This window comes from Pseudoduganella buxea (assembly GCF_009720835.1).
Taxonomy (GTDB): domain Bacteria; phylum Pseudomonadota; class Gammaproteobacteria; order Burkholderiales; family Burkholderiaceae_D; genus Rugamonas; species Rugamonas buxea.
The window spans coordinates 1-57671 of record NZ_WNKZ01000028.1 but is presented as its reverse complement, the minus strand read 5'-3'; the positions used below and the strand labels follow the sequence as shown (position 1 = coordinate 57671).

Annotated in this window: 34 protein-coding genes, 1 pseudogene and 1 riboswitch (1 of these 36 running past the window's edge); of the genes and pseudogenes, 23 read left to right on the top strand and 12 right to left on the bottom strand. The window is 63.5% G+C overall.

The window, feature by feature from the left end:
* From rplA to GM672_RS11865, 7 genes and pseudogenes are all read left to right on the top strand, one after another.
* Positions 1–414, top strand: partial view of a 50S ribosomal protein L1 gene (gene rplA, locus GM672_RS11895; protein WP_155470743.1) — the 3' portion only. 282 nt of this gene lie to the left of the window's left edge; only the last 414 of its 696 coding nucleotides appear in the window; its start codon lies off the left edge, out of view; the stop codon is at positions 412–414.
* Between the two features lie 296 nt (positions 415–710).
* Entirely contained in the window at positions 711–1247 is a 537-nt protein-coding gene (rplJ, locus tag GM672_RS11890) for a 50S ribosomal protein L10 (RefSeq protein WP_170300032.1), read from the top strand.
* A gap of 67 nt (positions 1248–1314) precedes the next feature.
* Entirely contained in the window at positions 1315–1686 is a 372-nt protein-coding gene (rplL, locus tag GM672_RS11885) for a 50S ribosomal protein L7/L12 (RefSeq protein WP_155470741.1), read from the top strand.
* A gap of 257 nt (positions 1687–1943) precedes the next feature.
* The gene (rpoB, locus tag GM672_RS11880; RefSeq protein WP_155470740.1) at positions 1944–6053 is read left to right on the top strand and encodes a DNA-directed RNA polymerase subunit beta; all 4110 of its coding nucleotides are present in this window, start codon (positions 1944–1946) and stop codon (positions 6051–6053) included.
* Positions 6054–6159: 106 nt separating this feature from the next.
* Positions 6160–10398 (top strand): DNA-directed RNA polymerase subunit beta', encoded by a 4239-nt coding sequence (gene rpoC, locus GM672_RS11875; protein ID WP_155470739.1) that lies wholly within the window; start codon positions 6160–6162, stop codon positions 10396–10398.
* 158 nt (positions 10399–10556) lie between these two features.
* Positions 10557–10831: pseudogene (locus GM672_RS11870) on the top strand (hypothetical protein); the annotation flags it as partial.
* A 338-nt stretch (positions 10832–11169) separates the two neighbouring features.
* Positions 11170–11481, top strand: coding sequence for a helix-turn-helix domain-containing protein (locus tag GM672_RS11865; RefSeq protein WP_155470737.1), 312 nt, complete (start codon positions 11170–11172; stop codon positions 11479–11481).
* Here the strand turns inward: GM672_RS11865 and GM672_RS11860 are convergent.
* Both GM672_RS11860 and GM672_RS11855 read right to left on the bottom strand, forming a co-directional pair.
* Positions 11468–11866, bottom strand: a complete 399-nt coding sequence (locus tag GM672_RS11860; protein WP_155470736.1) for a GFA family protein — start codon at positions 11864–11866, stop codon at positions 11468–11470. The two genes, GM672_RS11865 and GM672_RS11860, sit on opposite strands and share 14 nt — an antisense overlap.
* Positions 11863–14475 (bottom strand): M16 family metallopeptidase, encoded by a 2613-nt coding sequence (locus tag GM672_RS11855; protein ID WP_170300031.1) that lies wholly within the window; start codon positions 14473–14475, stop codon positions 11863–11865. The genes GM672_RS11860 and GM672_RS11855 overlap by 4 nt, the downstream gene beginning before the upstream one ends.
* A gap of 271 nt (positions 14476–14746) precedes the next feature.
* Here GM672_RS11855 and GM672_RS11850 point away from each other — a divergent pair, with 271 nt between their 5' ends.
* Positions 14747–15361 (top strand): helix-turn-helix domain-containing protein, encoded by a 615-nt coding sequence (locus GM672_RS11850; protein ID WP_155470734.1) that lies wholly within the window; start codon positions 14747–14749, stop codon positions 15359–15361.
* Between the two features lie 13 nt (positions 15362–15374).
* Here GM672_RS11850 and GM672_RS11845 read toward each other — a convergent pair whose 3' ends face one another.
* A complete protein-coding gene (locus GM672_RS11845) occupies positions 15375–16805 on the bottom strand; it encodes a sensor histidine kinase (protein ID WP_155470733.1) in 1431 nt (476 codons plus the stop codon).
* 217 nt (positions 16806–17022) lie between these two features.
* Here GM672_RS11845 and GM672_RS11840 point away from each other — a divergent pair, with 217 nt between their 5' ends.
* Complete coding sequence (locus tag GM672_RS11840) at positions 17023–17469, top strand: acyl-CoA thioesterase (RefSeq protein WP_155470732.1); 447 nt, start codon at positions 17023–17025, stop codon at positions 17467–17469.
* Between the two features lie 154 nt (positions 17470–17623).
* Entirely contained in the window at positions 17624–18001 is a 378-nt protein-coding gene (locus GM672_RS11835; protein WP_155470731.1) for a hypothetical protein, read from the top strand.
* Between the two features lie 21 nt (positions 18002–18022).
* Here the strand turns inward: GM672_RS11835 and GM672_RS11830 are convergent, their stop codons facing one another.
* The 7 genes from GM672_RS11830 to GM672_RS11800 all read right to left on the bottom strand — a co-directional run bounded on the left by GM672_RS11830 (position 18023) and on the right by GM672_RS11800 (position 30630).
* Positions 18023–19831, bottom strand: a complete 1809-nt coding sequence (locus GM672_RS11830; protein ID WP_155470730.1) for a DUF885 domain-containing protein — start codon at positions 19829–19831, stop codon at positions 18023–18025.
* Positions 19832–19935: 104 nt separating this feature from the next.
* Entirely contained in the window at positions 19936–21120 is a 1185-nt protein-coding gene (locus GM672_RS11825) for an HPP family protein (protein ID WP_155470729.1), read from the bottom strand.
* Between the two features lie 557 nt (positions 21121–21677).
* Complete coding sequence (locus GM672_RS11820; RefSeq protein WP_155470728.1) at positions 21678–22244, bottom strand: hypothetical protein; 567 nt, start codon at positions 22242–22244, stop codon at positions 21678–21680.
* An 8-nt stretch (positions 22245–22252) separates the two neighbouring features.
* Positions 22253–23602 carry a helix-turn-helix domain-containing protein gene (locus GM672_RS11815; RefSeq protein ID WP_155470727.1) on the bottom strand — a complete coding sequence of 450 codons (1350 nt, stop codon included), beginning with the start codon at positions 23600–23602 and terminating at the stop codon, positions 22253–22255.
* 244 nt (positions 23603–23846) lie between these two features.
* Positions 23847–24566, bottom strand: a complete 720-nt coding sequence (locus tag GM672_RS11810) for a hypothetical protein (protein ID WP_155470726.1) — start codon at positions 24564–24566, stop codon at positions 23847–23849.
* Positions 24567–24754: 188 nt separating this feature from the next.
* Positions 24755–29905, bottom strand: a complete 5151-nt coding sequence (locus GM672_RS11805; RefSeq protein WP_155470725.1) for an NACHT domain-containing protein — start codon at positions 29903–29905, stop codon at positions 24755–24757.
* A gap of 239 nt (positions 29906–30144) precedes the next feature.
* Positions 30145–30630 carry an Lrp/AsnC family transcriptional regulator gene (locus GM672_RS11800; RefSeq protein WP_155470724.1) on the bottom strand — a complete coding sequence of 162 codons (486 nt, stop codon included), beginning with the start codon at positions 30628–30630 and terminating at the stop codon, positions 30145–30147.
* 99 nt (positions 30631–30729) lie between these two features.
* On the opposite strand from GM672_RS11800, the gene GM672_RS11795 reads away from it, so the two are divergent.
* From GM672_RS11795 to GM672_RS11785, 3 genes are all read left to right on the top strand, one after another.
* Positions 30730–32634 carry an aminotransferase class V-fold PLP-dependent enzyme gene (locus GM672_RS11795; RefSeq protein WP_155470723.1) on the top strand — a complete coding sequence of 635 codons (1905 nt, stop codon included), beginning with the start codon at positions 30730–30732 and terminating at the stop codon, positions 32632–32634.
* Positions 32635–32770: 136 nt separating this feature from the next.
* A complete protein-coding gene (locus GM672_RS11790; protein ID WP_155470722.1) occupies positions 32771–33151 on the top strand; it encodes a GFA family protein in 381 nt (126 codons plus the stop codon).
* Between the two features lie 144 nt (positions 33152–33295).
* The gene (locus tag GM672_RS11785) at positions 33296–41980 is read left to right on the top strand and encodes a glycoside hydrolase family 94 protein (RefSeq protein ID WP_371867060.1); all 8685 of its coding nucleotides are present in this window, start codon (positions 33296–33298) and stop codon (positions 41978–41980) included.
* An 85-nt stretch (positions 41981–42065) separates the two neighbouring features.
* On the opposite strand, the gene GM672_RS11780 is transcribed toward GM672_RS11785, so the two are convergent.
* Positions 42066–42641, bottom strand: coding sequence for a TMEM165/GDT1 family protein (locus GM672_RS11780; protein WP_155470721.1), 576 nt, complete (start codon positions 42639–42641; stop codon positions 42066–42068).
* A gap of 7 nt (positions 42642–42648) precedes the next feature.
* Positions 42649–42829, bottom strand: a riboswitch (yybP-ykoY riboswitch).
* Positions 42830–42960: 131 nt separating this feature from the next.
* Between GM672_RS11780 and GM672_RS11775 the strand changes: the two genes are divergently transcribed.
* Together GM672_RS11775 and GM672_RS11770 are read left to right on the top strand one after the other, a co-directional pair.
* Positions 42961–44817 carry a M1 family metallopeptidase gene (locus GM672_RS11775; protein WP_155470720.1) on the top strand — a complete coding sequence of 619 codons (1857 nt, stop codon included), beginning with the start codon at positions 42961–42963 and terminating at the stop codon, positions 44815–44817.
* 11 nt (positions 44818–44828) lie between these two features.
* Positions 44829–46460: a serine hydrolase gene (locus tag GM672_RS11770; protein WP_170300030.1), complete on the top strand. Its 1632-nt coding sequence runs from the start codon at positions 44829–44831 to the stop codon at positions 46458–46460.
* 349 nt (positions 46461–46809) lie between these two features.
* On the opposite strand, the gene GM672_RS11765 is transcribed toward GM672_RS11770, so the two are convergent.
* Positions 46810–47637 carry a class I SAM-dependent methyltransferase gene (locus GM672_RS11765; protein ID WP_155470719.1) on the bottom strand — a complete coding sequence of 276 codons (828 nt, stop codon included), beginning with the start codon at positions 47635–47637 and terminating at the stop codon, positions 46810–46812.
* 279 nt (positions 47638–47916) lie between these two features.
* Here GM672_RS11765 and GM672_RS11760 point away from each other — a divergent pair, with 279 nt between their 5' ends.
* The 8 genes from GM672_RS11760 (at position 47917) to GM672_RS11725 (ending at position 57566) form a co-directional block, all read left to right on the top strand.
* Positions 47917–49554: a TldD/PmbA family protein gene (locus tag GM672_RS11760; protein ID WP_155470718.1), complete on the top strand. Its 1638-nt coding sequence runs from the start codon at positions 47917–47919 to the stop codon at positions 49552–49554.
* Between the two features lie 14 nt (positions 49555–49568).
* Positions 49569–50906: a TldD/PmbA family protein gene (locus GM672_RS11755; protein WP_155470717.1), complete on the top strand. Its 1338-nt coding sequence runs from the start codon at positions 49569–49571 to the stop codon at positions 50904–50906.
* 120 nt (positions 50907–51026) lie between these two features.
* Positions 51027–52664 (top strand): TldD/PmbA family protein, encoded by a 1638-nt coding sequence (locus GM672_RS11750; protein WP_170300029.1) that lies wholly within the window; start codon positions 51027–51029, stop codon positions 52662–52664.
* 17 nt (positions 52665–52681) lie between these two features.
* Positions 52682–54019, top strand: a complete 1338-nt coding sequence (locus GM672_RS11745) for a TldD/PmbA family protein (protein ID WP_155470716.1) — start codon at positions 52682–52684, stop codon at positions 54017–54019.
* Positions 54020–54035: 16 nt separating this feature from the next.
* Complete coding sequence (locus GM672_RS11740; protein WP_170300028.1) at positions 54036–54656, top strand: DUF4159 domain-containing protein; 621 nt, start codon at positions 54036–54038, stop codon at positions 54654–54656.
* 19 nt (positions 54657–54675) lie between these two features.
* Positions 54676–55668: an AAA family ATPase gene (locus tag GM672_RS11735; protein ID WP_155470715.1), complete on the top strand. Its 993-nt coding sequence runs from the start codon at positions 54676–54678 to the stop codon at positions 55666–55668.
* Between the two features lie 6 nt (positions 55669–55674).
* The gene (locus GM672_RS11730; protein ID WP_155470714.1) at positions 55675–56565 is read left to right on the top strand and encodes a DUF58 domain-containing protein; all 891 of its coding nucleotides are present in this window, start codon (positions 55675–55677) and stop codon (positions 56563–56565) included.
* Positions 56562–57566, top strand: a complete 1005-nt coding sequence (locus GM672_RS11725; protein ID WP_155470713.1) for a hypothetical protein — start codon at positions 56562–56564, stop codon at positions 57564–57566. The genes GM672_RS11730 and GM672_RS11725 overlap by 4 nt, the downstream gene beginning before the upstream one ends.
* Positions 57567–57671: the final 105 nt, after the last annotated feature.

Sequence of the window (57671 nt, the reverse complement as noted above, 5' to 3'; positions counted from 1 at the left end):
GTCGGCATGGAAGACCTGGCAGAACGCGTGAAGGCCGGCGACATGCCGTTCGACATCGTGATCGCCTCGCCTGACACCATGCGTATCGTCGGTACCCTGGGCCAGATCCTGGGTCCACGTGGCCTGATGCCTAACCCGAAGGTCGGCACTGTTACCCCTGACGTTGCTACCGCCGTGAAAAACGCGAAAGCCGGCCAGGTCCAGTACCGTACCGACAAGGCCGGTATCATCCACGCGACCATCGGCCGCAAGTCGTTCAGCGACGCAGAACTGAAGAGCAACCTGGTTGCCCTGATCGAAGCCCTGAACAAGGCCAAGCCAGCCTCGTCGAAAGGCGTGTACCTGCGCAAGGTCTCGCTGTCCTCGACGATGGGCGCTGGCCTGCGCGTCGACCACGGCACGCTGGCAGCTTAAAGTTGCTCGAAAAATGGGGACAGACCCCATTTTTCAGGAAACAAAAGAATCAAGTCCCGGCGGCATATCAGCCGGGCGCATCTTTGGGCTGGCAGGTGCGCAAGTGCCTGCCAGGCAATCAAAGACCGTTGGGCGGGAAGCAGCAGGCAGGCTTTCCGTTAATTGCAGGCGCAAGCCCGCGCCCAACGCAGATGGTGTACCCGAACAAGTTTTGCAGTCCATTGGACTCCTAACCTCGGACGCCGTTGTTCGAAACCGATACAGGAATCATCCTGTGTCCTTAAAGGAGATTGACCGTGGGTCTTAATCTGAATGACAAAAAGGCCGTCGTCGAAGAGGTTTCCGCAAAAGTAGCAACTGCGCAAACGATCGTCGTGGCTGAGTACCGTGGCATCCAGGTTGCTCACTTGACGAAACTCCGTGCAACCGCACGTGCCCAGGGCGTGTACCTGCGTGTTCTGAAGAACACGCTGGCGCGTCGCTCCGTGGAAGGCACGCAGTTCGCCAACCTGGCCGATGCAATGACCGGTCCGCTGATCTACTCGATCTCGGATGATGCCGTGGCAGCAGCGAAAGTCATCAACGACTTCGCCAAAACCAACGACAAGCTGGTTGTTAAGGCAGGTAACTTTGCAGGCAAGCAGCTCGACGTAGCTGGCGTGACTGCACTGGCGAGCATTCCAAGCCGTGAAGTCCTCATCTCGCAGCTGTTGGGCGTTATGCTGGCACCGGTATCGGGCTTTGCACGTGGTCTGGCTGCTCTGGCAGCGAAGAAGAGCGAAGGTACGGAAGCTGCTCCTGCAGCCGAAGAAACCGCTGCTGCCGAAGCTTAATTGCTTTCGCCGCACGTTCTCGTCAAGTAATCAATTCTGTAGCATACAAATCAATTAGGAGTTTCAAATGGCAATTAGCAAAGACGATATCCTGAACGCAGTGTCCGAAATGTCCGTGATGGACCTGAACGAACTGGTCAAGGCCTTCGAAGAGAAGTTCGGCGTGTCGGCAGCTGCAATGGCCGCTCCAGCCGCTGGTGGCGCAACCGCCGCTGCTGTTGAAGAGCAGACCGAGTTCAACCTGGTGCTGACCGAAGTCGGCGCGAACAAAGTCGGCGTCATCAAGGCTGTTCGTGAAATCACCGGTCTGGGCCTGAAAGAAGCCAAAGACGTCGTCGACGGCGCACCGAAGACCGTCAAGGAAGCCCTGTCGAAAGCTGACGCTGAAGCCGGCAAGAAGAAGCTGGAAGATGCAGGCGCCAAGGCTGACCTGAAGTAATCGTATTACCGGCGCCGGTAACCTTTAGCGCCTGAGCCAAAGCTGCGGATTTCCTCTCGGAAGGGAGGAGGTCCGGCTTTGGCTCCTTTGTCGTCTCTGTCGTATTTGTTGTTTAGCAACCCTGCAGTATCCGTTTCGTTCCCGTTTTTTGTCGTCCTGGCTTGAAAGATAGTGCCTTGAGGTTTCGCCTGTGTGACCACAAGCATACAAGCTGAAACCTGAATTTTCTATCCTTTCCTGTCACTCACGGAGTGTCCATGCACTACTCATTTACTGAGAAGAAACGCATTCGCAAGTCATTCGCGAAACGCGCCAACGTCCACAACGTTCCGTTCCTGCTGGCAACCCAGCTCGAGTCTTACGAAAACTTCCTGCAAGAACACACATCCGTGTCGACTCGCAAGAATGAGGGCCTGCAGTCTGCCTTCACTTCCATCTTCCCCATCGTTTCGCACAATGGTTTCGCACGCCTGGAATTCCTGTCCTACGTGCTGGGCGACCCTGCGTTTGACGTGAAAGAGTGCCAACTCCGTGGCCTGACCTTCGCATCCCCGCTGCGCGCGAAAGTGCGCCTGGTGATCCTGGACAAGGAATCCCCAACCAAGCCGGTCGTCAAGGAAATGAAGGAGCAGGAAGTCTACATGGGCGAACTGCCCCTGATGACGACCACCGGTTCCTTCGTCATCAACGGTACCGAGCGGGTCATCGTATCGCAGCTGCACCGTTCCCCGGGCGTGTTCTTCGAGCACGACCGCGGCAAGACGCACTCGTCCGGCAAACTGCTGTTCTCGGCCCGTATCATTCCTTACCGCGGCTCGTGGCTGGACTTCGAGTTCGATCCGAAGGACATCCTGTACTTCCGCGTCGACCGCCGCCGCAAGATGCCCGTGTCGATCCTGCTGAAGGCCATCGGCATGACGCCGGAACAGATCCTGGCGAACTTCTTCGTGTTCGACAACTTCAACCTGCGCTCCGAAGGCGGCGAGATGGAGTTCGTCTCCGAACGCCTGCGCGGCGAAGTGGCGCGTTTCGATATCGTCAACCCGAAGGACGGCAAGACCATCGTCACGAAGGACAAGCGGATCAACGCCAAGCACGTGCGTGAAATCGAAGCCGCCGGCATCGCTCACATCTCCGTGCCGGAAGACTACCTGCTGGGCCGCGTGCTGGCCAAGAACATCGTCGACCCGGACACGGGCGAAGTGGTGGCCTCGGCCAACGACGAGCTGACCGAAGAAGTGCTGAACCGCCTGCGCGATTCCAGCATCTCGTCGATCCAGACCCTGTACACGAACGACCTGGACCAGGGCGCCTACATCTCGCAGACCTTGCGTATCGACGACACGGCCGACCAGACGGCTGCCCGTATCGCCATCTACCGCATGATGCGTCCAGGCGAACCGCCAACGGAAGAATCCGTCGAAGCGCTGTTCAACGGCCTGTTCTACAGCGCCGACCGCTACGACCTGTCCGCCGTCGGCCGCATGAAGTTCAACCGCCGTATCGGCCGTGACGAACTGACGGGCGCCATGACCTTGTCGAACGAAGACGTGCTGGCCGTGATCAAGATCCTCGTCGAGCTGCGCAATGGCCGCGGCGAAGTGGACGATATCGATCACCTGGGTAACCGTCGCGTGCGCTGTGTGGGCGAACTGGCCGAGAACCAGTTCCGTGCCGGCCTGGTGCGCGTCGAGCGTGCCGTCAAGGAACGCCTCGGCCAGGCCGAAGCGGACAACCTGATGCCGCATGACCTGATCAACAGCAAGCCGATTTCGGCCGCGATCCGTGAGTTCTTCGGTTCGTCGCAGCTGTCCCAGTTCATGGACCAGACCAACCCGCTGTCCGAGATCACCCACAAGCGCCGTGTTTCCGCACTGGGCCCGGGCGGCCTGACGCGCGAACGCGCCGGCTTCGAGGTGCGCGACGTGCACCCGACCCACTACGGCCGCGTCTGCCCGATCGAAACGCCTGAAGGCCCGAACATCGGCCTGATCAACTCGCTGGCACTGTATGCCCGCCTGAACGAATACGGCTTCCTGGAAACCCCGTACCGCAAGGTCGAAGGTTCGAAGGTCACCGACAAGATCGACTACCTGTCCGCGATCGAAGAGGGCCGCTACATCATCGCCCAGGCCAACGCCGCGATCAACGAAGAAGGCCAGCTGGTCGACGAGCTGGTGTCGGCCCGTGAAGCCGGCGAAACCATCCTCGTCTCGCCTGAGCGCATCCAGTACATGGACGTGGCTCCTGGCCAGATCGTGTCCGTCGCCGCGTCGCTGATTCCGTTCCTGGAACACGATGATGCGAACCGTGCACTGATGGGCGCCAACATGCAGCGCCAGGCCGTGCCTTGCCTGCGTCCTGAAAAGGCGCTGGTCGGTACCGGTATCGAACGCACCGTGGCAGTCGACTCGGGCACGACCGTGCAGGCGCTGCGTGGCGGCGTGGTGGACTACATCGATGCAGGCCGTGTGGTGATTCGCGTCAACGACGAAGAGGCGCAAGCCGGCGAAGTCGGTGTCGACATCTACAACCTGATCAAGTACACCCGTTCGAACCAGAACACCAACATCAACCAGCGTCCGATCGTCAAAGTGGGCGACCGCGTGGCCAAGGGCGACGTCATCGCCGACGGCGCATCGACCGACCTGGGCGAGCTGGCACTGGGCCAGAACATGACCGTGGCCTTCATGCCATGGAATGGTCTGAACTTCGAGGATTCGATCCTGATCTCGGAAAACGTCGTCAAGGACGACCGTTACACGTCGATCCACATCGAAGAACTGTCCGTGGTCGCGCGCGACACGAAACTGGGCGCGGAAGAAATCACCCGCGACATCTCGAACCTGGCGGAAAACCAGCTGGCTCGTCTGGATGAGTCCGGTATCGTCTACATCGGCGCCGAAGTCACCGCCGGCGACACGCTGGTCGGTAAAGTGACGCCGAAGGGCGAAACCCAGCTGACGCCGGAAGAGAAGCTGCTGCGCGCCATCTTCGGCGAAAAAGCGTCCGACGTGAAAGACACGTCGCTGCGCGTGCCGTCGGGCATGGTTGGTACCGTCATCGACGTGCAGGTGTTCACCCGCGAAGGCATCCCGCGCGACAAGCGCGCCCAGCAGATCATCGACGACGAGCTGAAGCGCTACCGCCTGGACCTGAACGACCAGATGCGTATTGTGGAAGGCGATGCCTTCCAGCGTCTGGAAAAAATGCTGATCGGCAAGATCGTCAACGGCGGTCCGAAGAAGCTGGCCAAGGGCGCGGCGATCACGAAGGAGTACCTGGCCGACCTGGACAAGTACCACTGGTTCGACATCCGCCCGGCGGATGACGACGCGGCGACGGCACTGGAAGCGATCAAGGAATCGATCGCCGAGAAGCGCCACCAGTTCGACCTGGCCTTCGAAGAGAAGCGCAAGAAGCTGACGCAGGGCGATGAGCTGCAGCCCGGCGTGCAGAAGATGGTCAAGGTCTACCTGGCCGTGAAACGCCGCCTGCAGTCGGGCGACAAGATGGCAGGTCGCCACGGTAACAAGGGTGTGGTTTCCCGTATCGTGCCGGTGGAAGACATGCCGTACATGGCCGACGGTACGCCGGCCGACGTCGTGCTGAACCCGCTGGGTGTTCCGTCCCGAATGAACGTGGGTCAGATTCTCGAGACCCACCTGGGCTGGGCAGCCAAGGGCTTGGGCATCCGCATCGGCGAAATGCTGGCGCAGCAGATCAAGGTCGAAGAGATGCGCAAGTATCTGACCACGGTCTACAACGAATCGGGCGCGAAGGAAGATATCGCCTCGTTCAGCGACGAAGAAATCATGGGCCTGGCGCACAACCTGAAGAAGGGTGTGCCGTTCGCAACGCCGGTGTTCGACGGCGCGCACGAATCGGAAATCCGCCGCATGCTGGACCTGGCGTATCCTGATGAAATCGCCACCAAGCTGGGCATGACGCCTTCGAAGAACCAGGTCACGATGTACGACGGCCGTACCGGCGAAGCATTCGAGCGCAAGGTCACCGTCGGCGTGATGCACATGCTGAAGCTGCATCACCTGGTCGACGACAAGATGCACGCCCGTTCCACCGGTCCTTACTCGCTGGTAACGCAGCAGCCACTGGGCGGTAAAGCCCAGTTCGGCGGCCAGCGCTTCGGTGAGATGGAGGTGTGGGCACTGGAAGCATACGGCGCATCGTATGTGCTGCAAGAAATGTTGACCGTGAAGTCCGATGACGTGAATGGCCGTACCAAAGTGTACGAAAACCTCGTCAAGGGCGATCACGTGATCGAAGCCGGCATGCCGGAATCGTTCAACGTGCTGGTGAAAGAGATCCGTTCCCTGGGTATCGATATCGACCTGGAACGCACCTAAGACAGCCGGAAGCGGGGCAACCCGCTTCCCCCTGGCACCTAGCACGGCCCGGTTCGGATGAACCTGGCAAGAAAATGAAGAAATTCATCACTACCTGGAGTGATACATGAAAGCCCTGCTCGATCTATTCAAGCAAGTACAGACGAACGAGACCTTTGACGCGATCAAGATCGGTCTCGCCTCGCCTGAAAAAATCCGTTCGTGGTCCTACGGCGAAGTCAAGAAGCCGGAAACCATCAACTACCGTACCTTCAAGCCCGAGCGTGATGGCCTGTTCTGCGCCAAGATCTTTGGCCCGATCAAGGACTACGAATGCCTGTGCGGCAAGTACAAGCGCCTGAAGCACCGCGGTGTCATCTGCGAGAAGTGCGGCGTTGAAGTCACGCTGGCGAAAGTTCGCCGCGAACGCATGGGTCACATCGAGCTGGCGTCGCCGACCGCGCACATCTGGTTCCTGAAGTCGCTGCCGTCGCGCCTGGGCATGGTCCTGGACATGACGCTGCGCGACATCGAACGCGTGCTGTACTTCGAAGCATACGTCGTGACCGATCCCGGCATGACCCCGCTGAAGAAGTGCCAGATCATGTCGGAAGACGACTACGCCGCCAAGTACGAAGAGTACGGCGACGACTTCACCGCCTTCATGGGTGCCGAAGGCATCCGTGAACTGCTGCGTTCGATCGACATCCACCGCGATGCCGAAACCCTGCGCGTGGAACTGAAGGAATCGAAGTCCGAAGCGAAGATCAAGAAATACGCCAAGCGCCTGAAAGTGCTGGAAGCGTTCCAGCGTTCGGGCATCAAGCCCGAGTGGATGATCATGGAAGTGCTGCCGGTGCTGCCGCCGGAACTGCGCCCACTGGTCCCGCTGGACGGCGGCCGTTTCGCGACCTCCGACCTGAACGACCTGTATCGCCGCGTCATCAACCGTAACAACCGTCTGAAGCGCCTGATGGAGCTGCGTGCTCCAGAGATCATCACGCGTAACGAAAAGCGCATGCTGCAGGAAGCGGTCGACTCGCTGCTGGACAACGGCCGTCGCGGCAAGGCGATGACCGGCGCCAACAAGCGTCCGCTGAAGTCGCTGGCCGAGATGATCAAGGGTAAGGGCGGTCGTTTCCGTCAGAACTTGCTGGGCAAGCGCGTCGACTACTCGGGCCGTTCCGTCATCGTCGTGGGTCCGCAGCTGAAACTGCACCAGTGCGGCCTGCCGAAGCTGATGGCTCTCGAGCTCTTCAAACCCTTTATCTTCAACAAGCTCGAATTGATGGGCCTGGCGACGACGATCAAGGCCGCCAAGAAGCTGGTCGAGATCCAGGAACCGGTGGTCTGGGACATCCTGGAAGACGTCATCCGCGAACACCCGATCATGCTGAACCGTGCGCCAACGCTGCACCGCCTGGGTATCCAGGCGTTTGAGCCGGTGCTGATCGAAGGCAAGGCCATCCAGCTGCACCCGCTCGTCTGCGCGGCGTTCAACGCCGACTTCGACGGTGACCAGATGGCCGTTCACGTGCCGCTGTCGATCGAAGCGCAGATGGAAGCCCGTACCTTGATGCTGGCGTCGAACAACATCCTGTTCCCGTCGAACGGCGAGCCGTCGATCGTGCCGTCCCAGGATATCGTGCTGGGTCTGTACTACGCGACGCGCGAGGCGATCAACGCCAAGGGCGAGGGCATGATGTTCCCGGACGTGTCGGAAGTCATCCGTGCCTACGACAACAAGGAAGTGGAACTGGCCACGCGCATCACCGTGCGTATCGTCGAGAATCCGAAGGATCCGGCGACGGGCGAGTTCGTCCGTACCGTGACCCGTTACGAAACGACGGTCGGCCGCGCCATCCTGTCCGAGATCCTGCCGAAGGGCCTGCCGTTCAGCGTGCTGAACCGCTCCCTGAAGAAGAAAGAGATCTCGAAGCTGATCAACACGTCGTTCCGCAAGTGCGGCCTGCGTGCCACCGTCGTGTTCGCCGACCAGCTGATGCAGTCGGGCTTCCGCCTGGCAACGCGCGCCGGCATCTCGATCTGCGTGGACGACATGCTGGTGCCGCTGGTCAAGAAGACCCTGATCTCGACGGCCGAATCCGAAGTCAAGCAGATCGAGCAGCAGTACGCTTCCGGTCTGGTGACGGCGGGCGAGCGTTACAACAAGGTCGTCGACATCTGGGGCAAGACCTCGGACGAAGTCGGCAAGGCCATGATGGACCAGCTGAAAGTGGAAGACGTCGTCAAGCGCGACGGCACCACGACGACGCAGGAATCGTTCAACGCCATTTACATGATGGCCGACTCGGGCGCCCGTGGTTCGGCAGCGCAGATTCGCCAGCTGGCCGGTATGCGTGGTCTGATGGCAAAACCTGACGGCTCCATCATTGAAACGCCGATTACGGCGAACTTCCGTGAAGGCCTGAACGTTCTGCAGTACTTCATTTCGACCCACGGCGCTCGTAAAGGTCTGGCCGATACGGCACTGAAGACGGCAAACTCGGGTTACCTGACCCGTCGTCTGGTCGACGTGACGCAGGATCTGGTCGTGATCGAGGACGATTGCGGCACGAGCAACGGCACGCAGATGAAGGCAATGGTCGAGGGCGGTGAAGTCATCGAAGCCCTGCGCGACCGTATCCTGGGCCGCGTGGCAGGTACCGACATCGTCAATCCTGAAACCCAGGAAACCGCGTACGAAGCCGGCACGCTGCTGGACGAAGACATGGTCGAAGACATCGAACGCATGGGCATCGACGAAGTCAAGGTCCGCACGCCGCTGACCTGTGACACGCGTTACGGCCTGTGCGCCAAGTGCTACGGCCGCGACCTGGGCCGCGGCATGCTGGTCAACTCCGGCGAAGCCGTCGGTGTCGTTGCGGCACAGTCGATCGGTGAACCGGGTACCCAGCTGACCATGCGTACCTTCCACATCGGTGGTGCGGCATCGCGTGCGGCAGTGGCCTCGTCGGTCGAAGCCAAGTCGAACGGTATCGTGCGCTTCACGGCAACGATGCGTTACGTCACGAACGGCAAGGGCGCGCAGATCGTCATTTCCCGTTCCGGCGAAGTGCTGATCACGGACGATCACGGCCGTGAACGCGAGCGTCACAAGGTGCCTTACGGTGCGACCCTGATCGTCAAGGATGGCCTGACGATCAAGGCCGGCACGCCGCTGGCAACGTGGGACCCGCTGACCCGTCCGATCATCACGGAATACGCCGGTACGGTGCGTTTCGAGAACGTCGAAGAAGGCGTGACGGTTGCCCGTCAGGTCGACGAAGTGACCGGCCTGGCGACCCTGGTCGTCATCGATGCGAAGCGTCGCGGTTCGCTGACGAAGACCATGCGTCCGCAGGTGAAACTGCTGAACGAAGACGGCCACGAAGTGAAGATTGCCGGCACCGAACACGCCGTGGCAATCGGCTTCCAGGTCGGCGCGCTGATCATGGTGAAGGACGGCCAGCAGGTGTCGGTTGGTGAGGTTCTGGCGCGTATCCCGACGGAATCGCAGAAGACCCGCGACATTACCGGTGGTCTGCCACGCGTTGCCGAGCTGTTCGAAGCACGTTCGCCGAAGGACGCGGGCATGCTGGCCGAAGTCACCGGTACGGTGGCCTTCGGTAAGGAAACGAAGGGCAAGCAGCGTCTGGAAATCACGGACATGGACGGTAACAAGCACGAGTTCCTGATCACCAAGGACAAGCAGGTCCTGGTCCACGACGGTCAAGTCGTGAACAAGGGCGAGATGATCGTGGACGGCCCGGCCGATCCGCAAGACATCCTGCGCCTGCTGGGTATCGAAGCGCTGGCACGTTACATCGTCGACGAAGTGCAGGACGTCTACCGTCTGCAGGGCGTGAAGATCAACGACAAGCACATCGAAGTGATCGTGCGCCAGATGCTGCGCCGCGTGCAGATCACCAACGCCGGCGACACCGACTACATCGTCGGCGAGCAGGTGGAGCGTTCCGAACTGCTGGAGCAGAACGACAAGATGGCCGCGGCAGACAAGCTGCCTGCGACCTACGAAAACGTCCTGCTGGGTATTACCAAGGCATCGCTGTCGACCGATTCGTTCATCTCGGCCGCATCGTTCCAGGAAACCACCCGCGTGCTGACGGAAGCGGCGATCATGGGCAAGCGCGACGGTCTGCGCGGCCTGAAGGAAAACGTCATCGTCGGCCGCCTGATCCCAGGCGGCACGGGCCTGGCCTTCCACCGCGCCCGTCGCGAGAAGGAAGTCTGGGAAGCCGAAGAACGCACCGCCCTGCTGCAAGCCGAGCGCGCAGCCATGAGCGGTGCGGACACGGAAGCCGTCGAAACGACGACGACCCACGACGAGGGCGGCGAGGCGTAAGCTTCTTCTCCTGCAGTCTCAAGAACGGCACCTTCGGGTGCCGTTTTTTTATTTGCGCGGTCGCTGCTTGTTCATCCGCTTGAGGTCGCACATAGCGGTTGCGTGGCAGGGGACTGTCCCCGCATGGGGACCGTCCCCGGTTTTGGAGAACCGGTCGGTCCGCCGCATCGTTCCAGGACACCACCCGCGTGCTGACGGAAGCGGCGATAGGGCGAAGCGCGACGGTCTGCGCGGCCTGAAGGAAAACGTCATCGTCGGCCGCCTGATCCCAGGCGGCACGGGCCTGGCCTTCCACCGCGCCCGTCGCGAGAAGGAAGTTCGGGAAGCCGAAGAACGCACCGCCCTGCAGCAAGCCGAGCGCGCAGCCATGAGAGGTTCGGACACGGAAGCCGTCGAAACGACGACGACCCACGACGAGGGCGGCGAGGCGTAAGCTTCTCCCTCTGCAGTCTCAAGAACGGCACCTTCGGGTGCCGTTTTTTTGTTTGCACGGTCCCGGCTCCACCTGGAGTTATCACGGCGGCTCTAGGCGGCAGTGCTATTTATTTAGGTAAGGCAGAGGTCGCTGATAGCGGTTGAGCGGCAGGGGACTGTCCCCGCACGGGGACTGTCCCCGGTTTTTTGCTCACGCGGCGGCAGCTACGGTAGAAGTCGCATTGGCTGCAATGTCGTTCCAATCTACTGGCTACAGCCCCGAAGTTGTATTCGCGCTTTACAAGTAATGACTTGTAATCTACTCTCACAATTCCATAGGTCATCGCAAGGCGCGGCATGGATTACCTCATCAGTACGCTGGACCAGGTGCGTCCCCTCCTAGTCAATTTCCGCAAGAAGGCCGGGCTCAGCCAGGCGGCTGTCGCGGCCCGGCTGGGCATCTCGCAGCAGGCTTATGCCCGCATGGAAGCGCATCCGACCGATGCGAGCGTGACGCGGCTGTTCACGGTGTTGCAGCTGCTGGGCGCTACCGTGGCTTTCGGCCATACAACACCAGCCGCGACCGGGCGTATCAAGGAGGTGCCCGCGCACCCCTTGCCGGCAAGGCGCAGGGCGGTGGTAGCGGAGAACCCGTCTACAGGTGACTGATGATGTCCGGCTCCTCGAGCCAGCGGTCATGCCGGCCGTCGACATAGCGAATTGGCGCGGCAGCCAGTTCCGCATCGGTAACGTCATCCAATGCCGTCACATTGATGGCGACAAATTCACCCCGTAGCGGCGAGGTACCGAACTCGAACAGGCGCACGCCGCAATGCCGGCAGAAGCGGTGGCGTTGCAGGTGTGCGCCGAAGGTGTACTGGGTCAGGGCGTCCTCGCCGGAAAGCAGCCGCAGCCGCTCCGGCGCGATCATCGCGCCCCACCACCGTACCTTGGCGCAGATCGAGCAGTTGCAGCGGACGGTGCCGTCCGCCAGGTCCACGTCCGCTTCGAAGCGCACCGCGCCGCAGTGGCAGCTACCTTGACGCACGCTCATCGGACAGGTTTGCCGTCGTTGTCGAGCACGGTGACTTCACCCCAGCCCAGCGCCCGCACCTTCGGCTCGATCTTGCGCAGGTCGCCCACGATGACCCAGACCAGGCGTTCAGGCAGGATGAACTTGCCTGCGGCAGCGGCCAGTTGTGGTTCCGTCAGCGCGCGCAAGGTCGAGGCGTAGCGCGACCAGTAATCGTCCGGCAGGCCCAGGTTGACCGTTTCCAGCGCCGCCGCTTCCAGCGCATTGATGGTCTCGAAGCGCCCGGCCAGGCGCGACGTCATGTTACGCATGATGCTGGTGAATTCCTCGCCCCGGATGGGCCGCTCGCCCGCCACGGCGCGGATTTCCTTTTGCACTTCCGCCATCGCCTCGGTCGTCTTGTCCGTCTGCACGGGGGCCGTGACGACGAAGCTGCGCTGCCCGCGCACATTGGACAGGCGCCCGTTGGTGCCGTAGCTCCAGTGCTTGTCCAGGCGCAGGTTGCGGTTCAGGCGTGACGTCGCCATGCCGCCGAAGTTCTGCATCACCGGTTCCATCGCGAGGTCTTCCGGCTGGCCCTGCGGCAGGGAAATCTGGCCCGCCACGATGGTCGACTGGGGCGCATCGGGCTTGTCGACCAGATAGATGCGCTTGCCGGCCGTGGGAGGGACGATGGCCACGCCCTTGCGCGGCACGGTGCCGGCCTGCCACTTGCCGAAGGCCGCTTCCAGCATCGGTTTGACTTTTTCCATCGTCGTGTCACCCGTGACGATGACGGTCGCGCTGCCCGGCTTGAACCAGTCGGCATGCCATTTCACCAGATCGTCGCGGGTCAGGCTGCTCACCGCCGACTCGATGCCCGAGGCCGGCAGGCTGTAGGCATTGTTCTTGCCGTACAGCAAGCCAGGCAGGATGCGCTGGGCCAGGCCGTTCGGCTGCGCCTTTTCCTGGGCGATCTGCGTCAGGCGGCGTTGCTGGTACAGGGTGAACTGGTCCTGGGGGAAGGCCGGCGTCAGCGCCGCTTCGGCCATCAGCGCCAGCGACGGTGCCAGCTGGCCGGCCGTGGCCTGCAGCCGCACCAGCGACAGGTCCGTGCCGGTGCCGGTGGACAGGCGCGCGCCCAGCGACTCGAGCGCGTCGGACATCTGGAAGGCATCGCGCCGGGCCGTGCCTTTGTCCAGCAGTTCCAGCGTCAAGGAGGCCAGGCCCGCCTTGGCGGGGGTGTCGGCCGCCACGCCGGCGTCAACGGCCAGCGCCACGTTGACGATGGGCGCCGCATGGCGTTCCAGCAAGATCACCTTCAGGCCGTTCGACAGGGTGGCGCGCTGCATGGCGGGGAACTTGACGTCGGGCGCGTCGCCCAGCGCGGGCAGCAGCTTGCGGTCGAGCGTGCCGGCCGTGGCCGACAGCTTGGCGAAGGGCTTGACCGTCATCGTGTAATGGTGGGCGCGCAGCCACTTGTCGCCGGCCGCCTTCATTTGGCCAGGCTGGGCCGTGCCGACGATATCGAGCTGCTTCAGGTAGGCGTCCGGGCTGCCGCCGTAGGTCATGCTTTCGGCCAGCACGTCGGACCGGCCGCCGAAGCCGCCCAGACGTTCGATGCCGCGCGAGAAGTTCGACAAGGTCATGGCCCGTACCCGCGCCAGTTCGGCCGGCGTCGGCCCCTTGTCCAGCAGCGTGTTCAGCACGGCATCGACTTCCCGCTCCACGTCGAGCGGGTCGACGCCGGGGCGCACGGTGACGACGATATCGAAACTGCTGGCGAGCTCGCTCGTGTCGACCCCGGCGGATACGGCCGTTGCCAGCCGTTTTTCATCGATCAGCCGGCGGTTCAGCCGTGCGCTTTTCGAATTGGCCAGCACGTCCGACAACAGGCCCAGGCGCGTGGTATCGCCATCGCGCCAGCCGGGCAGGTGATAACTGCGGTAGATCCGCACCTGCGGCACATGGTCTTCCATTTCGTCGCGCAGGTTGCGGTCGAAACGGGGAATCCATTCGGCCATGCGCGGCAGCGGCGGTCCCGGCGGAATCGAGCCGAAATATTTTTCCACCAGCGCCAGCGCCGCCTGCGGCGTGATATCGCCGGCCAGCGCGATAACGGCATTATTCGGGCCGTAATAGCTGCGATACCATTCGCGGATATCGTCCAGCGAAGCGGCATTCAGGTCGTCCATGCTGCCGATCACTGGCCAGGAATATGGGTGGGAATACGGATACATCTTTGCCGAGCGTTCCTGCCATACCCGGCCATAAGGCTGGTTCTCGCCCTGCCGCTTTTCATTCTGCACGACGCCCCGTTCACGCTCCAGCATCGCCTTCGAAATGTAATTGCCCAGGAAACCCATCCGGTCCGCTTCCAGGTACAGGGTGCGTTCCAGGGCTGGTGTCGGCACGTCCTCGAAGAAATTGGTGCGGTCCGTATTGGTGGTGCCGTTGCGGTTATTCGCGCCCAGGTCGTCCATCGCTTCGCGGAAGCCGTGCGGATAATTCTCCGAGCCGTTGAAGAAGAAATGCTCGAACAAATGGGCGAACCCCGTCTTGCCCCGCTTTTCATTGCGCGAACCCACGTGGTACCAGATATTGACGCCGACCAGCGGCACGCTGTGGTCCTCATGCACCAATAAAGTCAAACCATTTTGCAATACAAATTTCTTATATGGAATTTCATAAACCTTGCGGTCGTATTGCGGCGCCGCCGTTTTCGCGGCAGCCTGGGCCGAAACGGGCGCGGCAATTGCCGAGGGAAGGGAAGCGGCCACGCCGGCGGCGAGGACGATTGCAATCATGCGTTGCATAGTCACCTGATAAAGAAAAGAGGGAGAGACCGACCCGGCCATTGTAGCGCCCCTTGCGGCTCTATAGTCGTGCCAGGATTGAGCGCATCCATGCTAAGATTTAGTCATGATTGCCTCAGCATTGTTCACGCCCGCCCAGCAAAAGCTCCTTGGCCTGCTGTTCGCCCGCACGGGTGAAGGGTTTCACCTGAACGAGATCATGCGGCTGACGGGCCTGGGCAGTGCTTCGGCCCAGCGTGAATTGAAGCGGCTGCACGAATCGGGGCTGATCCTGTCCGAGCGTATCGGCAATGTGCGCCAGTTCCGGCCGAATAAGAACAGCCTGGTCTATGAGGAATTGACGAGCATCGTCAAGAAAACCTTCGGCCTCGTCAGCGTATTGAATTCCGCGCTGGCGCCGATGCGAAAGTCGCTCAATGTCGCCTTCGTCTACGGTAAAACGGCCCAGGAGCAGGAAGCGTCGAACGACGCCATCGAATTACTGCTGATCGGTGAAAACACAACCTACGGCGAATTGCTCAGCCGCTTACCCGTGGCGGAACGCATCCTGCGGCGCAGAATCAATCCCAACCTGTATTCGCTGCCGGATTTCCAGCGACGCCTGCGTGAAAAGCAGGGTTTTATCCTGGACGTGCTGGACCAGCGCAAGATATTCGTGCTGGGCGATGACACCGACCTGGACGATATTGTCCGCAGCATCGACGCGCCTGCCACGCAATAAACCCCGATCCGATTCACTTGGCCTGGTGCGGCACGGGATAATGATCCGCCACCGCCTGGCCCGCGCTGACGCTTGGCAGGTTGACGGGGAAGCCCACGGTGAACCGGGTAAATGAACCCTGCTGCGATTCGCAGCCGATGGTGCCGCCGAATGCCGTGATGACCTTGTGGCAGAAGGCCAGCCCCATGCCGGTACCACCGCCGCTGTGGCGCGTCGTGTAAAACGGATCGAATACATGGGGTAAAACATCGGCGGCAATGCCGTGGCCCGTGTCCGTTACCACCATCAGGTTCTGGTTGGCCGTGGCCGAGCCGTGGCATTCGATCAGCACCGTGCCCCGGCCGGCCACCTTCAACGCATGCAGCGCGTTTTTCAGAAGGTTGTACAGGACGTACACCAGCAGGGTATCGGAGCCGTAGAAACGGAAATCGTCGCGGATCGATACGCTCACCAGGTCGCGCTCGCGGTCCGTGAACGGGTAGCAGGCCAGCGCCTCGTCGATGCAGCGTTTGATGGTGTGGACGGCAAAGCCGTCGCGCTGCAGGGAACCGGCCCGCGCCGACGCCAGCAGCATGTCGACAATGAAATTCGACCGCGATACTTCCGTTTCGATATGCTTGGCGATCTCGCCCAGGTAGGCCAGCTGTTCGGCATTCAGGCCCGGCGCTTCGGAGCTCTTGTAGCCGGCAATCAGCTCAGGCAGGCTGCGCGCCAGCACGCGCGACTGGCTGCGGATCGTCGCCAGCGGCGTGCGCACTTCGTGGGCGATGCTGGCGGCCGTGGCGATAGGGTCGGCCAGCAGGTTGTGCCGCACCATGGCCTGGGCAATCAGGCCGAGGCTGGCGGCAATGAAGATCACGCCGGGCGGATACAGGGCCACGCCGTAGTTGCACAGGTAGTCGACGGCCGCGGCGAAGTAGATCAGGATGCTGACGAGGCAGTAACGCAGCCGCGCCTTTTCCGTCGATAGCGCTACCTGCTGACGGCGGTACAGCAGGTACAGGCCACGCGTGACAACCACCCCGGTCTGGACCAGGTGCACCGGATGCAGCCAGCCGGCCTGCGGGTAATAACCGAAGAAGTACGGATGCATGCCCTTGATAACGAGGTCCGTCGTGGCGATCAAGGCCATCAGCACGCCCGCCAGTGCATAGCTGCCGTGTACCAGCGGCTTTTCGGCCCGGTCGCCCGTCAGTTCCGTGATGAAGTGGTACAGGGTCGTGGGCAGGAACAGGATCGGCAGGTAACCCAGGCGGGCAATGGTCAGCGCCAGGTCGGGATCGCGCACCTGGAACAGGACGGCCCAGGCGGCCTGCCAGAAGAACGTCGTAACGCAGACCAGGAAGAAGGTCAGGCTGATGCGGCTGACGCCGCGGGAATTGAGCACATAGGCCCCGTAGCCGATAAACAGCAGCGACACCAGGCCGGGCAGAATCGAGTACATGCGGTCCTCTCGCCAGGGTAACAAATCTTGAGCAGGCAAGCGATCTTAACAACGGAAACCGACAATGTCCCAGCCAATTTGCCCCTAAACAACTTCGGGTTGCGCTAGATCAAAAGTGTTCCATGCATTCAGGCAAAAAGTAGAGGTGTTCGGCAACTGATGCCGTACGCCACCGGACCAAAGCAGCCGGACGGCCACCAAAACCAGGGAGCACTTCATGTTCATGCACGCCAACGTAGCGAATGACGCCGACATCAACGCTGAACTGACCTTTCACCATCAGCTGTCGATCTACCTGAAGGATTCGAACGCCTACGGCAACACCTACTTCGCCCGCTACTTCGAGTGGCAAGGCATCTGCCGCGAGAAGTGGTTCTACGAATGCATCTCGCGCGACATGCTGCAACAGGAAGGCGTGTTCATCACCAAGCACGCCCAGCAGGACTACCTGGCGGAGACCTTCCCGTTTCAGGAAATCACCTGCGAAGTCAACACCTATGATGTCAAGCGCTGCTCGTTCTGGCTGGAGTTTCGCTTCTATGCCAACGGCGTGCCCGTGTCCGTGGGGCGCCAGCAGATCGTCTTCGCCAGCCATGCGAAGCAGATCAAGAGCCTGCCCGAACTGGTGCTCAAGCGCATCAAGCGCTATCAGATCCAGAAGTAAGCCGGCATGTGCACAGAACGATATCAATTATTGGCTTTAGGCAATAAAATGTCCGGCAAGGGGCGTAAGCTGGAGCTTACCCCACTTCGGAGGCGCGATGAAGCCGGACAGCTGTCAATTGTGGAACCCGCGGGTAGCGGCGCTATGGAGCCTGTTGTTTTCGCCTGCATTCGGGGCCTGGGTGCATGCGGCCAACTGGCGCGTGCTGGGGCGGCCTGACAAGGCGCAGGCGGCGCGGCGGTGGAGTTACCTGATGGTGGCAACGGTGTTGCTGGCAGGCGTGGCCGGCGCGCTGTTCGAAACGTATGCGCGGCACCTGCCGTCGGTCGCGGCGGCGGCATGGATGGCTGCCTGGTGTGGTTTTCCCGCCCGCGAACAGTGCCGCTACGTGACTGACAATGTGGGGTTGAATTACCGGCGCCGGCCATGGTGGCCGGCCCTGCTGGGCGGCATCGCCGGCTGGGCCCTGCTGGCACTGCTGTCACTGGGCGCGGCCACCCTGCTGGTCCGGGCGGGCGGCTTCTATATCTGAGCCGCCGCCACGCCCCGAGCCTTACGGCCGGGCGCCTTGCTTGGCGATCCAGCTGTCGATCTTCGCCTCCAGCAAGCTGAGCGGCAAAGTGCCGTCGCCCAGCACCTGTTCATGGAAGGCCGGCAGGCTGAACTTGTCGCCCAGCGCCGCCTGCGCACGCTGGCGCAGTTCCATGATCTTCAATGCACCGATCTTGTACGCCAGCGCCTGGCCCGGCCACGCCATATAGCGCTCCGTCTCGCTTTTCGCCACGGCGTCGTAGCCCAGGGTGTCCTTCATGTACTGGATGGTCTGCTCACGGGTCCAGCCCTTGGCGTGCATGCCCGTATCGACCACCAGGCGGGTGGCGCGCAGCAGCTCGTCGTTGAGGTGGCCGAAATACTGGGCCGGGTCTTCGAACAGGCCCATCTCGCGGCCCAGGGTTTCCGCATACAGGGCCCAGCCTTCCGTGAAGGCCGTATTGCCGCCGAATTTGCGGAAGTTGGGCAGGCCCAGTTCCTGCATCAGCGCGATATGGAAGTGGTGGCCGGGCTTGCCTTCGTGCAGGAACAAGGTCGTCATGCCCGTGTTGCCGTATTTCGTCGGATCGGTGACGACAGACCAGAACACGCCGGGGCGCGAGCCGTCGGCGGCCGGCGCAGTGTAGTGGTCCGAGGCCGTGTCGCGGCTCAGTTCCGGCTCCAGGCGCAGGTCCAGCTTGGCCTTCGGCAGCAAGGTGAACATCGCCGGCAGCTTGGTGTCGAGGATGGCGTTGAGCTTGTGGTATTCGGCCTGCACTTCCGCATCCGTCTTGAACGGGAAGAAGCGCTTCTGCTGCGACACCCACACGGGCAGGCCGGCGGCCGGGCCGTCATAGCCCAGCTTCGGCCCCAGGCGGGCGAACTCGCCCTGGATGCGCGCCACTTCCTTCAGGCCGATGGCATGGATCTGCTCCGGCGTCAGGTTCGTCGTCGTCGAGTCCGCCACGCGCACGGCGTACCAGGCCGCGCCGTTCGGCACGGCGGAAAAGCCCGTCGACGTGCGGCAGGCGGGAATGTACTGCTGTTCCAGGAAGGTGGCCAGCCGCGCCAGTGCCGGCATCAGCTTCGTTTCGATGGTGGTGCGGTAGGCGGCCGTCAGGCGTACCTTGTCGGCGTCCGGGAAGGCGGCCGGCAGCTTCTTGATGGGCGTGTAGTAGATGCTCTGCTCGGGCGTGGCGCTGACCAGCTTCTGGAACTGGGGCAGGGCCGACAGCATGATGGCCTTCGGCTGCGTGACGCCGGTACGCATGCCTTCCTGCATATTGGCGATGGCCTGGTCGATCCACGCCGGCAGCTGCGTCAGCCGCTTCAGGTAGGCATCGTACTGGGGCACGTTGGTCAGCGGCTGCGACGCTTCGCCGCCGGCGAAGTTGGCCAGGGTGATGGGCATGCTGTCCATCTGGCTGATCGGCAGCAGGTGGCCCGGATACGGCTGGTACGAAAGCAGCGTCTTCAGTTCGAAGGCCAGCACGTCGTAGTTGATCTGGTCGCTGCGGGTCAGGGCGCGGCGGTCGAGCGCCTGCAGGCGCTTCTGGAACTGGCGGTAGCGGGCGAACTGCCTGGCGCGCTCGGCCGGCGCGATGGCCATGCCGATCTGGTCGTCGAAGCGGTTGTCGCCATTTTCCGTGGCACCCACGGGTTCGAAGCGGGCGACGGCATCGTAGTACTCGTCGGCCAGCTTCAGGAACTGCTTGCTGGCGGCGGCCGAGACCGTGGCCGACACCTTGCCGGCCGGCGCGGCGCCGGCATGGACGGGCGCGAACGCCAGCAACAACGCGGCGGCCAGTGCGCCCAGTTTGATACGCTTCATATCTGATTCCCGAGGATAAAAGGTTGGAAACATTCGGGCGACAGCATAAGCGATCCGGCCCGGCGGCGGAATATCCCGTGCCGGCTTGCATGAAAAAATATGGCTCAGGCCAGTTTGGCGGGCATCGCTTCGGCCAGCCGGTGCTCGTACAGCGCCGCCACCACGTCCGACTGCGTGACGATGCCGGCAAAGCGTTCCTCGCCATCCACCACGGGAATATGGTGCAGGCCGCTGTCGGCCATCAGGGGCACCAGGTCGACGATGGGCGTGTCGAGGCGGGCCACGCGGGGCCGGGCCGTCATGATCTGGCCCACCACCTCGGCTTTTTCCGAATGCGACTTGCCGCTGGGGCGGAGAAAGTCGCGCAGGCGCGTGCGCATCGAACGATATTCGTCCAGGCCGCTGTGGCGCAGGAAGTCGCCCTGCGTGACGATGCCGATGACGCGGCGCGCGGGATTGAGCACAGGCACGGCCGCGATATGGTGGGCACGCATGGCCCGCCACGCTTCGGCCAGGCTGGTGGCGAACTCGGCCGTCACGACGTCCTTCGACATGATGTCGCCGCAACTGATGACGCCGAAGCGGCGCTGGTAGGCACGTAATTCCGTTTGCAGGAACAGCGCTTCCAGGTCGTCGCGGCTGATGTCGAGCACCTGTCCATAGCGTTTCAGCACGTCATCCAGGTCCTGCGGCTGGAAGCCCAGCCGCACGGTCGGCACGTCGTCCTTCGTGGCGTGGGGATTCGCGTGCGTCACGACCTGGCTGTGGGGATAGCGCCGGCCCGTCAGGTTGTTGTAGGCGATGGCGGCGGCCACCAGCAACAGGGAATCGATCAGCACGGGACCGAAGGCGAAGGACCAGCCCGCCGCATGCACGGCCGGGCCGCCGATGACGGAGGTCAGCGCGGCGGCGCCACCGGGCGGGTGCAGGCAGCGCAGGCTGAACATGGCGCCGATGGCCAGCGCCGTCGCCACCGACGCCAGGGCCGGCTGCGGCAACGCATGGCCGAGCCAGCGCACGCAGGCGGCGCCGACGAGGGCGGACACGACATTGCCGCCGATCACGGACCAGGGCTGGGCCAGGGGGCTCGCGGGCAGGCAGAACAGCAACACGGACGACGCGCCCATCGGCGCCACCAGCCAGATGGCGTTTTCGCCCAGCAGCACGTGGGCAACGATGCCCGTGATCAGGAGACCCAGCAGGGCGCCGCCGCAAGCGCGCAGCCGTTCGGCGGCGCTGGCCGTCCCCGCCGCCGGAACGAATGCGGTAAAGAAAGATTTCGAAAGCATCTTTCCATTATCCCATGGCTGGGTTTGGGGTGCAGGGCGGGCCGGTGCGGTGGTGTGGCCACTGGGTGTAAGTCGTTGATTCTGCTGGGCCTTGGCAGGCTGCTAGCGCGGTCGGAGCGGGAAACGTCAGCGTACCCACTGAATCGGCACCAAAATGGTCGGGGCGGAAGGCTGCTTACGCCCCAGAGCGGCCGTTTGTGACAAAGAAGCCCCTGAATCTGTTCAGCAATAAAGGGGCATAGCCTAGGTGCAATCAGAGCGGCGAACGGGGACAACGAGACATCGCGGACTGTGCCAGTTTGGGGTATGCCGAGAGATGCGACGCGGTTCAGTGGGCCGCCCCAACGCACCGTATCATGGTGCAGGGCAGCTCATTCGGGCTAGCTGCGGCTGGACTCCTTAGGATGTTATGGCCACCCGATGAACAGTAGCTGGTGAGAAAGCCTAAGGTCGTTGCGATGTGTTTAGGCCAAACGGCGCAACATTTTGAATATATAGATCACTGGATCATTCGGACGGCGGTATTTTTATGCTAATGTTCTATTCGCGATTTCCCTTTACAGCAAATTTCGAATGCATTCTTCTAAAGCAAGTTTTCGCTGCAATTGTGCAGATATTTCAGTATTAATAGTAGCGATTCGGTCTCGAGCCGCTTCAATGCCCAACCATTCTCCTTCAAGATCCAAAATACCTGTAACCTCAGTTTTCTTGAATTGCTCACAAAGATAAGTCAGGCGAGTGTGCAAGACGTCAATCTCACTTGTGGTCGAACTTATTAGCGCTGTATAGGCAGATATTCTTATCTGGGCGCTTTGTGCGGCCAATGTTTCATTGAGGGTGGCTCTGGTTTCGCCGAGCTCTTCTTTTTGTATTCGAACCGACTTCGTAAGCCAATAGAATGCCGAAAACGCAATTATCGGGTTTAATATTCCGCCAATAAAATCGCCCAGCGTACCCCAGTCGCCACTATCAATCGACACCGGAATGGAATGGTATATAAACCACGAAAAATAGCTAAGAGTCAGAACCAAACCAAATCCGACTATTAGCCTTTTGGATGAACGTATACCGTCGTCGAGTAGTTGCAAATCCTCATCCAGCATTTTTCTTCTTGCATCGCTCATATTGAACTCTATTTCCGGATTGCGGTTTTTCCAGACAGAATGCGTGAGTAATTCACCAACCATCCCTTCGGAGTCACGCTAATTGTCTTGCGGCGGTTGTCATCCTCGTCAATCTGGCTAATAAGCAACCCTGCATCTTCAAGCTCTTTCACAAGAGGGCGGAGCGTATTTACGCTGTCGAAGCCGAAGCTCTGGAATTGGCTGAGTGAAAAAGAATCCCTTAGTTCCTCCGCCATCGCGGTAAGATCGAAGACCTCGAATGCTTTCTGCTTAACCGCGCTACTACATGCCTTCTCGTTGTCTTGTGCCTCTTTGGTCAACCACTTCGCGAAAACAGTTTTCTTCTCATCATCGTTTCTTGGGCGAAGACTATTTTCATATGTCCAAATGCAATAGTCATGGCATTTGGATAACGTTGTGCGCAGGTTTTGGTTTAGTACAGTGTAAAGCAGGTCAAACTCAGCACTTGTTAAAGGCAGATACCCGGCGCCCTCAGCGACTTGGTAAGCTTGGCGACGACTGGAAAAAATGTGTTCTGTACAGTTCTTCGTAAGCGGAGTGACTTCAATCGGGCTTTCGAGATGGCCAGCAAGTCGTGGGGTTGAAGCAACTGACAGAATAATGTTGTTCGCACCGCAAAGAACCCACCGAATTCCTTTAACTGAGAAGAGGGTGTCCCGTAATGACTCCAGGCATTGCCGTGCACGTTTCGAAGTCTGTAATAGTTCGAGATTGTCGAGAACACACACGACTGCACCCTTGTGCTGGCCGGAGAATATGTCTGCAAGCCAATTTTTGAATCCGCTTTCAAAATGAGAAGTCGCTAGAGTGTTGGAGTTTGTTTGCTCAATGTGGGTAGTATTCAGTGAGTTGGATCCACTTATTGCAAGTCGCCATTCGCCTAATAGATTTAGATCAAGAATTGAATTCAAAACTGCAGCGCCAGGCATTCCGGTTTCCAGCGCATCTAGTTCCTGTTTGCGTTCGCTGAGAGTAAGTGCAACTTCTGATAAGACATGTTTCTGAAAAGCCACCAAGTCGTCGATATTGTCCAGTTGGAAAACCGTCCTGCAAGGAATAAATAGGCGATTTGCCGGGGACTTAAGATAAGCAAGATAGCAGCGATAAAGAGCTATATTCACCAAGCTTGTTTTTCCAATGCCGTTCGAGCCGTCTAGCGTGACCAGCTTTTTTGAAGCATTTAAGCGAGTCATCACTTTCCTCGTTTCTATATCGCGCCCAACTAATAACTGGTGTCCAATGGCGTCAGCCCTAAGTGCTTCAGGCTCAAACGGACAGCTACTGAATCCCCACCCGGTGTACATGAGATCTTCCCTTTTTTTGTGCCTGTCCAGCACGTTTAATATCGTTAAGCAATTAATGAGCTAAATTAGATTCGCTGGTGCAGTGGTAGTGAACCTAATGCCTGGACCTCATAAATCCTCGTATTCATTCAGTGCCCGCTTCTGGCCGAAAACGGAACTTCGTCGCAGCAGTGCAACTCAGCAAAAAGCGGCGAAGCCCGCTACTTTACGCCTGGTAGCCGCAGAAATTTCCTCAACGTCGCATCTTTCTGGCAAGTCCATCTGCATCACAAATTGCCTAAAGTTCGATCCAGTTCAGGTGGTTGCGGTAATCAACGATAATTAGCCTATCGAACGGATGAGCAAGAGGTGGGTCGAAGTTCCTGCCAGTGTCTTGGTAGAAATCCGACTCCATATTCTTGTCAATATTGTTGACCAGAACAAGCCACCATGCGTTGTACTTGTTGCGAATGGGAGGTACGACTTTAGACTTCTTTGCCTCTATGCAGGTGCGCAAGTTCTCCATCACTAGAGCCGCCGCATTCCCGCCAACGTTCCCGTCAGCTATGACCCACGGGAAGAAATACACCCCATGATCCTTGGTAGACCGAGAAAGCTCTATTCCGAGCGTTTCAGATATAGCAAGGATGGTGTCTGTGCGGGCCGCCTGTGCTTTAAACGTCTGTAGAGCGGTCCTAACCCTGTTCCGTAGCCGCTTCCATGTAATTGGGCGACGGTAGTCAATCGTCACGTGCCAGCATTCGCCATCGACGGACGGCCCGAACTCTCTAAGCATCGTATACAAGGGTGGCAAGATCTCAAACTCAGCCTTTTCAAATCCAACCTGCTCTCGGTTACGCTGCGTGTAGTGCTGGTTAAGTCGCCTGACTTCTACACCGACAGCCTGCCCACCTAATGAGAAATCGGGGAAGGTCTTGTATCCTTCCGGCTCGTACTTTACCCCGCCTAGGTTCTGCGAAACTAGGAACTGGCACGCGATCTCTTCTTCTGCATCCATAGGCGTCGTCACTCTGCATCAATCGGAACATCATACGGTATATGAGCACGCTGCCGCGTGATCACACCTGCTGTCTATCTCAGCAGGTCCGGGCATGGGCCGGCAAGCATCTCCTTCCAGATACGCGGCGATTCAGTCAGCTTACTTGAGCGTAAAAGGCACGGTTGTTAGTCTAGAGAATAGATTGCTTACTGCTTAAACGGCTCATTCGCTGCTTCGACCCTCAATTCGAGCTCATGGGCCTCGGCAACGCCAACACTGACTAACCGCCCAAGGACGCGGTCGATACGGCCACGTAATGGATGCGCCGGTCCGAGCAAGCCCGGCTCTTCGATGATTGCCGCATTCAGCCATTGGACTACCTTCCGTCCGATGCCCATGTCGACCCACAGCCCGGGCGCCTGTGAGCGACCAAACCAAGCCTCGGTCGCTTCGAGCAGAAAATCAAGGTGACGCGCGCGCGTGGCAACTAGAAGTAGGTTCATCGCGCACAGCGCCACAAAAGCCGTCGGACCGCCTGGCAGCAGCGGTCTTATCGCTGGAAGAAGCTGGTCAACGCGGTCGAACAACACGGGAGGCAGATAGCTCCGCGTTCCGTTGAACGGGTTGTAAGTGCTCAACATTATCTGGGCGATAATCCCAGCGCTGTCCATGTCGATCCGTGAACTGGCCGGATCATCAGCATACTTCCACCTGTGGAGTGCCATCACGCGTTGAGCTAAGCGAGTACGCAATTCGGCAGGCCGTGCGGCTGAACGCGCAGGATCATTGAAATAGAGCACGTCGGCCGAGTGAATGACAGTCTGCGCGACTTTGCCGAATGGCTCGTCCGGCAGATCTGTTACGAGCGTCAGATCGGCTTCGAACGACGCATCTGTAGCGTCGAGTAGCTGCTCGGCGAAAAGCGCGTAGTAGTGCAGATTCCACTCGTGCGGATCGCGATCGATCTCGATATCTACAGGTAGACCGAGCCCGTTCATCCGAGAGGTCCAATCGACATAAGCCTCGACCACCTCCTGCCTCCAATCGTTTACCCCCTTGGGTGCAGCTTGAACCATCGCCAGCCATTGTGCTGCCGCGCTACTGCTGACGTGGATGATCGACGATGAATCAGCAACTGCAGACTTGAACACCTCATCTTCATCAAACTCTGCCGCCGTGTTGAGCCCAGCTACTTGGAGACGGGAACCGCGCCGCAGAAGCGGGTGTTCCTCTGGCCAAGCCGGCCAGGGAGGTTCGGCCTCGCCGTCCAGCCATGCGATCTCGGCCCTGATTGCAGTATCGATCGCTGCGGTCCGCTCGGCACTGAAGCGCGCATGCTCTACATCGTCTTCTTCGTTATAGCTCTTCCAACGCCAAGTCATGCTTGCGAACGCAGCGCGCGTTGCTACCTTGAAGAGCTTGGGCTCGATTTTTAGGATAAGCCCTAGTCCGGCTGAGAATGCCGGCGCTGCACTATGATCCTCGCGCGTCGCAAGCCGAATCAGCGTGTTCCGGTCCGTCTCACTTCCACGCCGAGCCCAAAGATGAATCAAAGTGAGGATGGCGATCGCCGGCCGATTGAAGCGCAGCGTATTCTCTGATCCGAAACTGCGCTCAGAACTCTTCTCGAGCGCGATGGCAATGACCTTACGGACCCAGGCCTCCTCGGTGGCAAGCAGAGTGTCGTCACCGTCGCGAGCAACCAGCAGGGCAGTCGTGATCAGGCGAGTTGAACGCGACTTGAGGTCATCGGTATCGCTATCGTTGGGAAGGTCGCCGCCCGCATAATCAACCGCATCGCGGGCAGTGGCGGCGGTGGCGTATTCGCCTCCGCTAGAGATCGCCAAATCGATGCGCGATTCAATCTCGGTCGAACGCATGAATGCGACCCACTGCTTCTCCATTGCTTCGAGATGCGCTGCCTCCTCCGCTGGCGGTCGATATTCTAGTCTTCCGTCTCCGATGTCGGCCCAGTTCGATTGCTGCAGCATATTGTTGGCAACCCGTGCGATTAACCGCGCGTCAGCCCAAGTCGAGTAGGATTGAATGGGCTCAAGGTTCGCGACGGCGGCACCCAGCTGATCACGCAGGCGGTTCGCCACGGGATCAGTTCCCCGATAAAAGCGCACCACGTCGAACAAGGTCAGCCGCCTCGACAGACGGGCCTTCAAGTCGGCGAGCCTGACCTTTGCGTCCGGCTCTTTCCCGATCGCAAACTGATCAAGGCCCAATCCAAGCTGATCATGATCCCGACGCATGCGGTCTGTAGCCAGCAGCTCGGGATCTGCGATCAACGGCGCCACGGCATCGCGCGCTACGTCGAAATGCGACAGCAGCACATCGACCGCAACTAGAAGGTATGCCGCACAGCTGCCTTGGGGCCCGAGAATATCGCCGAGCACTTCATCTACCGGGGCGCCATTGTCGAGCCGTTGCTGGCTCCAGGCTTCCATCGCCTTGAGCCCGGAGGCGGCCGAATAATCGCGGCATTGATCCCGCGACCAGAGATAGCTGTCGGCCCGGGGGAAAAAGCGTGGACCGTCGCCGAAATCGGCAGTGAAGCCTGAATCCACGGACGCGCACGTATGGCCGCTAAAGGCAATCGCTTCCGCGACCAGTGTACGAACCAGCCTTAGTCCTTCGGCAGGCGCGAACTCCAACAGATCAAGGAATGGAGGCTGTGCTGGCGAGGCAGGCAAGTAATTGCTATCGGCGAAAGTGAAAGCTTGCTTCCTTATACGGTCACGGTGATCGCGGCGGCTTCCCTGATCCCGTGTTTGGAGGAGACTCGCTAACACGAGTTCAACCAGCTCGGCGGGCGCAACGGGCGCAATTACTTTCGAAAACTGCCGGATCGCATCGGCCTTGTGGCTGTCCCGCTCGCTGCTGACCTCCTTGAGATAGGCCTTCAACTCATCAGGTGCGAATTTGCCGAGCAAGAGAGCCATCAGCCGAAGTTGCTCGATCATGCCGGTTCGCCCGTCGCGCGCGCTCCTCCCGAGGTTCCGTTCACTTGGAATCGTCACTACAGCGTCTCGGACATCGAGCTGTCGCAGCCAGCCAAACAGCATGACAGCAGTTTGATGGGCGAGCAGCTCAAGATGGTTGAGGAGAAAGAGCTGTATTTTGACCAATTCGACCACGGCGTCGATCGCTGACATCGGTATCTCGGCCACACGCGCCAATACCCAGCGCAGCACCACGATGGCTGAGCCGGTCACATCAATCCGATAGGAACGCGGCATATCGATCCTGGTACCGTCCGGCATACTCAGTAAGTCGGAAGGCGGCACGGTTTCGACCGTGGCAATCGTTGTGCACAATTCAACGAGGAGAGCCGCCCCGTCCTCAAGCAATCTGGTGCCGCACTTTTCGAGCAGTTCGTATCCGGCCTCCGAACGCGACAAGCCGAGGACCGCCTGACGTCGCCAGGACCCATGTGCCTCGGGGACCGAGAGCTGCCCGAGCAGCTGGACCCACCCATTGCAATCCGCACCCGACTCGAGTGCAAGGCGGGCGGCAAACTCGATACCGCGGGCAACGCGCGGCGAGACCGGCACGGTCATGTTCAGAGCAGCCAGATGCTGGGGGTGCTCAGCGATATAACTGCCTATTGCCCAGTCGCGCAACACGTCGTGATAGAAGTCGAGCCGGTCGCGTCGCACCTCCCTGAGCGTCATCGTCCGGATTAAATGTGAACGTGCCGCCGAATCCTCAGCGATCTCAAGCCCTTCTTCGCCTCGCAACGCTCCAGCGGCTAGCGCGGCCATCAGCCGTTGCGAGGCACGAACGTCTTTCGCAGGCGCGCCGTCCGCACTCGCCCACCATAACCCAGCCATCTCAGCTTCGGTCCGGATCCCGGTAGCGCTGCGTACTTTCAGCAGCCGAGATAACCGGTAGAGATTTCGGGCAAGTCCAGCAGCCGGATGCTTCGGGTCCAACAGTGATCGGAGACTCGGCGCTTGATCTACAAGAGTTGCCGCTTCGTCTTCCGATAGGGTCCCAACCTGTATCGGGTACGCGCCCCCCAATGCAGAAATGATTTGATCGTCGAGCCAGGGTTTGACATCGATGTTTCCGGCCGTCCGCATAGTGGCAATTACCTTGAAGTCGGGGATCGCGCTCGCTGCCCTCATCAGCTCGGCAATAGTGCGTTGGCGACCGACGTCGTCGAACATGTCTAAGCCATCGATGAAGAGCATCGCGCCTCCGCTTGCGGCTAGATCTGTCAGGAATTCGACCGCTGTTCCTGGGATGCCGAAATGGTTTGAAAACGGCAGCCAGCCTCCCGCAGGCGTTGCATCCCGGTCGAGGACGATAATCGGTGCCTGGCGCAAAACGCGCTCGGCGAGATGGCGAAGAACCCATGATTTACCGACGCCAGGGTCCCCGCGGACCTCGACGAAACGATGCGCTTCAGATGCATCGTCGACCGCAGCGACTGCTTCTAGCCGCGGCAAGGTCACCCCCACCACGCTCGTGCCGATATGGGCAAGCGTGTTCTGCGCGAGCTCGGCAAGCCTGACGCGTGCCGGGCCATACTCGCGGATGCCGGCAAGCCGGAAGCCCGCCTCGGCCAGGTCGGCCAGTAAGGCGGTTCGGTTGATTTCACCGCCGGTAGTCCCGCTCTTTATTGACAAATCGACCAGCCGGCTCCACAGCGATCCTGCACGGTCGATATCCTCGTCGGCTAGCGCCATCCGTGCGAGTGCATGCCCATAGGTTCGGGTGATCGGTGATCTCGCTTCGAAATCGAACTCGAGGATGAGCATCCGCCGCAATAGCCGCCAAATTGCATCGTCGTCATCAGCGACCCCGCGCGCAACAAGGTGCTTTCGCGTCGTCACAACGAATTCGCGCATATCTTTGCTCGCGATGCCCTTGGCGTTCAGCCGAGTGAAGAAAGCTGCCGCGTCCTCCATTGTTCGCGCCCATTTGAGCACATCCTGATAAGCACCGGAAATTTTGCGGCTGGTTCGCTGTGTCGCTATGCCGAGAAAGTGTCGATCCGCCGGCACGGAACCCACCACGCTCCGTGCGATCTGGGAGGCTACGTCTTGATAGACGCTATCCTGCGGCGAGAAAGTGATATCCCGCTTCGACTGGATTTCGAGAACGAAGCCGCCGGACGGTCCCACGCCCGAAACAATCAGGTCATCCAGCTTGAACCCTTGTTCGGTACCTTGGAATCGGACGCTTACAACCTGTGCATCTGGCATGCCCGGCGCCCGATTGCCCGTCAATAAGGCTAGCAAATAGAGAGCACCTAGTTCCCCTTCGATATAAGCGCCGGCGGGGCCTCGCGAGGCCGGGCTTGAACCGCGCCCCATTTCAGAGATCGGCTGTAATTCCATCATGGATCCGGAGTGTGAAGGGTTGTCCTGCGGGTCAAAAAGCATAAACGACGTTGCAATTGATGATGTAAAACTCGATATGGATCAATGCGGCCCTTGGAGACTGGCCGCCTTTGGCCAAAAACAGCCAGTCGGCAGTGCTTACTCTACATCAGATTATGCAACGCGCCAGCGGATGGTGGTCGCGTGAAGGTACTCGTCGACCACTAGGCCATCTCATCGTTTCGCATCACGTTGCAAGCTCACGGCGCAGTACCATGCGCCACCAGATCCAACGGCAGCGCCGTCGTGTACTTGATCTGCTCCATCGAAAACGCCGACGACACGCCCGTCAGGTTGGCGGCGCGGATCAGCTTCTTGTAGAAGCGGTCGTAGCCTTCGATATCGGTCGTCACCACCTTCAGCAGGTAGTCGACGTCGCCGCTCATCCGGTGAAATTCCAGCACCTCGGGCAGGGCGACGACGGCGGCGGCGAAGTTGGCCAGCCATTTCTCGTCGTGCTGGCTGGTGCGCACGCTGACGAAGACCGTCACGGGCAGGCCCGTCTTGCGGCGGTTGACGATGGCGACGCGGCTGTCCAGGTAGCCTTCTTCTTCCAGCCGTTTCAGCCGTTTCCAGCAGGGCGTGCTGGTCAGCCCGACGCGCTCGGCCAGGTCCGCCACGGACAGAGTGCCATCCACCTGCAAGGCGCCGAGAATTGCGTAATCGAACTTGTCGAGATGGTTCATGCTACGTCCGCCAATCTATTGGGATATTCATGCTGTTTCTGATGGTTATAGCAGCCATTTTAGGACATATTTATCGTCATTAACAATTAAGCTATCCCCATGACGAACGAACTCTACCTCGATGGCAACGCCACCAGCGCCGTATTGCCCGCCGCTTTGCAGGCGGCGATGGACGCGATGGCCCATCGTTATGGCAATCCCAGCAGCACCCATGCGGCCGGTCTGAAGGCCAAGGCCCTGATGCTGGGCGTGCGCGAGCGGGCCCGTCGCCTGCTGGGCATAGGGGACGGCCGCCTGATGTTCAACAGCGGCGCCACCGAAGGCATCCAGACGGCCATCCTGTCAGCCCTGTGCGCCATCCGTGAACGTCGCGCCCTGGGCCTGCCTGCGGGCGAGCTGCTGGTCTACGGGGCCACCGAACACAAGGCCGTGCCGGAAAGCCTGGCGCACTGGAACCGCCTGCTGGGCCTGGATCTGGCCGTGCAGCCCTTGCCTGCCGACGCCAACGGCCGCCACGACCTGGCCGCGCTGCGCGCGCTGGCACCCCGGGCGGCCCTGGTCTGCACGATGGCGGCGAACAACGAAACGGGCGTCATTTCGGACCTGGACGGCATCGGCGCCGTGCTGGAGGGCAGCCCCGCGCTGTGGCTGGTCGACTGCGTACAGGCGCTGGGCAAGCTGCCGCTGCACCTCGCGCGCACCCGCATCGACTACGCACCGTTTTCCGGCCACAAGCTGTATGCGCCGAAAGGCATCGGCATGCTGTATGTCCGCGCCGGCGCGCCGTTCACGCCGCTGATGATGGGCGGCGGCCAGGAAGCGGGTCAGCGTTCCGGCACGGAAAACATGGCCGGCATCGCCGCGCTGGGCGCCGTGTTGCAGGCGCTGGAGGAGGGCGGCACCTTCCGCACGCATGCCGAGCTGGTGGCGTTTCGCGATGCCGTGGCGGACAGCCTGCGCCAGGCCCTGCCCGGCATCGTCTTCAACGCCCCGTTCGACGGCACGCTGCCCACTACGCTCAATTTTTCCGTGCCCGGCCTGTCGAGCAAGGAATTGCTGGACCTGTTTGACGCCGCCGGCATCCGCGTCTCCGCCGGCAGCGCCTGTTCGGCCGCGAAGGCCGCGCCCAGCTACGTGCTCGACGCGATGGGCCTGCCAGAATGGCGCAGCAGCAGCGCCGTGCGGCTGTCCTTCGGTCCCGCCACGGACGCGGCAATGATCGCCGCCGCCTGCGAACGCATCGCCCACTGCGGCGAGGTCTTGCGCGCGGCGCCGATGCCCGATGGCCTGGTGCAACTGACGGCGGGCGGCGCCCACACGTGGCTGGTCTGCGATGCCGCGAGCGCCACCTGCGTCGTCATCGACCCCCAAGCGGCGCTGGAAAACCGCATCGGCAGCCTGGTGCAGGGCTACCGGGTGCTGGCCCGGCTGTCCACGCGCGACGGCAGCGGCTGGCCGGAAGGCGAACAGGCGCTGGCGCTGGGCGCACGGCAACTGCGCCGGCTGGCGGTCGGCGGCGGCACCGTCTGCTACCTGCTGGACGACACCCATGCCTTCACGGGCCACGCCACCGCCGCCGACCTGGCGACGTTGCTGCCGCCGGAGACCCTGCTGTGCACGGCATCGGCCCAGCAGGAAGCCTGCTGCACCAGCCTGCGCGTGGCGCTGGCGCAGCGCCCGCCGTCCCCCGATGCGGACGTGAACCTGGACAGCAAGGCGCTGGCCGACCTGCTGCGGGCCCACCCGGATGCGTTGCTCGTCGATGTGCGCGAAGCCCACGAACATGCGGCCGAAGGCAGCGCTCACGGCCACGCCGCCATCAGCGTGCCCCTGAGCCGCCTGGCCGGCCAGCTGCCCCGCTGGCTGGAGCCGGACGGCGCGCAGCGGCCACTGGTGTTCTTCTGCCGCAGCGGCAACCGCAGCGCCAGCGCCGCCGATTGCCTGCGCCGCCACGGCTATCGCCAGGCCTACCACCTGGCCGGCGGGATGGCCCTGCGCGGCTGAGCGCGTTTACCTGTCTTACCTGTCTTACCTGTTTTGCCTTTCGCGGCGACCTTAGGGCCGCCGTTTTTTTTCGTTTGCCGTCCGGCCGGGTTGGCGCGATACTGTCCTGCCCCGGTAAAAGCGACCCGAGCGAACCATGACCACAGTCGACCAACTCCACGGCAGCTGCCTGTGCGGCGCCATCGCCTACCGCGCCGATGGGCCGGTCTTCCACGCCAGCCATTGCTACTGCACCATGTGCCAGAAACAGCATGGCGCCGGGGCCGGCTCGTATGCCAATGTCGGCAGCGCCGGCTTCGTCATCGAACGGGGCGAGGATGCGGTGACGGAATACGCCTCGTCCGACCATGGCCGGCGTGGCTTCTGTCGCGTCTGCGGGTCGACGCTGTACTGGCGCAGCACCGAGTCCCCCGACCGGATCGCCGTCACCCTCGGCACCCTGGAGCCGGCATATGCCGGCCCGGTCGAGCGCGAGCTGTATGTCGACACGAAGCCGGGCTGGCTGCCGACCCGCTGAACGAGCGCTATTGCAGGTTTTACATTTCTAATGGGATATATGTACGCTAGCGTACAGTGACGTCCCGTGCGCCCGCCTAACATTGCCTGGAACATACTTCCAGTTACGGCGGGCCCCAAGCCTGCCAGTCAAGCGAGGCACCCCTTGAAACAACAGCTCCCACGGTGGGCCGGTTTGCCGGCCGGCTTTCGCGAATCCACGTCGGGTTCTTTGCCTTCTTCCAATCCGGAAGACGACGACCTGCCGCTGAGAGCCGAGCTCTTCAGCGCGCAGCAGATGGCCAATCACGGCCGCGCGCTGGCCACGTCCCACCGGCTGAGCAAGAAGGGCGGTGGCGACCGCCTGCTGGCGCGCCTGACGGACAATGCCGGCGTGCTGCGCACCACCATCGGCGACCTGACCACGGCCGTCAAGGAAGGACGGCAGGTCACGCCCGCGTCGGAATGGCTGCTGGATAACTACTACCTGATCGAAGAGCAGGTCCGCATCGCGCGCCGCCACCTGCCGAAGGATTACAGCAAGGAGTTGCCGCGGCTGGAACCGGCCGCCGGCACGTCGGCCGGCACGCCGCGCGTGTACAAGCTGGCGCTGGAGGTCATCGCCCATGGCGACGGCCGCGTCGATCCGGAAAGCCTGTGCCGCTTCGTCGAGGCCTACCAGGAGGTGGCCCCGCTCACCCTGGGCGAACTGTGGGCCATTCCCATCATGCTGCGCCTGGCGCTGCTGGAAAACCTGCGCCGCGTGGCCGCGCGCGTGGCGGAAAACCGCTTCCAGCGCGACCTGGCCAACAGCTGGGCCGACCAGATGGTCGACATCGCCGACAAGAATCCCAGCGGCCTGATCCTCGTCGTGGCCGACATGGCGCGTTCGAATCCTCCCGTCACCAGCGCCTTCGTGGCCGAAATGGCGCGGCGGCTGCAGGGCCAGAGCCCGGCCCTGACCCTGGCGCTGACGTGGATCACCTACCGGCTGGCCGACAGCGGCCAGACCATCGAGCAGCAGATCCAGGCCGAAATCGGCCAGCAGGCGGCCGAGCAGGTCTCGATCGCCAACAGCATCGGCAGCCTGCGCTTCCTCGGCACGATGGACTGGCAGGAATTCGTCGAGACCATGAGCAAGGTCGAACACGTGCTGCGCGAGGACCCGGCCGGCTTCTATGGCGCGATGGACTTCGCCACGCGCGACCAGTACCGCCACGTTATCGAGAAGATCGCGCGCCGCTCCACGCTGGCCGAGGCGGACGTGGCACGCCAGGCCATCGAACTGGCGCGCGCCCATGCGGGCAGCGGCGACGTGCGCCATGGCCACGTCGGCTTCTACCTGATCGGCAAGGGTGCGCTGCTGCTGGAGAAAAAAGCCGGCATGCGCCGCACGCCCGGCGAGGCGCTGCGCAAGACCTTGCGCGCCGCGCCGTTGACGTCCTACCTCGGCTCGATCGCCGCCCTGTCCGTCGTGCTGACGGCGCTGATGCTGGAACGGGCGCTGCGCGACGGCGTCGCCGGCTGGGCCCTGGTGCTGCTGGCCGTGCTGGGACTGATGGGCAGCAGCCAGCTGGCGCTGGCCCTGGTGAACTGGGTCGCCACCCTGGTGACACGCCCGGCGCCGCTGCCGCGCATGGACTTCAAGGAAGGCATTCCGTCCGACGCCCGTGCCATCGTCGTGGTCCCGTCGCTGCTGTACAGCGTCGAGAACGTCGACGAGCTGTGCGAGCAGCTGGAAGTGCGCTACCTGGCCAACCGCGACCCGAACCTGCGTTTCTGCCTGCTGTCCGATTTTGCCGATGCACCGACCGAAACGCTGCCGGCCGACGGCCCGCTGCTCGAGCGCGCCCGCGCCCATATCGAGGAACTGAACCGCAAATACGAGGCGGCCGGCGATGGCCAGCCCTTCCTGCTGCTGCACCGCCCGCGCCTGTGGAACGCAGGCGAACACGCGTGGATGGGCCACGAACGCAAACGCGGAAAGCTGGGTGACCTGAACCGCTTCCTGCGCGGCGGCGCGCGCGACCGCTTCATGCTGGTGGTGGGCGATACGTCCGATCTGGCGACGATGAAGTACGTCATCACGCTCGACGCGGACACACAGCTGGCGCGCGATTCGGCGCGCCAGTTCGTCGCCACGATGCGCCACCCGCTGAACCTGCCGCAGGTCGATGCGCGCCGCAACTGCGTCGTCGAAGGCTACGGCATCCTGCAGCCGAGGGTGACCGTCAGCCTGCCAAGCGCCAAGGCCTCGCTGTACGAAAAACTGTGCGGCGGCGAGCCGGGCATCGACCCCTACACCCGCACCGTATCGGACGTCTACCAGGACGTCTTCGCCGAAGGCTCCTTCATCGGCAAGGGCATCTACGATGTCGACGTGTTCGAGCAGGTGCTGGGCGAACGCTTCCCGGAGAACCGCGTGCTGAGCCACGACCTGCTGGAAGGCTGCTACCTGCGCGCCGGCCTGCTGTCGGACGCCCAGCTGTACGAACAATACCCGCAGCGCTACCGCGACGACGTGAGCCGGCGCCAGCGCTGGACCCGCGGCGACTGGCAACTGGCGGGCTGGCTGGCCGGCAAGGTACGCACGGCCGCGGGCACGCGCGAACGCAATCCGCTGTCGGCCCTGTCGCGCTGGAAGCTGTTCGACAACCTGCGCCGCAGCCTGGTGGCGCCCGTGCTGACGCTGTCGCTGCTGCTGGCCTTCGCCGCGCTGCCGCACCCGTGGTTCTGGACCGCCGCCGTGCTGGCCATCATCTTCGTGCCGGCCATCGCCGCCGCGCTGTACAGCCTGGCCCACAAGTCGCCCGATACCCTGTGGCGCCAGCACATCCCCAATTCGCTGCGCCGCAGCGGCATGCACTTCGCCCATGGCCTGCTGACGCTGGTGTTCCTGCCCTACGAAGCGTGGTTCAGCCTCGACGCCATCGCCCGCACCCTGTGGCGCATGCTGGTGTCGCACCGGCACCTGCTGGAGTGGCGCGCCTCGGCCCTGTCCCGTTCCAACGGTGGCATGGCCAGCAGCTGGCGCACCATGTGGATCTCGCCGGCGCTGGCGCTGGGCGCCGGTGCCGCGCTGGCCACGTGGCGCATCCATGCCTTCGAGGCAGCCGCCCTGTTCCTCGTCGCCTGGTTCGCCGCGCCCGTCGTCGCCTGGTGGATCAGCCGCCCGATCGAGCAGTTGCAGGCCCAGCTCTCCGGCGAACAGCGCCTGTTCCTGCACGCACTGGCACGCCGCACGTGGGCCTGGTTCGACACCTTCGTCGGCCCGGACGATCACTGGCTGCCGCCCGATAACGTGCAGGAGCACCCCAGCACCGTCATCGCCCACCGTACCTCGCCCACCAATATCGGCATGGCGCTGCTGGCCAACCTGACCGCCTACGACTTCGGCTATGTCACGAGTGCGCAGCTGATCGCCCGGACGGAAAAGACCTTGCAGACGATGGGCACGATGGAGCGTTACCAGGGCCACTTCTACAACTGGTACGACACGCAGACAACCAAGCCGCTGATGCCGATGTATGTGTCGACGGTGGACAGCGGCAACCTGGCCGGCCACCTCTTGACGCTGCAGGCGGGCCTCCTGGGACTGGCCGACCAGCCCGTGCTGGGCCCGCAGTTGCTCGACGGCCTTGCCACCACGTGGCGCGTGCTGGGCGAGGAGGCCGGCAAGGCCGGCATCGAGGCGCCGTCATTCGCGCCGCTGCGCGACGCTGTCGCCCCCGTACAGCCGGTCTACCCGACCAACCTGGTGCAGCTGCGCGAGTGGCTGGAGCGCGCCAGCGGCGCGGCCGATGCCTGCGCCGCCGACCCGGCCGTGGCCGGCGACGCCACGGTCAGCATGTGGGCCACCGCCCTGGCCGCCCAGTGCCATGCGGCGCTGGAAGAATTCAGGCTGCTCGCGCCCTGGGTGGGCGCGGCTATCGGCACCGTGTTCGATGCCAGCCTGCTGCGCATTCCCACCTTGCGCGAACTGGCCGGCTATCCGCTGGCCGGCGCCGCCCTGTCCGACCTGGCGCCGGACGAACGCGAACGCCGCCAGCAGCTTTCCGTGCTGGTCGAGCAGGGCGCCGCCGTGGCGCGCGAACGCCTGGCCACGCTGGCTACGCTGGCTGCGCAGGCGCGCGACTTCGCCCAGATCGACTACAGTTTCCTGTTCAACCGCACCACGAAGCTGCTGGCGATCGGCTACAACGTCACCGACCGCCGCCTGGACGCCAGCTATTACGACCTGCTGGCCTCCGAGGCGCGCCTGGCCAGCTTCATCGCCATCGCCCAGGGCCAGCTGCCGCAGGAGCACTGGTTCGCGCTGGGCCGCCAGCTGTGCATCGTGCACGGCGAGCCCGTGCTGCTGTCGTGGAGCGGCTCGATGTTCGAGTACCTGATGCCCCTGCTGGTGATGCCGACCTATCCGCACACCCTGCTGGATCAGACTTACCGCTCCGTCATCGCCGCCCAGATCGAATACGCCCGCCAACGCAACGTGCCGTGGGGGATTTCGGAATCGGGCTACACGACGGTGGACGCAGCCATGAACTACCAGTACCGCGCCTTCGGCGTGCCGGGCATCGGCATGAAGCGCGGCCTGGCCGAGGACCTCGTCGTGGCGCCATATGCGTCGATGATGGGCCTGATGGTGGCGCCGGAAGCGTCGTGCCAGAACCTGGAGAAGATGGCCGAACTGGGCTTCATGGGCCGCTACGGCTTCTACGAGGCGGTCGACTACACGCCGGCGCGCCTGCCGCGGGGACAGTCCTTTGCCATCGTCAAGTCCTTCATGGTGCACCACCAGGGCATGGGCTTCCTGTCGCTGTCCTACCTGCTGCACGACCGCCCCATGCAGCGCCGCTTCGAATCGGACCCCATGCTGCAATCGGCACTATTGATGCTGCAGGAGCGCAGCCCGCAACTGGGCGCCTTCTATTCGAACAGCTCCGAGCAGGCCGCCGCGCTGCGCGAGGCGGGCACGCAGGAACAGGCCAGCCCGATGCGCGTGCTGACCCAGCCCAATTCGGCCGTGCCGGAAACCCAGCTGCTGTCGAACGGGCGCTATCACGTGATGGTCACGGCCGCCGGCGGCAGCTACAGCCGCTGGAAGGACCTGGCCGTGACGCGCTGGCGCGAGGACAGCACGCGCGACAACTGGGGCAACTTCTGCTACGTACGCGACGTCGACGACGGCCGCTACTGGTCCAATACCTACCAGCCCACGCTGGCCGAGCCGGAACGCTATGAAGTGATCTTCTCGGAAGGGCGGGCCGAATTCCGCCGCAGCGACCATGGCATCGACCTGTACACGGAAGTGGTCGTGTCGCCGGAAGACGATATCGAGATGCGCCGCCTGCGCGTGACGAACAAGTCTGACCGTCCCCGCACCATCGAGCTGACCAGCTTCGCCGAAGTGGTGATGGCGCCCGCCGCCGCCGATGCGGCCCACCCGGCCTTCTCGAAACTGTTCGTGCAGACCGAGATCGTGCCGGACGAAAGCGCCATCCTGTGCACGCGCCGGCCCCGCGGCAAGGACGAGCACACGCCGTTCATGCTGCACCTGATGACGGTGCACGATGCCCGCGTGGTGGAAGTGTCGTACGAGACGGACCGGGCCCACTTCATCGGGCGCGGCAACTCGGTGCAGGCACCGCGCGCGCTGCTGGAGAAGGGCGCGCTGGCCGGCGGCCAGGGCTCCGTGCTGGACCCCGTCGTTGCCATCCGCTACCAGATCACCCTGCAGCCGGACCAGGTGGCCACCGTCGATATCGCCACCGGCATGACGGACACGCGCGAAGCGGCCCGGCACCTGATCGACAAGTACCAGGACCGCCACATGGCCGACCGCGTGTTCGAACTGGCCTGGACCCACAGCCAGGTGATCCTGCGCCAGCTGAACGCCAGCGAGGCGGACGGCCAGCTGTACAGCCGCCTGGCCAACCACGTGATCTACCCGAACGCGGCGCTGCGGGCCGAGCCCTCGGTGCTGATCCGCAACCAGCGTGGCCAGTCCGGCCTGTGGCCGTATGCGATTTCCGGCGACCTGCCGATCGTGCTGCTGCAAGTGAAGGATGCGGCCAATATCGAGCTGGCGCGCCAGCTGGTGCAGGCCCACGCCTACTGGCGCCTGAAAGGGCTGGTGGTCGACCTGGTGATCCTGTTCGAGGACACCTCCGGCTACCGCCAGGCCCTGCACGACCAGATCATGGGTCTGATCGCTTCCGGCATCGAGGCGCAGTCGATCGACCGGCCGGGCGGCATCTTCGTGCGCCCGCTGGAACAGATCTCGACGGAAGACCGCGTGCTGCTGCAGACGGTGGCGCGGGTTATCGTCGGCGACGGCCGCGGCACCCTGGCCGAGCAGGTCAAGCGTTCCGGCCCGCCGCCGCTGCGCATGCCGCCGCTGCTGGCCGACAGCCGCGGCGAATACGACGATGCCGGTCCCGCCACCCACCTGCCGCACGATTTGATCCTGTCGAACGGCATCGGCGGCTTCACGCCGGACGGACGTGAGTACGTGATCGTCACGGGCCCCACCCAGCGCACGCCGGCGCCATGGTCGAACGTGCTGGCCAACGCGCAGTTTGGCAGCGTCATTTCGGAAAGCGGCCAGGCCTACACGTGGCACGAGAATGCCCACGAGTTCCGCCTGACGCCCTGGCACAACGACCCCGTGACGGACGCCAGCGGCGAAGCGTTCTACCTGCGCGACGAAAGCAGCGGCCACTTCTGGTCGCCCACGCCGCTGCCGGCGCGAGGCACGGGCAACTACGTCACCCGCCATGGCTTCGGTTACAGCACCTTCGAGCACACGGAAGGGGGCATCACGTCGACGTTGACGACCTTTGTCGCCACCGACGCGCCGGTGAAATACATCGTGCTGAAGGTGCGCAACGACTCGCCCGTGGAGCGGCGCCTGTCCGCCACCGGCTACGTCGAATGGGTACTGGCCGACCTGCGCGCCAAGTCCGGCATGCATATCGTGACGGAGCTCGATCCCGTCAGCGGCGCCCTGTTCGCCCGCAATGCCTACAACACGGAATTCTCCGGCCGCGTGGCCTTCTTCAATGCCGACGCCACCACCCGCACCCTGACGGGCGACCGCACGGAATTCATCGGCCGCAACGGCAGCCTGGCCAGCCCGGCGGCCATGCGCCGCCAGCGCCTGTCCGGCAAGGTCGGCACGGGGCTGGACAGCTGTGCGGCGCTGCAGGTGCCATTCGAGCTGCTGCCGGGCCAGGAACGCGAGATCGTGTTCGTGCTGGGCCTGGGCGGCCGGCGCAGTGCCGATGCCACCACGATGGTGCAGAAGCATGGCGGGCAGAATGCGGCCCACGAGGCGCTGGCCGCCGTGCGTGCGCACTGGGACAGCACCCTGGGCGCGGTGCAGATCGCCACGCCCGAGCCGGCACTGGACGTCATCGCCAACGGCTGGCTGATGTACCAGACCATCGCCTGCCGCCTGTGGGCACGCAGCGGCTACTACCAGTCCGGCGGCGCCTTCGGGTTCCGCGACCAGCTGCAGGATGCGATGGCCATGGTGCACACGGAACCGCACCTGCTGCGCGAACACCTGGTGCTGTGCGCATCGCACCAGTTCGTCGAAGGCGACGTGCAGCACTGGTGGCATCCGCCGTCGGACCGGGGCGTGCGCACGCACTGCTCGGACGATTACCTGTGGCTGCCCCTGGCCGCCAGCCGCTACGTCCAGGTCACGGGCGACGCCACCGTGCTGGACGAACAGGCCCACTATATCGAAGGGCGCCTGGTCAAGCCGGACGAGGATTCATACTATGACATGCCGGCCCGTTCGCCCCAATCCGGCGACCTGTACGAGCACTGCGTGCGCGCCATCCGCAACGGCCTGAAGTTCGGCGTGCATGGCCTGCCGCTGATCGGTTCCTGCGACTGGAACGACGGCATGGACAAGGTGGGCGAGGAGGGCCGCGGCGAAAGCGTGTGGCTGGCCTGGTTCCTGATCGAGGTGCTGCGCCAGTTCGCGCCCGTCGCCGAGGCCCGTGGCGACACGGACTTCGCTGCCCTGTGCAGGAGTGAAGCGGACAAGCTGGCCGCCAATGTCGAGCAGCACGCGTGGGACGGCCAGTGGTATCGGCGCGCCTATTTCGACGATGGCACGCCGCTGGGATCGCACGAGAACGAGGAATGCCAGATCGATTCGATTTCGCAAAGCTGGGGCGTGCTGTCCGGCGCGGCCGATCCGGAGCGCGCCAAGGGCGCGATGGCGCAGGTCGACGCGCGGCTGGTGCGGCGCGACTACGGCCTGATCCAGCTGCTCGACCCGCCGTTCGACAAGGCCGACCTGAACCCCGGCTATATCCGCGGCTACGTGCCGGGTGTGCGCGAGAACGGCGGCCAGTACACCCACGCGGCCATCTGGACCGTGATGGCCTTCGCCCAGCTGGGCGAGACGGACAAGGCGTGGGAGCTGATGCGGCTGATCAACCCCGTGCAGCACGCCAGCGATGCCGACAACGTCGCCGTCTACAAGGTGGAGCCGTATGTCGTCACGGCCGACATCTACGCCGTCGCGCCCCATGTGGGCCGGGGCGGCTGGAGCTGGTACACGGGTTCGTCCGGCTGGATGTACCGGCTGATCCTGGAGTCGCTGCTGGGTGTGCGGCGCACCGGCACCACGCTGGCCATGGCCCCACGCCTGCCGGCCGATTGGGAAGGCTTCACCCTGAGCTACCGCTACGGCACCAGCCGCTACCTGATCCGCGTCACGCGCGGCGCGGCAGCACTGGTGGTGGACGGCCAGTTCCAGGCCGACGGGGTCATCACGCTGGTCGATGACGGCGCCGAACACGCCGTCGAACTGCGCGTCCCCGTCGGCTGATATTGCTTGAAAAATGGGGACAGACCCCATTTTTCATGCAATCTTTCCTGGAAAATGGGGTCTGTCCCCATTTTCTGAGCAATTTCTACAGCCCCATCGCCTGGCCGGCTCCCATCAACGTGGCAATGCCCAACGCGACGAAAATCACGGCGGCGATGCCGTGCACCAGCTTCAGGTTGACGGCGGTGGCGGCGCGCTTGCCGATGTAGACGGCAGGGACGTTCGCCAGCATCATGCCCAGCGTCGTGCCCAGCACCACGGGGATCATCTGCTCGAAGCGGGCCGCCAGCGCGACGGTGGCGATCTGGGTCTTGTCGCCCATTTCGGCCAGGAAGAAGGCGATCACGGTGGCGGCGAAGACGCCATAGCGACTGCTGTGCGGTTCGTTCTCGTCGATCTCGTCGGGCACCATGATCCAGGCGGCCATGGCGAGAAAGCCCAGGCCCAGCACCCAGCGCAGGATGTCGGGTCCCATCAGGTTCGTGATCCAGCTGCCGACGGCGGCAGCGCAGAAGTGGTTGACGACGGTGGCGACGAAGATGCCGAAGACGATCGGCAGCGGACGGCGGAACTGGGTGGCGAGGACAAAGGCGAGCAATTGCGTCTTGTCGCCGATTTCGGCGAGGGCGACGACGCCCGTTGAGACAAGGAAGGCTTCCATATAGGTGGCAAGGGCCGGACGTTAACCAAGGACCCATGGGCAGCCCCGGCCCAGATGACGGCCGCCCGTGGGTCATTGGTCTCGCCAGGCCTTGCGGCCATCTGCACCACGGCCTGCTTTCGGCCGATTGTGTTGACGCAGATACTTCCCGCGATGCGGGCAGGAGGCTACTCCCCAAGAACCCGCGCATCATATCAGACCCAACCGATGAGGCGCCAGCATGGCCGAAGGCGGCACGAAAACCTGTCTCTTCTATGCTATTCTCCACCGCGCCCGCCCCGCCACCGGGGCCGGCCACCGTCAATTCGAAAGAGACTCCATGCGAACACCCATCACTTCGCGCTGGGCGGCGCCGGTCATCACGCTGGCGCTGCTCGGCCCCGTTTCCGCCTTCGCCCAGGACCCGCTGAGCTACGCCCGCTACAACGAGGTGCGTACCACGGCGCTGCACCTGGACCTGAAGGCCGACTTCGGCCGCAAGACGCTGTCCGGCTTCGCCGAACTGACCTTGAACTGGCTGGACAAGAATTCCCGCACCCTGGTGCTCGATACGCGCCAGCTCAGCATCGCCCGCGTGCAGGTGCTGACGCCTGCCGGCAGCTGGGCGCCCGCCTCGTACATGCTGGACAAGGCCGACCCGAAAAAGGGCCAGGCGCTGCGCATCTCGCTGCAGAACCAGCCGCAGAAAGTGCGCATCTACTATCACACGGCGCCCACCGCCAGTGCCCTGCAGTGGCTCACGCCCGCCCAGACCCTGTCCGGCAAGCGGCCCTTCATGTTCAGCCAGTCGCAGCCCATCGATGCGCGCTCCTGGGTGCCCGTGCAGGATACGCCGGCCGTGCGCTTCACGTATTCGGCGAAAGTGGCGGCACCGGCCGGCATGCGCGTCGTCATGAGCGCCGAGAACGACCAGAAAGGCACGGGCAAGGGCGGCTGGAACTTCCGCATGCCGCAGCCGATTCCTTCCTACCTGCTGGCGATCGCCGTGGGTGAACTGGAACTGCGCAATCTCGGCCCCCGCACGGCCGTGTACGCGGAGCCGGGCCGCATCGAGGCGGCCGCGTTCGAGCTGGCCGACACGGAGAAGATGGTGACGGCGGCCGAATCGCTGTACGGTCCCTACCGGTGGGGCCGTTACGACATGATCGTGCTGCCGCCATCGTTCCCCATCGGCGGCATGGAAAACCCGCGCATGACCTTCCTGACGCCGACCATGATCGCGGGCGACCGCAGCCTGAACGATTTGATCGCCCATGAACTGGCGCACTCCTGGTCCGGCAACCTCGTCACGAACGCGTCGTGGAAGCACTGGTGGCTCAACGAAGGCTTCACCACCTATGTCACCACCCGCATCATCGAGAGCCTGTATGGCGCCGAAGTGGCCGAGATGAACCTGCAGGTCGAGCAGGAAGAAGCCCTGGCGTCGCTGAAGGATATCCCCGTGGCCAAGCAGGCGCTGCTCACGCGCGACCCCGACGTCAACCCCGAGACCTACACGGACGAAGGCCTGGCCTACCCGAAAGGCGCCTGGTTGCTGCGCACCCTGGAGCAGCGCGCCGGCCGCGAAGTGTTCGACCCGTTCCTGCGCGGCTGGTTCGACCAGCATGCCTTCCAGTCGGCGACGACGGAGCAGTTCCTGGCCTACCTGCGCGCCAACCTGCTGGACAAGCATCCGGAAGTGATGGGCCAGGCCGAACTGGACGAGTGGCTGTACGGCGCCGGCATTCCGGCCACGGCGCAGCGCGTCGTGTCGCGGCGCTTTGCCGCCGTCGATGCCCAGCGCGATGCGTGGCTCAAGGGCGAGCAGGCCACGGCCGACCTGACGGCGCGCGGCTGGACCGCGACCGAATGGATGCACTTCCTGAACGATATCGACCGCAAGGCCAATGCCGCGCAGCTGAAGGAACTGGACCAGACCTTCGCGCTGCGTACCAGCCGCAATAACGAGATCGCCTTCCGCTTCTACCTGGCCGCCGTGCATGCGAACTACGATGTGCGCGAACCGCTCAACGCATTCCTGATGAGCGTGGGCCGCCAGAAGTTCGTCGTGCCCCTGTACACGGCGCTGCTGAAGACTCCGACCCAGGCCGCCTGGGCGCGCGACGTCTACCGCAAGGCGCGCCCGCGTTACCACCCCGAGACGCAAGGATCGGTGGACAAACTGCTCAAGAAATAAGGAGACGCGCGATGCGTTTGAACCAACCGCTGGCAGCATCGCTGCTGCTGGCCGTGCTGGGGTTTGCCGCCGCCCGCATGCCCGTACTGGCGGCCGACCAGGCAGCCAATCAGGCTGCCGCCGTCGCCGGCTCTGTCACGACGGCGCCGCAGGCGGCCTTCGACCTCGAACGCGACGTCAACCGCGTGCTGAAGACCTTCGACGTGCCCGGCATCGCCATCGCCATCGTCAAGGACGGCAAGGTCGTCGCCACGCAGGGCTTCGGCGTGCGCAGGCTGGGCGACCCGGCACCCGTGACCGGCAAGACGCTGTTCGAAGTGGCGTCCAATTCGAAGGCCTTCACGGCGGCCGCACTGGCGCAACTGGTCGACCAGGGCAAGTTGAACTGGGACGATCCCGTCACGATGCACCTGCCGGAATTCAGGATGTACGATGCCTACGTCACGCAGGAGATGACGGTGCGCGATCTGCTGACGCACCGCAGCGGCCTGGGGCTGGGCGCCGGCGACCTGCTGTGGTGGCCCACCACCAGTTTCAGCACGGATGAAATCATCCACCGCCTGCGCTACGTGAAGCCGGCCACCAGCTTCCGCGCCGGCTACGCCTACGACAACCTGCTGTACATCGTGGCGGGCCGCATCATCGCCCAGCAGACCGGCAAGAGCTGGGGCGACGCCATCCGCGCCCGGATCCTGGCGCCATTGGGCATGCACGGCACCACCACCAGCGTGGCCGCGATGCTGCAGGCACCGGACTTCGCCGCGCCCCACAGCAAGATCGGCGGGAAGGTCGCCGTCGTCAAACCCATGCCGGTCGATAATGCTGTGGGTGCCGTCGGCATCAATACCAGCGCCGAGGACATCGCCAAGTGGATGAATGCGCTGCTGGCCGGTGGCGAGTACGACGGCACCGAAGGCAAGGCGCGCCTGTACAGCGCGGCCCAGGGCCGGGAAATGTGGACGTCGCAAACGCCCGTCAAGATCACCGACCCCAAGCCGGCGCTGGCCGCCACCCGCGCCAACTTCAATTCGTATGGCCTGGGCTTCTATGTGCGCGACTACCGTGGCCGCAAGCTGGTGATGCACGGCGGCGCGCTGCAGGGCTTCTATTCGCGCATCGTCATGCTGCCCGACGAAAAGCTGGGCGTGGCCATCTTCACCAATGCGGAAAACAGCGGCTCGATGGCGGCGCTGCAGTGGCGCATCCTCGATCACTACCTGGGTGTGGCGCCGACCGACTGGGTCGGCATCATCGCCGCCCAGGAGCAGCAGAATCACCGCGACGAACTGGCGCGCCAGGGCAAGGCGACGGCGGCGCGGGCGGCCTCGAAGCCGTCGCTGCCGCGCACCGGCTACGACGGCCAGTACAGCGACCCCTGGTACGGCAAGGTGGAGATCCGCCACGAAGGCAGGAAGCAGGTGATGGCGTTTACCCGCACGCCGGACCTGACGGGCGAGCTGGAACACTTCCAGCACGACACCTTCATCGTGCGCTGGAAGGAACGCAACTTCAACGCCGATGCCTATGTGACGTTCTCGCTGAACCCGGACGGCTCGATCGAGCGCATGAAAATGCAGGCGGTCTCCGCCGAAACGGACTTCAGCTACGACTTCCACGACCTGGCGTTCACGCCCGTGAAGTAAGTTCAGACATTTTGCGGAACCCCAGCCACCAAAACCTGTCAAAAATGCCAGGACAGGCCATATTTACCTGACAATATTTGCAAATACAGGTGTAACAGTGGGTTTCAGTGAGTATCATTCATGTGCAAATGCAGCATAATCACGGGTCTTGTCAAAATATGAAAGTTGTAACCGCATGAACGAGCTGTTAGTGTCGATTATTGTTGTAAGTGGCTCGATGGTCGCCGGCTTCGTGATTTTCTGTGGTTTCATGAGCCGTATCCAACGCCGCTGATCGCAACACCCCAATGCAAGGAGCCGCCGGAACGCCAGTTCCCGCGGCTCTTTTCTATTGCACCATACGTGCTGCTTACTGCTTGACGAACTTCAGGGTCATGCGGTCGCTCTCGCCGATGGCGGCGTATTTGGCGCGGTCTTCGTCCTTGTTGGCGTAGGTTGGGGGCAGGGCCCATACACCGTTCTTGTGGTCGGCCGTGTCCTTCGGATTGGCGTTCACCTCCGATTTCGCCGCCAGCTTGAAGCCCGCGCTTTCCACCAGCTTGATGACATAGGCTTCGTGCATATAGCCCGACGATGCCGTCGCATCCTGCGGTTTCGACGCCGGCAGGCGGTGTTCCACGACGCCGAACACGCCGCCCGGTTTCAGGGCCGTGTGCACGCTGGCCAGCAGGGCCTTCAGCTTCTCGTCGCCGCCGGCGGCCCAGTTGTGCAGGTTGCGGAAGGTGAGCACCATGTCGGCGCTGCCCTTGGCCGCGTAATTGAACACGCCATTGCCAGGCTCGAAGGCGCCCAGCTGCACCTTGCCGTACACGGCGGGATTGGCATCGAGGCGGGCCTTGAAGCGCTCGCCCGATTTCGCCACGTTCGGCGTCTTCGATTCCGGCGTGGCGCCGGCGGCGATCAGCTTGCCGTTGTCGCGCAGGTAGGGCGCCAGGATCTCCGTATACCAGCCGCCGCCCGGAGAAAGCTCCACCACCGTCATGGTCGGCTTGATGCCGAAGAAGGTCAGCGTCTCGTACGGGTGGCGGTGGACGTCGCGCTTGACGTTGTCCGGCGTGCGGGCCGGGTTGGCGATGGCCGCCTTCAGTGCACTGTCGGGTGCTGCGGCCGTTTCCGCGGCCAGGGCCGGGGCACTGCTGGCCGCGGCCAGCAAGGCGACGGCGAGGAATCGTTTCATGCAGGTCTCCTGTGTGGTGCGCAGCCATGCGTGGCCGCGCTCACTTGATGATCAGTCAAGACGGCGCCAGGGTCAAGTGTCCGCACCGGACGACCGCGGACAGTCGTGGACAGGGTCGTGGACAGCGGCGTGGACAGTGCGCGGACCGTGCCGGCCCGGCAATGCATGGTGCGGACACAACACTTTCAAAATGGCATGGAAATTGCGTCTACGCCACCTTGGTTTGCTGGTAAGGTTGCCGGTCGATCATGCGGTCTGTCTCACTCACCTGGAGATTTTATGGAACGACGTGCATTTCTCAATATCGGCGGTGCCGCCCTCGGCACGATGCTGCTGCCGCCCTTCGGCCGGGCCATCGCGGCCGACGAGCTGCTGCGGCCGGTGGAAACCAAGTTCAAGAAGATGCTGGCCGATACCGCGCTGACGGCGGCCACGCAGGCTGGCGCCAGCTACTGCGACGTGCGGGTGGGCCGCTACCTGAACCAGTTCATCACGACGCGCGACCTGAATATCGAGAATGTCACGAACACGGAATCGGCCGGTGTCGGCGTGCGCGTCATCGCCGGCGGCGCCTACGGCTTTGCCGCCACCAACGACATGTCGCCGGACGGCGTCGCCGGCGCCGCGCGCCAGGCCGTGGCGATTGCCCGCGCCAACGCCAGGCTGCAGACCGAACCGGTGCAGCTCGCACCAACGCCGGGCGTGGGCGAAGTGGCCTGGGCCACGCCGTTCAAGAAGGACTGGCGCCTCGTTCCCATCAAGGAAAAGGCCGAGCTGCTCATCGCCGGCAACAAGGCCGGCATGGACGCGGGTGCGTCGTTCATGCAATCGCTGCTGTTCCAGGTGAACCAGCAAAAGTACTTCGCCTCTACCGACGGTTCGTACATCGACCAGGACCTGCACCGCCTATGGGTGCCGTTCTTCGCCACCGCGGTGGACAAGGCCAGCGGCAAGTTCCGCTCCCGTTCCGGCCTGTCCACGCCCGTCGGCATGGGCTACGAATACCTGGACGGCCGCAAGGACGACAAGTTCCTGGCCGCCGGCGGCGTCACGACCTTGTACCGCAATTCGTATGACCTGGTGGAAGACGCACGCGCGGCCGGCAAGCAGGCCAGGCAGAAGCTGACGGCCAAGTCGGTCCAGCCGGGCAAATACGACCTGGTGCTGTCGCCCGAACACCTGTGGCTGACGATCCACGAATCCGTCGGCCACCCGACCGAACTGGACCGCGTGCTGGGCTACGAGGCCAACTTCGCCGGCACCAGCTTCGCCACGCTCGACAAATGGCAGACGAAAAAATTCAAGTACGGCGCCGACATCGTCAATATCGTGGCCGACAAGACCACGCCCGGTTCGCTGGGCGCGGTCGGCTACGACGACGAAGGCGTCAAGTGCAAGCGCTGGGACATCATCAAGGACGGCGTGCTGGTGAACTACCAGGCCACGCGCGACCAGGCCCACATCATCGGCGAGAAGGAATCGCACGGCTGCTCGTATGCGGACAGCTGGAGCAGCGTGCAGTTCCAGCGCATGCCGAACGTGTCGCTGGCGGCGGGCAAGAAGCGCCTGACGCCGGACGAGATGGTCAAGGACGTCAAGAAGGGCATCTATATTGTCGGCGACGGTTCATTCTCGATCGACCAGCAGCGCTACAACTTCCAGTTCGGCGGCCAGCTGTACTACGAAATCAAGGATGGCAAGATCGGCCAGCCGCTGGAGGACGTGGCCTACCAGGCCAATACCCAGGAATTCTGGAACGCCTGCAGCGCGCTGTGCGATGAACGCGACTGGCGCATGGGCGGCTCCTTCTTCGACGGCAAGGGCCAGCCGAGCCAGTCGAGCATCGTCTCGCACGGCGCCCCGACGACCCGCTTCAACGGCATCAACGTGATCAATACCGCCCGCAAGATCGGCTGAAAGAGGACACCAGAATGAAGAAGTTGAACCAGGAAGATACCAAGCGCCTCGCCGACAAAGTGCTGTCCCTGTCCAAGGCCGACGAATGCACCGTCACCATCGCCGGCAGCCGCACCGGCAATATCCGCTACGCCCGCAATGCCGTCTCCACGGCCGGGCTGGTCGAGGACACGCAGCTGGCCGTCTCGGTCGCCTTCGGCAAGAAGCAGGGCACGGCCACCGTCAACGAATTCGACGACAAGTCGCTCGAACGGGCCGTGCGCCGCGCCGAGGACCTGGCCCGCCTGGCGCCGGAAAATCCGGAATTCATGCCCACGCCGTCGGGCGCCCAGTTCAAGTCCTCGCCCACCTTCAGTGCCAAGACGGACGCCATCGATCCCGAGTTCCGCGCCCAGGTGGCCGCCTACAGCATCGAGGCCTGCCGCAAGAACAAGCTGGTGGCCGCCGGCTTCTTCTCGGACGAAAGCGCGTTCCAGACCATCGCCAATTCGCGCGGCGTGTTCGGTCACCAGCAGCGCACCAAGGTCGACTTCACCTGCACCGTGCGCACGGAAGACGGCCGCGGTTCGGGCTGGGTGCGCCGCGATGCCAGCGACGTTTCCCGATTCGACGCCCGCGCCGCTGCCGATATCGCCATCGAAAAAGCCCTGCGTTCGGTCGAGGCCAAGGCGCTGGAGCCGGGCCGCTACACCGTCATCCTGGAGCCGGCCGCCACGTCCGACCTGCTGGCCTATATGTTCAACAGCTTCGACGCGCGCAGCGCCGACGAGGGCCGCAGCTTCCTGGCCAAGAAGGGCGGCGCCAACCGCCTGGGCGACAAGCTGTTCGACGAGCGGGTGAACGTCTCGGCCGACCCATGGAACCCGGACGTGCCGGTGCTGCCGTGGGATGCCGAGACCATGCTGCCGCGCGAGAAGATGGACCTGATCAGGAACGGCAAGATCGCCGCGCTGAACTACTCGCCGTTCTGGGCCAAGAAGCAGGGCGCGCGCGCCATCGGCGCGCCGGGTAATATCATCATGGCCGGCGGCGGCAAGTCCACCGAAGAGCTGATCGCCAGCACCAAGAAAGGCGTGCTCGTCACGCGCACCTGGTATATCCGCATGGTCGATCCGCAAACCGTGCTGCTGACCGGGCTCACGCGCGACGGCACGTTCTATATCGAGAACGGCAAGATCAAGCACCCCATCAAGAATTTCCGCTTCAACGAAAGCCCCGTCACGATGCTGAACAATATCGACGAACTGGGCCGCCCGGAAATCCTGGCCGGCGACGAGAGCGACTTCCAGCTCCTGATTCCGGCCATGCGGGTGCGCGACTTCAACTTCACGTCGCTGTCGGACGCGGTCTAACCGGCGGCATTAGAGTATCGGGGCCTGTCCCTGCGGCACTGACCCCGGTTTTCATCGCTAAACTCAACTGTCGCGGACCAAAACCGGGGATCGTCCCCATGCAGTCCCCAAGGAGCAGAAGTGGAACGACGTACTTTTCTAAAGGTCAGCGCGGCCGCCGGCGGCACCATGCTGGTGCCGGTCTTCGGCCATGCCATCGCGGCCGAGGAGCTGATGAATCCCATGGCCGTGGCGTTCAAGAAGTCGCTGGCCGACGCGGCAATGAACGCCGCCACCAAGGCCGGTGCCTCGTACTGCGATGTACGCATCGGCCGTTACCTGAACCAGTTCATCACGACGCGCGACACCAATGTCGAGAACATCGTCAACACGGAATCGTCGGGCGTGGGCGTACGCGTCATCGCCGGCGGCGCGTATGGCTTTGTCGCCACGAACGTGATGACGCCGGACTCGGTGGCCGACGCGGCGCGCCAGGCCGTGGCGATCGCCCGCGCCAATGCGCGGCTACAGAACGAACCGGTGCAGCTGGCACCCGTCAAGGGCGTGGGCGAAGTGGCGTGGGCCACGCCGTTCACGAAGGACTGGCGCACCGTGCCCGTCAAGGACAAGGCCGAGATGCTGATCGCGGCGAACAAGGCCGGCATGGCTGCTGGCGCCACGTTCATGACGTCGATGCTGTTCCAGGTGAACCAGCAGAAGTATTTCGCCTCCACCGACGGCTCATATATCGACCAGGACATCCACCGCCTGTGGTCGCCCTTCACCGCCACCGCCGTCGACAAGGCCAGCGGCAAGTTCCGCACGCGCGACGGCCTGTCCTCGCCGGCCGGCATGGGCTACGAATTCTTCGACGCCGGGCCGCAGCACAAGGTCCGCGCGGCCGGTGGCGTCACAACCCTGTACCGGGGCGCCTACGACATCGTCGAGGATGCCCGCGCGGCGGGGCGCCAGGCACGCGAGAAGCTGACGGCGAAAAGCGTCGAGCCGGGCAAGTACGACCTGGTGCTGTCGCCCGAACACCTGTTCCTGACCATCCATGAATCGGTCGGCCACGCCACCGAACTGGATCGGGTGCTGGGCTATGAAGCCAACTACGCCGGCACCAGCTTCGCCACGCTCGACAAATGGCAGACGAAGAAATTCAAGTACGGCGCCGACATCGTCAACTTCGTTGCCGACCGCACCACGCCTGGCTCGCTGGGCGCCGTCGGCTACGACGACGAAGGCGTGGCCGGCAAGCGCTGGGACATCATCAGGAACGGCGTGCTGGTGAACTACCAGGCCACGCGCGACCAGGCCCACATCATCGGCGAGAAGGCATCGCACGGCTGCTCGTTCGCGGACAGCTGGAGCAGCGTGCAGTTCCAGCGCATGCCGAACGTGTCGCTCGCCGCCGGCACCAGGCCGCTGACACCGGACGAACTGGTCAAGGACGTCAAGAAGGGCATCTACATCCTGGGCCGTGGCTCGTATTCGATCGACCAGCAGCGCTACAACTTCCAGTTCGGCGGCCAGCTGTACTACGAAATCAAGGACGGCAAGATCACCCAGCCGCTGGGCGACGTGGCCTACCAGGCCAATACCCAGGAATTCTGGAACGCCTGCAGCGCCATGTGCGATGAGCGGGACTGGCGCATGGGCGGCTCGTTCTTCGACGGCAAGGGCCAGCCCAGCCAGATCAGCGCCGTGTCGCACGGGTCCAGCACCACGCGCTTCAACGGTATCAACGTCATCAACACGGCGCGCAAGATCGCCTGACCGGACAAGGAATTCGCATGAAATTACTGGACAAGGATGGGGCCCAGCGCATCGCGGCCAAGGTGATGGCGCTGACGAAGGCGGACGAGTGCCGCGTGTCGATCTCCGGTTCGCGCAAGGGCAATGTGCGCTATGCCCGCAACAGCGTGTCGACGGCCGGGCTGGTGGAGGACACCCAGTTGTCCGTGTCGGTCGCCTTCGGCAAGCGCCAGGGCACGGCGCAGATCAACGAGTTCGATGACAAGTCGCTGGAAAAGGCCGTGCGCCGCGCCGAGGAAGTGGCGCGCCTGGCGCCGGAAAATCCGGAATTCATGCCGGCCATCGGCAAGCAGGACTTCAAGCCCAGCGGCACCTTCAACGCCAACGCCAATGCCTTCACGCCCGAGTACCGCGCCGAGGTGGCATTCCAGAGCATCGACGCGGCCCGCAAGAAGGGCCTGGTGGCGGCCGGCTTTTTCTCCGACAGCACAGGGTTCGAATGCATCGCCAATTCCAACGGCGTGTTCGGCTACCAGGAGCTGGCCAGCCTCAATTTCACCGTGACGACGCGCACCGAGGACGGCCGCGGCTCCGGCTGGGTCAACCGCGCCGCCTACGATCCGAACGGATTCGACGCCCGCGCCGCCTCCGACATCGCCATCGAGAAGGCCCTGCGCTCGGTCGAGGCCAAGGCACTGGAGCCGGGCCGCTACACGGTGGTGCTGGAGCCTTCCGCCTCGTCCGATATGCTCAACTTCATGTTCGGCGCCTTCGACGCGCGCCAGGCCGACGAAGGCCGCAGCTTCCTGTCGAAGAAGGGCGGCGGCAACCGCCTGGGCGACCGGCTGTTCGACGAAAAGGTCAATGTGTGGGCTGACCCGTGGGACGCCGGCGCCCCCGTGCTGCCGTGGGATGCGCAGTCGATGATGGCGCGCCGGCGCACGGATTTGATCAAGAATGGCCAGGTCGCCTCGCTCGACTATGACCGCTACTGGGCACAGAAGACCGGCAAGCCGGCCAGCGCGGACCATGGCAACATCATCATGGGCGGCGGCAGCAAGTCGACCGAGCAGCTGGTGGCGGAAACGAAGAAGGGCATCCTCGTCACGCGCACCTGGTATATCCGCATGGTCGATCCGCAGTCGCTGCTGCTGACCGGGCTGACGCGCGACGGCACCTTCTATATCGAGAACGGCAAGATCAAGCACCCGATCAAGAACTTCCGCTTCAACGAGAGCCCCGTCGTCATGCTGAACAATATCGACGAGCTGGGCAAGCCGATGCTGATCGGCGACGCCAGCTCGCGTTTCCGCATGATGATTCCGGCCATGCGCGTGCGCGACTTCAACTTCACGTCGCTGTCGGACGCCGTCTGAGACGGGAAGCAGCACCGTGCCGGCCTACGATTTCTACTTCACGCGCCTGACCTACGAGTCGGGCGACTGGGATGTCGACATCCGCATGCCGAGCAATGTGCTGAACTCCCTGGTCGAGTACACCACCTTGAAGGTGGATACGGTCGAGCGCATCGTCGCGCTGTCGGACCCGAAGATGCTGGAAGCGCCGTTCTGCTACCTGGCCGGCCACAAGCTGGTGCAGTTCACGGACGCGGAGCGCCGCAACTTCGAGCGCTACGTGAAGGGCGGCGGCTTCGTCTTCGTGGACGACTGCAACCACGATATCGACGGCCTGTTCGCCAAGTCCTTCGAGGCCGAGATGGCGCGCATCTTCGGCGCCAGGGCGCTGCACCGGATACCCAACAGCCACCGCCTGTATTCCTGCTTCTTCCGCTTCGACGGGCCGCCGAACACGGGCATGGAGCTGAACGGCTGGGGCGACGACCTGGTGCACGAGTACCTGCAGGCGATCGACGTCAAGGGACGCATCGGCGTCCTGTACAGCAACAAGGACTACGGTTGCGAGTGGGATTACGACTTCCGCAACAAGCGCTGGCTGGCCGTCGACAACACGCGTTTCGCGGTCAATATCATTCAATACGCATTGGGGGCCTGAAGGCATGGCGGAAAGCGGCATGAACAATCAATGGAACGAGGCCGATATCGCGGCGCTGGGCGAGAAGGTGCAGGCGCTGCGCGCCAGCATGGGCAGCGTCATCGTCGGCCAGCAGAACGTCATCGACTCGCTGATCATCAGCCTGCTGGCGGGCGGGCACGCGCTGGTCGAAGGCGTGCCGGGTCTGGGCAAGACCTTGCTGGTCAAGTCGCTGGCCCAGGCCACGGACATGCAGTTCCGCCGCGTGCAGTTCACGCCGGACCTGATGCCTTCCGATATTGTCGGCACGGAGATCCTGGAAGAAGACGCGGCCACGCGTCGCCGCGAGTTCCGCTTCCAGCAGGGCCCCGTGTTCACCCAGGTGCTGCTGGCCGACGAGATCAACCGCGCGCCGCCGAAGACGCAGTCGGCGCTGCTCGAAGCGATGCAGGAGCGCGCCGTGACGTTCGCCGGCCACACGCACCCGCTGCCCCGGCCCTTCTTCGTGCTGGCCACGCAGAACCCCATCGAGCAGGCCGGCACGTATCCGCTGCCGGAAGCGCAGCTGGACCGCTTCCTGCTGCGCATCGACGTCGGCTACCCCAGCGAGGATGAAGAAATGGCGATGGTGTCGAACACCACCCACGGCGGCCTGAAAGATGCGCCGGCGGCGATGGACGTGGCGACCCTGCTGCGCCTGCAGGCGCTGGTACGCGATATCGAGATCGGCGAGCACCTGCTGCGTCACGCGACGCGGCTGGTGCGCGCCACCCGCCCGGCCGACAGCCATGTGGAAGCGGTGAAAAAACACGTGGGCTGGGGCGCCGGTCCCCGCGCCGGCCAGGCCCTGGTGCTGGCCTCGAAGGCCCGCGCGCTGATGCATGGGCGCCTGGCCGTCACGCGCGAGGACATCTCGGCCATGCTGCTGCCCGTGCTGGCGCACCGCGTGCTGCGCAACTTCGAGGCCGAAGCCGACGGCATCGCCATGGCCGACATCCTGGCGCAGCTGCTGGACCAGGTGCGCCCCGCATAAATCCCGATGTTGCAGACGTCCACCCTGGTGGCCCACGCCGCCAATCTCGACCTGGTGATCCGCCACGTGCTGGCGGGGCTGGGCCACGGCATCCACGCGGGCCGCGAGCGGGGCGCCGGCGTCGAGTTCTCCGAATACCGGGCCTACGCGCCCGGCGACGAGTGGCGCCGCGTCGACTGGAAGCTGCTGGCGCGCGCCGACCGGTATTACGTCCGCGAGGCGGAACGTGACAGCCACGTGGCCGTCTGGCTGTGGCTGGACGCCAGCGCGTCGATGGGCGAACCCAGTTACGCCGTGCAGGACCTGGACAAGCTGTGGTTCGCCCGCACGGCGCTGGCCTGCGTGGCGGCCATCGCCCAGCGCCAGGGTGACGCCTTCGGCCTGGTCGTGTGCAGCGGCGGCAAGGTCGACGTCACGCCGCCTTCGCGTGGGCCGCGCCAGTTGCAGCGCGTGTTCGCTGCGCTGGCGCGCACGTCCGCGACGGGCGCCTTGCCCGATGCGGCCGGCTTGCGACCGGCCATGCAGCTGATGCAGGTGGCACCCACCGCCATGTTCGCAGCCAGCGACTGCCTGGACTGGCCGTCGCCGCTGGCCGAAGCCTTGCAGCGGCTGCGCGCGCAGCGCCATGACGTGCGCCTGCTGGCCCTTCGCACGCAGGCGGAAGTGGACGGCAGTTTTCCATCCGGCGTGGCCTACCGCGACCGCGAGAGCGGGCAGGGCCTGCACCGGCTGCTGGCGACGGACCGGGAAGCCTACCGGGCGAACATCGCCGGCCACTATGCCGGCGTCGCCGCCCATTGCCGCCGCCACGATATCGCACTGGCCCAGGCCATCATCGAGCAGCCGCTGGAAGCGACCTTGCGTCACTGGCTGCGCGTGCCGGGAGGGCGCGGATGACGAGCCTGCAACCGTGGTGGTGGGCGGCCCTGCCGCTGCTGTTGCTGCCCCTGTGGTGGCACCGGCAGAAGCGCCAGCGCACCGCGTCCGAACTGCTGGCGACGGCGCGCTTCCTGCCGTCGACGGTGCCGCAGCAGCGCCGCATCTGGCGCTGGACCGATATTTTCCTGCTGCTGGTGCGCCTGGCGCTCCTGCTGGCGCTGATCGCGTGGCTGGCCGTGACGGTGCTGCCGTGGCGTGGCGACACGGTGCTGGCCGACCCGGCGCTGGAACCGGCCTGGGTCGCCCGCGAAGTCCAGGTGGCGCGCATGCAGGACGCCGCGCGCATGCCGCTGCCCGCCGGCGTGCTGGACTGGCTGCGCCGCCACGAACACGAATGGCGCGACGGCACCCGCATCCTCGTGCTGGCCCGCGCCGGCGACGTGCCGATGCCGGCCCATCCACCGCGCCTGGCCCATGCCGTGACGCTGCGGCTGGCGCCATCCGTGCCGGCCGCTGCCCAGCGCCACCACGTCGTCGTCGCCTCGACTCCTGAACGGTTGCCGCGCTGGCAAGCCCTGTTTGCCGCCTTCGGAACCGTGACCGGACCGTACACGGTGGCGGCCGTGCCCACTTCGCAAACGGGACTGATCGTGTGGGACCGCCCAGAATCGCCACCGGCCGCCTGGTGCGCGCCGCACTGGTGGCGCGCCGACGGCAAGGGCGACCGGCACGTGACGGCGGCCGGCATCGCCTTGACTTACACCGACACGCCGCAAGGCCGCGTCTGGCGCGGCATGCCGTGGCCGCCCGCCAGCGCGACCGAAGCAGCGGCCTTGCAGCAGGCCTGGCAGGCCGTCGCCGCAGCGCCGGCACCGTATGCCTTGCCGGCGCAGGCGCTGGCGCCAGCGCGGCCGCTGTCGCTGCCGGCCCGGGACGGCGAACCGGCGCCGTGGTGGGGCTGGCTGCTGCTGGCCCTGTTCATGCTGGAACGATTGCTTGCCCATGCACGCCGAAGCTGACGTACGCGCCGCCATTGCGCGTCCCATCTGGCTGGCCGTGCTGCGCCGGCGCGCGCCGTGGTGGCTTGCCGCGACAGCGCCCGCCCTGGCCGCGCTGCCAGCGCA

What these genes read in the sequence shown, in the direction of transcription:
- rplL (WP_155470741.1), top strand. Translation starts at nt 1,315, where the DNA reads ATGGCAATTAGCAAAGACGATATCCTGAACGCAGTGTCCGAAATGTCC.
- rpoB (WP_155470740.1), top strand. Translation starts at nt 1,944, where the DNA reads ATGCACTACTCATTTACTGAGAAGAAACGCATTCGCAAGTCATTCGCG.
- rpoC (WP_155470739.1), top strand. Translation starts at nt 6,160, where the DNA reads ATGAAAGCCCTGCTCGATCTATTCAAGCAAGTACAGACGAACGAGACC.
- GM672_RS11865 (WP_155470737.1), top strand. Translation starts at nt 11,170, where the DNA reads ATGGATTACCTCATCAGTACGCTGGACCAGGTGCGTCCCCTCCTAGTC.
- GM672_RS11860 (WP_155470736.1), bottom strand. Translation starts at nt 11,866, where the DNA reads ATGAGCGTGCGTCAAGGTAGCTGCCACTGCGGCGCGGTGCGCTTCGAA.
- GM672_RS11850 (WP_155470734.1), top strand. Translation starts at nt 14,747, where the DNA reads ATGATTGCCTCAGCATTGTTCACGCCCGCCCAGCAAAAGCTCCTTGGC.
- GM672_RS11845 (WP_155470733.1), bottom strand. Translation starts at nt 16,805, where the DNA reads ATGTACTCGATTCTGCCCGGCCTGGTGTCGCTGCTGTTTATCGGCTAC.
- GM672_RS11840 (WP_155470732.1), top strand. Translation starts at nt 17,023, where the DNA reads ATGTTCATGCACGCCAACGTAGCGAATGACGCCGACATCAACGCTGAA.
- GM672_RS11830 (WP_155470730.1), bottom strand. Translation starts at nt 19,831, where the DNA reads ATGAAGCGTATCAAACTGGGCGCACTGGCCGCCGCGTTGTTGCTGGCG.
- GM672_RS11825 (WP_155470729.1), bottom strand. Translation starts at nt 21,120, where the DNA reads ATGCTTTCGAAATCTTTCTTTACCGCATTCGTTCCGGCGGCGGGGACG.
- GM672_RS11820 (WP_155470728.1), bottom strand. Translation starts at nt 22,244, where the DNA reads ATGAGCGATGCAAGAAGAAAAATGCTGGATGAGGATTTGCAACTACTC.
- GM672_RS11810 (WP_155470726.1), bottom strand. Translation starts at nt 24,566, where the DNA reads ATGGATGCAGAAGAAGAGATCGCGTGCCAGTTCCTAGTTTCGCAGAAC.
- GM672_RS11805 (WP_155470725.1), bottom strand. Translation starts at nt 29,905, where the DNA reads ATGATGGAATTACAGCCGATCTCTGAAATGGGGCGCGGTTCAAGCCCG.
- GM672_RS11800 (WP_155470724.1), bottom strand. Translation starts at nt 30,630, where the DNA reads ATGAACCATCTCGACAAGTTCGATTACGCAATTCTCGGCGCCTTGCAG.
- GM672_RS11795 (WP_155470723.1), top strand. Translation starts at nt 30,730, where the DNA reads ATGACGAACGAACTCTACCTCGATGGCAACGCCACCAGCGCCGTATTG.
- GM672_RS11790 (WP_155470722.1), top strand. Translation starts at nt 32,771, where the DNA reads ATGACCACAGTCGACCAACTCCACGGCAGCTGCCTGTGCGGCGCCATC.
- GM672_RS11780 (WP_155470721.1), bottom strand. Translation starts at nt 42,641, where the DNA reads ATGGAAGCCTTCCTTGTCTCAACGGGCGTCGTCGCCCTCGCCGAAATC.
- GM672_RS11775 (WP_155470720.1), top strand. Translation starts at nt 42,961, where the DNA reads ATGCGAACACCCATCACTTCGCGCTGGGCGGCGCCGGTCATCACGCTG.
- GM672_RS11770 (WP_170300030.1), top strand. Translation starts at nt 44,829, where the DNA reads ATGCGTTTGAACCAACCGCTGGCAGCATCGCTGCTGCTGGCCGTGCTG.
- GM672_RS11765 (WP_155470719.1), bottom strand. Translation starts at nt 47,637, where the DNA reads ATGAAACGATTCCTCGCCGTCGCCTTGCTGGCCGCGGCCAGCAGTGCC.
- GM672_RS11760 (WP_155470718.1), top strand. Translation starts at nt 47,917, where the DNA reads ATGGAACGACGTGCATTTCTCAATATCGGCGGTGCCGCCCTCGGCACG.
- GM672_RS11755 (WP_155470717.1), top strand. Translation starts at nt 49,569, where the DNA reads ATGAAGAAGTTGAACCAGGAAGATACCAAGCGCCTCGCCGACAAAGTG.
- GM672_RS11745 (WP_155470716.1), top strand. Translation starts at nt 52,682, where the DNA reads ATGAAATTACTGGACAAGGATGGGGCCCAGCGCATCGCGGCCAAGGTG.
- GM672_RS11735 (WP_155470715.1), top strand. Translation starts at nt 54,676, where the DNA reads ATGAACAATCAATGGAACGAGGCCGATATCGCGGCGCTGGGCGAGAAG.
- GM672_RS11730 (WP_155470714.1), top strand. Translation starts at nt 55,675, where the DNA reads ATGTTGCAGACGTCCACCCTGGTGGCCCACGCCGCCAATCTCGACCTG.
- GM672_RS11725 (WP_155470713.1), top strand. Translation starts at nt 56,562, where the DNA reads ATGACGAGCCTGCAACCGTGGTGGTGGGCGGCCCTGCCGCTGCTGTTG.